We start from the raw sequence: 56,015 nt of genomic DNA on the forward strand, positions 1-56,015 counted from the left end.
CGCGTTCATCCCGATCGCCGAGGCGTCCGGGCTCATCAGCGAGCTGGGCGAGACCATCCTGGTCAACGCCTGCCAGCAGTTCGCGGACTGGCGGCGACTGGGGCTGGCGGTGCCGCCGCGCCTGTCGGTCAACCTGAGCAGCGCGCAGCTGGCCGACCTGGGCCTGCCCGAGAGGATCCGGCTGATGCTGGAGGAAACGGGCCTGCCGGGCAGTTCGCTGCAACTGGAGATCACCGAGAGCCTGGCGATGAGCGGCATGCGCGTCGAACAGTCGCTGGCGGCCCTGCGCGGGCTGGGCATCCAGCTGGCGCTGGACGATTTCGGCACGGGTCATTCGTCGCTGGCGTCGCTGCAGCAGCTGCCGGTCGGGCAGGTCAAGATCGACCGCGCCTTCGTCTCCGACATCGAACACAGCGCCTATCACCGCGCGCTGGTGCAGGCGGTCGTGAAGGTGGCTCACGCGCTGAGCCTGGAGGTCGTCGCCGAGGGCGTCGAGACGGTCGACCAGGCCCGCATGCTGTCCGAGCTGGGCTGCCCCAGGGCACAAGGCTGGCTGTATGCACGGGCGCTCGAAGCGGCGGCGGTGCCGGATTTCCTGGGCACGCCAAGCCTGCAGGTGCTCGACCCGCAGCCGACGAGCCGCGAGTTCCCGGTGGTGGCGCATCGCGGCTTCCAGGTCGTCGTGACCGACCCGCAAGGGCGCACGGTGCACGTCAACACCGCCTTCAGCATCAACACCGGCTACACGCTCAGCGAGATGCTGGGCCGCACGCCGGGATCGGTGCTGCAGCGGGCCGACTCGGACCCGGAGTCGATACGCCGGCTCGGCGAGGCGCTGCGCAGCGGCCAGGGCTGCATCGGCGTCGAGATCGTCAACTACCGCAAGGACGGCACGGCGTTCGATTCGCTGATCGACATCGAGCCGGTGCGCGACGCCGACGGGCGCATCGTCCAGTTCGTCAGCGTGCAGACCGAGATCAGCGAACTGCGCCGTCACCAGCGCGAACTGAGCGACCTGCGCCAGCGGCTGGAAGACGTGCGCACGCTCGGCCTGATCGGCTTCCTCGAACGCGACCTGGTGACCGGCCGCAGCCTGGCCGACGCCAACGTGCTGACCATGTTCGGCCTGTCCGCCGACCGCGCCGCCCCGACTTGGGACGACCTGCGCGCAGCCGTCCACCCCGACTCCCACGCCGAGTTCGACCGCTACGTCGACGCGGTGCGCGGCGGCATCGAACAGGGCGTGATCCGCTTCCAGGTGTCACCCGATCCAACCGCCCCGCGCCACCTCCAACTCCACTGGACCCGCCGCGGCCAGCGGCTGCTGGAGACGCTGGTGGATATGGGGGTGACGGGGGCGGGTTGAGGGGGCCCCGCCCGGGGACATGCGCAGGCATTCCCGACCAAACGGGGCATGGGGATCCGGAATGGAAAAAGCCCCGTGAATCGAGATTCACGGGGCTTGATCTGGTGGGCGGTGCAGGGTTCGAACCTGCGACCCCTGCCGTGTGAAGGCAGTGCTCTACCGCTGAGCTAACCGCCCGAAATCTGGGGGCCGGGGGACCGGCTGGCCTGCTTCGGGGTTCTTGGCATTGCTGCCGCGAAGACCGCAATTATGCCAAGGAGACGACTGGTTGCGCCAGCCCCGGGCGTGATTTTTTTCCTCAGGGCGTGGCTTCAGCGGCCGGGTTCAGGTCGGGGTGACGGCGCCAGACGGTCTTGCCGCCGCTGGACTTGTCGAGCTCGGCCAGCACGGCGGCGTGGGCGGAGGTCTCGGCCTCGCTGGCGGTGATCACGGGCAGGCGGAAGGTGGACAGGTCGACCTGCATCAGCGCCTCGTCGACTCCGCCGGCGTCGTCCTGCGTGTCGTCGTGGCCGCTGTCGATGCCCAGTGCGTTCTGGCCGCGGGTCAGGCGGATGTAGACCTCGGCCAGCAGCTCGGCGTCCATCAGCGCGCCGTGCAGCGTGCGGTGGGAGTTGTCGACTTCCAGGCGTCGGCACAGCGCGTCCAGCGAGTTGGCCTTGCCGGGGTATTGCTCGCGCGCCATCAGCAGGGTGTCGACCACGCCGCTGACCAGCTCGGACATCGGCGGCAGGCCGACGCGCTTCAGCTCGGCATTGAGGAAGCCGATGTCGAAGGCCGCGTTGTGGATGACGACCTCGGCGCCGCGCACGTAGTCGACGAAGGCCTGCGAGACGGCCTTGAACACCGGCTTGTCGGCCAGGAAGGCGTCGGTCAGGCCGTGGACCTTGATCGCCTCCTCGTTGCCTGGCCGCTCGGGGTTCAGGTACTCGTGGAAGTGGCGGCCGGTCAGGCGCCGGTTGACCATCTCGACGCAGCCGATCTCGACGATGCGGTCGCCGGTCTCGGGGTTCAGGCCGGTGGTTTCGGTGTCGAGGAAGATCTGGCGCATCGCGGGGCTCCGGCGGTCGGTCAGTGATTCTCGCGGGCGTGGTTGATCGTGTAGCGCGGGATCTCCACGACCAGGTCGGCGCGGGCGACGATCGCCTGGCAGCTCAGGCGCGAGTCGGCTTCCAGGCCCCAGGCACGGTCGAGCAGGTCTTCCTCGGTCTCGTCCATCTCGTTGAGCGACGCAAAGCCCTTGCGCACGATGACGTGGCAGGTGGTGCAGGCGCAGCTCATGTCGCAGGCGTGTTCGATCTCGATGCCGTTCTCGAGCAGGGCCTCGCAGACGGACGTGCCGGGCGCCGCCTCGATGGTCTTGCCCTCGGGGCAGAGGGCGGCGTGGGGAAGGATCTGGATGGTGGGCATCGTGGGGGTGCGCGGTGGCTCAGACGTCTTCGATGCGGCGGCCGGTCAGGGCCTGGCGGATGCCGCGGTTCATGCGGGCGGCGGCGAAGGCCTCGGTGCCTTCGGTCAGGGCGCGGGTGGCGGCCTCGATCGCGGCGGTGTCGTCGCCGCGGTTGGCGTTGCGCACGCCGGCCACCAGCGTCTCGATGGCGGCGCGTTCGGCGGCCGACAGCAGGTTGCCGTCGGCGGCCAGTGCGCTGTCGGTGGCCAGCGCCAGGCGCTCGCCCTCGACGCGGGCCTCGTTCAGGGCGCGGCGGGCAATGTCGGCCTCGGCCTCGGAGAAGCCTTCCTTGAGCATCGAGGCGACCTGGTCATCGCTCAGGCCATAGCTGGGCTTGACGGTGATGGCCGCTTCGACGCCGGAGGTGAGTTCGCGCGCGCTGACCGACAGCAGCCCGTCGGCATCGACCTGGAAGGTGACGCGGATGCGCGCCGCGCCAGCGACCAGCGGCGGCAGGCCGCGCAGCTCGAAGCGGGCCAGCGAGCGGCAGTCGGCCACCAGCTCGCGCTCGCCCTGCACGACGTGGATGGCCATCGCGGTCTGGCCGTCCTTGTAGGTGGTGAAGTCCTGCGCCTTGGCCACCGGCAGGGTCGAGTTGCGTTCGATCACGCGCTCGACCAGCCCGCCCATGGTCTCGATGCCGAGCGACAGCGGGGTGACGTCCAGCAGCAGCATGTCGCCGTCGCGGGCGTTGCCGGCCAGCGCATGGGCCTGCACGGCCGCGCCGAGCGCGACGACCTCGTCGGGGTTCAGGTTGACCAGCGGCTCGCGGCCGCACAGGCGGGCGACGGCCTCGCGCACGGCCGGCATCCGGGTCGAGCCGCCGACCATCACGGTGCCCTGCACCTCGTCGACCTTGACCTTGGCGTCGCGCAGCACACGCTTCATCAGCGTGATGGTGCGGTCGGTCAGGTCGGCGGTCGCGGCCTCGAACTCGGCGCGGCGGACGGTCAGCGCGACATCACGGCCCGACAGCGGCAGGGTCACGTCGGCCTCGGTCTCGCTGGACAGCCGTTCCTTGACGCGGCGGGCCTGGACCAGCACGGCGCGCTGGGTCTGGGCGTCGAGCGCCCGCAGCCCGCCGGTCTGGCCGGCGCGTTCGAGCATGTGGTTGGCGAGCCGGGCGTCGTAGTCGTCGCCGCCCAGGGCCGAATCGCCACCGACGGCGACGACCTCGAACACGCCCTTGGACAGGCGCAGCAACGAGATGTCGAAGGTGCCGCCGCCCAGGTCGTAGACGGCGTAGAGGCCTTCGACGGCGTTGTCCAGCCCGTAGGCGATGGCCGCGGCGGTCGGCTCGTTGAGCAGGCGCAGCACGTTCAGGCCGGCCAGCTGGGCGGCGTCCTTGGTGGCCTGGCGCTGGGCATCGTCGAAGTAGGCCGGCACGGTGATGACGGCGCCGTGCAGCTCGTCGGTGTCGAAGCTGTCCTCGGCACGCTGGCGCAGCGTCGCGAGGATCTCGGCCGAGACCTCGACCGGCGACTTGATGCCGGCGCGGGTCTCGATGGCGACCATGCCCGGCTGGTCGACGAAGCGGTAGGGCAGTTCGGCGGCGCCGGCGATGTCGGCCAGGCTGCGGCCGATGAAGCGCTTGACCGACACCAGCGTGTTGTGCGGATCGTCGGCCTGCGCGGCCAGCGCCGAGGCACCGATCGAGCGCTTGCCGCCTTCGAGATAACGCACCGCCGACGGCAGGATGACGCGGCCGGCGCTGTCGGGCAGGCACTCGGGCACGCCGTGGCGGATCGCGGCGACCAGCGAATGGGTGGTGCCCAGGTCGATGCCGACCGCGATGCGGCGCTGGTGCGGGTCCGGTGTCTGGCCGGGTTCGGAGATCTGCAGGAGGGCCATGTCAGCTCGGATGTCGGGGGCGGTCGGCGGGGTTGGCGGCGAATGCGGCGACGGGGGTGGCGACGGAAAGGGGCGTCATTGTCCCAGCGCGTCCAGGCGCCGGTCGACGTCGGCGGCGAAGCGCGCCACGAACATCAGCGCACGGACGCGGGCGGCGGCGGCGGGCCAGTCGGCGTGCTGGTCGATCAGGTCGACCAGGCTGGCGTGCAGGCGGCGCTCCTCGGCGGCGACCTCGTCGGCCAGCGCCTCCACATCGGCCAGCGTCGCGGCCTCGTCGAGCGCCTCGCGCCAGGCCATCTGGCGCATCAGGAAGTCGGCCGGCATCGCCGTGTTGTTCTCGGCCTCGATCGGCGCGCCGTTCAGCTCGCACAGGTAGGCGGCGCGGCTCAGCGGCTGCTTCAGCCGGCGGTAGGCCTCGTTGACACGCACGGCCCACTGCATCGACACGCGCTGCGCGGCGGCGCCCTGGGCCGCGAAGCGGTCGGGGTGGACCTCGCCCTGCAGCGCCTTCCAGCGCGCGTCGAGCTCGGCCACGTCCAGCGCCTGGCGGCGGGGCAGGTCGAACAGCGTGAAGTCGTCGTCTTGGAGGTTCATGCGCAACATGACAAAGCGCGGCCGGAGCCGCGCTTGGGTGATGGTGGCGGGCGACCGTGTCGACGCCCGCCCAGGCTCAGACCCGGAAGGATTCGCCGCAGCCGCAGCGGTCCTTCTCGCGCGGGTTGTGGAACTTGAAGCCCTCGTTGAGGCCTTCGCGCACGAAGTCGAGCTCGGTGCCATCAAGGTAGGGCAGGCTCTTCGGGTCGATCAGGACCTTGACGCCGCGGTCCTCGAAGACATGGTCCTCGGGGGCGATGTCATCGGCGTATTCGAGCTTGTAGGCCAGGCCGGAACAGCCGGTGGTCTTGACGCCCAGGCGCACGCCCACGCCCTTGCCGCGTCGGGCGAGGTAGCGGGTGACGTGCCGCGCGGCGGCTTCGCTGAGGGTGACGGACATGGCGGTGGGCGCGGCTTACTGGGTCTGGCCGTGACGGGCCTTGTAGTCGTCGACGGCCGCCTTGATGGCGTCCTCGGCCAGGATCGAGCAATGGATCTTGACCGGCGGCAGCGCCAGTTCCTCGGCGATGTGGGTGTTCTTGATCGTCAGCGCCTCGTCGAGCGTCTTGCCCTTGACCCACTCGGTGACGAGCGAGCTGGAGGCGATCGCCGAGCCGCAGCCGTAAGTCTTGAAGCGCGCGTCCTCGATCTTGCCGGTGGCCGGGTCGACCTTGATCTGCAGCTTCATGACGTCGCCGCAGGCCGGCGCGCCGACCATGCCGGTGCCGACGTCCTCGTCGCCCTTGTCGAAGGCGCCCACGTTGCGGGGGTTCTCGTAGTGGTCGATGACCTTGTCGCTGTATGCCATGACTATCTCCTTGTCGTTGCCTTCACCTCGGGGCCAGCGCCGGGCCGCCCCAAGCGGCCCCGCACCCCCTCGGGGGTGGCTGCGGCAGGCCGCAGCCGGGGGCACCATCAATGTGCCGCCCACTGGATCGTGCTGATGTCGATGCCGTCCTTGTACATGTCCCACAGCGGCGAAAGCTCGCGAAGCTTGGCGACACGATCCTTCAGGGTGCTGACGGCGTAGTCGATTTCCTCGGCGGTGGTGAAGCGGCCGATCGTCATCCGCAGGCTCGAATGCGCCAGCTCGTCGCTGCGGCCGAGGGCGCGCAGCACGTAGCTGGGCTCCAGGCTGGCCGAGGTGCAGGCCGAGCCGGACGAGACCGCCAGGCCCTTGACGCCCATGATCAGCGACTCGCCCTCGACGAAGTTGAAGGACGCGTTGATGTTGTGCGGCACGCGGCGCACCAGGTCGCCATTGAAGAACACCTGCTCGATGTCCTTCAGGCCGTTGACCAGGCGCTGGTGCAGGCCGCGGATGCGCTCGATCTCGTCGGCCATCTCGACGCGGGCGATGCGGAAGGCCTCGCCCATGCCGACACACTGGTGGGTCGGCAGGGTGCCCGAGCGCATGCCGCGCTCATGGCCGCCACCGTGCATCTGCGCTTCCAGGCGCACGCGCGGCTTGCGGCGCACGTACAGCGCGCCGATGCCCTTGGGGCCGTAGGTCTTGTGCGAGGCCAGGCTCAGCAGGTCGATCGGCAGCGTGGCCATGTCCAGCGGCATCTTGCCGGTGGCCTGGGCCGCGTCGACGTGGAAGATGATCCCGCGCTCGCGGCAGAGGTTGCCGATCGCCACGAGGTCCTGGATCACGCCGATCTCGTTGTTGACGGCCATGACCGACACCAGGATGGTGTCCGGGCGCAGCGCGTCCTTGAACCGGTCGAGGTCGAGCAGGCCGTCCGCCTGCACGTCCAGATAGGTGGCGTCGAAGCCCTGGCGCTCCAGCTCGCGCACCGTGTCTAGCACGGCCTTGTGCTCGGTCTTGACGGTGACGATGTGCTTGCCGCGGGTCTTGTAGAACTGCGCCGCGCCCTTGATGGCGAGGTTGTTCGACTCGGTCGCGCCGGAGGTCCAGACGATCTCGCGCGGGTCGGCGCCGATCAGCTCGGCGACCTGCACGCGGGCCTTCTCGACGGCTTCCTCGGCTTCCCAGCCCCACGCATGGCTGCGCGACGCCGGGTTGCCGAAGTGCTCCCGCAGCCACGGCACCATCGCGTCGACCACACGGGGGTCGCAGGGCGTGGTCGCGCCGTAGTCCATGTAGATGGGGAAGTGCGGGGTCATGTCCATGATGCGGGCCGGTGGTCCGGCGTGTCGTGGTTGGGAACTTCGGGATCGACCTGCCGTGCAAGGCAGCGGCTCGGCCGGTCTCGGCCGGGCCGGGTCGTCTTCCGTGGAACCGGGTTACTTGGAGAGCGCGCTGCCCAGGGCGAAGACCGAGTTCGGCGCGGTGACCTTGATCGGCTTGACCACCGGCACGCTCGAGATCGCGCGCTTGATCGGCGCCTCCTCGACCGAGATGCCCTTGGCGAGCTGGTCCTCGACGAGGCTGCGCAGCGAGATCGAGTGCAGGTACTCCAGCATCTTCGCGTTCAGGCTGGTCCACAGGTCGTGCGTCATGCAGCGCCCGGTGTCGTCGCCCATGCAGTTCTCGCCGCCGCCGCAGCCGGTGGCGTCGATCGCCTCGTCGACCGCGACGATGATGTCGGCGACGGTGATGTCCTCGGCCTTGCGGCCCAGCGAGTAACCCCCGCCCGGACCGCGCGTGCTCTCGACGAGTTCGTGGCGGCGCAGCTTGCCGAACAGCTGCTCGAGGTAGGACAGCGAGATCTGCTGGCGCGAGCTGATGGCCGCCAGGGCCACCGGCCCGGTGTGCTCACGCAGCGCCAGGTCGATCATGGCGGTCACTGCAAAACGGCCCTTGGTTGTCAATCGCATAGCGGTGTACTCCTGGAACTCGCGAACATCGGGAACGCCGGGTTGGCGCACCCGGGGCTGCAAGCTGGTTGACCCTCGCCCTCTATCCCGAGTGTTTTACTCGATTATAGAGCGGTCACCGGAAGACCGCAGGAAGCGTGAGGTCGGCACGCCAGCTGCATGCCCGTTCGTCGGATCACCGCCGGGCCGCTCAGGTTCCGTCGTTCTTCAGGCGTTCGACCAGGCCCAGGCAGGCCGCCTCGATCAGGTCCAGTGCCCATTCGAAGTTGGCCGGACCGCCGTAGTACGGATCCGGCACCGCCCGGGGCGCGCCGGCTGGGGCGCAGCTCATCAGCAGGTGCAGCCGGTCGGACCGCTCGGGCGGGCACAGCCCGCGCAGGCTGTCGAGGTTGTCGTCGTCCATCCCCAGGACCAGGTCGAAGCGGTCGAAATCGGCCGCCTTGACGCGCCGCGACTGCAGCCCGGCGAGGTCGTAGCCGCGCCGCGCCGCATGGGCGACCGAGCGCGGATCGGCCGGCGCCCGGGAGGTCGAGCTGGCGTGGGTGCCGGCCGAATCGACCACCAGCCGGCTCGACAGCCCGGCCATGTCGGCGTGATGGCGCAGCACCGCCTCGGCGGTCGGCGAGCGGCAGATGTTGCCCATGCAGACCATCAGGACACGCAGCGGCGCGCGTTCGTCGAAGGCCGGGATGACCAGCGCCGGCGTCTGGCGCCCCGTCATCGGCCGGCTCATGCCGCCCCCTTGCCCGCCGCCGGCACCAGCGGATGGTCCGACACCGCCGCGCCGAAGGCCTGCTCGCGCAGGTGGGCCAGCTGGTCGCGCAGGCGGGCGGCCTGCTCGAATTCGAGGTTGCGGGCGTGTTCGAGCATCTGCTTCTCCAGCTGCTTGATGCGCTTGCCGAGATCCTTCTCGGACAGCGCCTCGACCTCCGCCGTCTGGCGGTCCGTCGGCACCGCGTCGCGGCCGGACTTCTCGCCGTAGACGCCGTCGATCAGTTCCTTGATCTGCTTGCGGATGCCGCGCGGCGTGATGCCGTGTTCGGCGTTGAAGGCGACCTGGCGGGCGCGCCGCCGCTCGGTCTCGCCGATGGCCTTGCGCATCGACTCGGTGATGCGGTCGGCATAGAGGATCGCCTTGCCGTTGACGTTGCGCGCCGCCCGGCCGATGGTCTGGATCAGGCTGCGCTCGGCCCGCAGGAAGCCTTCCTTGTCGGCATCGAGGATGGCCACCAGCGACACCTCCGGGATGTCCAGCCCCTCGCGCAGCAGGTTGATGCCCACCAGCACGTCGAAGGTGCCCAGGCGCAGGTCGCGCAGGATCTCGACCCGCTCGACCGTGTCGATGTCCGAGTGCAGGTAGCGCACCTTGACGCCGTTCTCCGACAGGTAGTCGGTCAGCTGCTCGGCCATGCGCTTGGTCAGCGTGGTGATCAGCACGCGCTCGTGGATGACGACGCGCTGGCGAATCTCCTGCAGCACGTCGTCGACCTGGTGCGTGGCCGGCCGGACCTCCACCGTCGGGTCGACCAGCCCGGTCGGGCGCACGACCTGCTCGACCACCTGGCCGGCGTTGCGGTTCTCGTAGTCGGCCGGCGTGGCCGAGACGAACACCGCCTGGCGCATCTTGCGTTCGAACTCCTCGAAGCGCAGCGGCCGGTTGTCCATCGCGCTGGGCAGGCGGAAGCCGTATTCGACCAGCGTGGTCTTGCGCGCCCGGTCGCCGTTGTACATGCCGCCCAGCTGGCCGATCAGCACGTGGCTCTCGTCCAGGAACATCAGCGCGTCGGGCGGCAGGTAGTCGACCAGCGTCGGCGGCGGCTCGCCCGGCTGCGCGCCCGACAGGTGGCGGCTGTAGTTCTCGATGCCCTTGCAGTGGCCGACCTCCTGGAGCATCTCCAGATCGAAGCGGGTGCGCTGCTCGATGCGCTGGGCCTCGACCAGCTTGCCGGCGGCGACGAACTCGGCCAGCCGTTCGCGCAGCTCGTTCTTGATGCCGTCGATCGCCGCCAGCACCCGCTCGCGCGGCGTCACGTAGTGGCTGGACGGGTAGATCGTGAAGCGCGGCACCTTCTGGCGGACCTTGCCGGTCAGCGGGTCGAACAGCTGCAGCGACTCGATCTCGTCGTCGAACATCTCGATGCGCACGGCCAGTTCCGAGTGTTCGGCCGGGAAGATGTCGATCGTGTCGCCGCGCACGCGGAAGGCGCCGCGCGAGAAGTCGGTGTCGTTGCGCGTGTACTGCATCCGGATCAGCTGCGCGATGGCGTCGCGCTGGCCGATGCGGTCGCCCACGCGCACGATGAAGCGCATCTGGGTGTAGTCCTCGGGCTTGCCGATGCCGTAGATCGCGCTGACGGTCGCGACGATCACCGTGTCGCGGCGCTCCAGCACGCTCTTGGTGGCCGACAGCCGCATCTGCTCGATGTGCTCGTTGATCGAGCTGTCCTTCTCGATGAACAGGTCGCGCTGCGGGACGTAGGCCTCGGGCTGGTAGTAGTCGTAGTAGCTGACGAAGTACTCGATCGCGTTGTGCGGGAAGAACTCGCGGAACTCGGCGTAGAGCTGCGCGGCCAGCGTCTTGTTGGGCGCGAAGACGATCGCCGGGCGGCCCATCCGCGCGATGGTGTTGGCCATCGTGTAGGTCTTGCCCGAGCCGGTCACGCCCAGCAGCGTCTGGAAGGTCAGGCCGTCGGAGATGCCCTCGCACAGCGCGTCGATCGCCGCGGGCTGGTCGCCGGCCGGCGGGTACGGCTGGTAGAGCTCGAAGGGCGAACCCTCGTAGCGCACGAAGGTGCCCTGCCCGGGCGGCGCGTCGGTGGCCTCCGCCGGGTGGGCGACCGGCAGGTCGGTGCCCCGGGCTGCGCTCATGCGTTCACTCATGCTGAACCTGTCCTCACCGCTAAAATTTCGACAACCGCTCAGGGTAACTCAGGGCGTTTTCTCCCTCCAACTCCTGCCGACAGGCCAGACCATGTCCCTCTTCACCTCCGTCGAGATGGCGCCGCGTGACCCGATCCTCGGGTTGAACGAACAATTCGGTGCCGACACCAACCCCGCCAAGGTCAACCTGGGCGTGGGCGTCTACTTCGACGAGAACGGCAAGCTGCCGCTGCTCCAGTGCGTCATCGCGGCCGAGCGCCAGATGATGGAAGCGCCCAAGGCGCGCGGCTACCTGCCGATCGACGGCATCGCCGCCTACGACAAGGCCGTGCAGGGCCTCGTCTTCGGCGCCGACAGCGCCGTCGTCAAGGGCGGCCGGGTTGCCACGGTGCAGGCCATCGGCGGCACCGGCGGCCTGAAGATCGGCGCGGATTTCCTCAAGCGCGTCAACCCGGGCGCGAAGGTGCTGATCTCCGACCCGAGCTGGGAGAACCACCGTGCGCTGTTCACCAACGCGGGCTTCGAGGTCGGCACCTACCCGTACTACGACGCCGCCGCCAAGGGCGTGAACTTCGACGCCATGATCGGCGCGCTGCGTTCGGCCGCCGCCGGCACCGTGGTCGTGCTGCACGCCTGCTGCCACAACCCGACCGGCTACGACATCACGCCGGCCCAGTGGGACCAGGTCGTCGACGCGGTCCAGTCGCGCAACCTCGTCGCCTTCCTCGACATGGCCTACCAGGGCTTCGGCGACGGCATCACCGAGGACGGCGCGGCCGTCCAGAAGTTCCTCGCCGCCGGCATCGAGTTCTTCGTCTCGACCTCGTTCTCGAAGAGCTTCTCGCTCTACGGCGAACGGGTCGGCGCGCTCAGCGTCGTCTGCGGCAGCCAGGAAGAGGCCGGCCGCGTGCTGTCGCAGCTGAAGATCGTCATCCGCACCAACTACTCCAACCCGCCGACGCATGGCGCGCAAGTCGTCGCCACCGTGCTGACCACGCCGGAACTGCGCCAGCAGTGGGAGAACGAACTGGCCGGCATGCGCACCCGCATCCGCCAGATGCGCACCGCGCTGGTCGAGCGCCTGAAGGCCGCCGGCGTCAACCGCGACTTCAGCTTCATCGCCCAGCAGAAGGGCATGTTCAGCTACTCGGGCCTGACCAAGGACCAGATGCTCCGCCTGCGCGACGAGTTCGGCGTCTACGGCGTCGACTCGGGCCGCATCTGCGTGGCCGCGCTCAACGACCAGAACCTCGGCTACGTGGTCGACTCGATCGCCAAGGTGCTGTGACCGGCTGACGCCGCCCTGCCCCGCAGACAGCACAAAGCCCGGCCAAGGCCGGGCTTTTTCATGTCCGGCGCTGGCCGGATGCCGGACGGCGCAGGCCGCTCAGCTGGTGCTGCAGGCGTAGCTCGCCGCGCTGCGCAGGTCGCCCGAACCCTTGTACTTCGGGTAGGCCGGGTGCTGGCAGAGCGGCCGCGTGAACTGCACCGTGCCGTCGCTGCCGAGCTTCGACGCGGTGGGCGTGCCCGGGTCCGTGCCGTGTTCGACCCAGGCCATCGTCGGCGTCAGCAGGTCGAAGGTGTCGGCCCCGTCGCCACCGCCGCAGTGGTTCACGCCCGAGGCGATGTACAGCCGCGCGTTCTGCGCCGCCGCACCGGCCGCGTCCGCCACCGGCTGCCAGGTGCGGATGGTCTCGCGGTGCGACAGCAGCGAGTCGTCCGAGCCGTGCCAGATCACGATCTTCTTGCCGGCCATCAGGAAGCTGGCCAGCCCGCCGGTCGAGGCGCTGAAGCCGTAGCCGCCGGTCACGCTGTCGATCGCCGCGTAGTCGCCGTCGACCGAGAACGTCGCCGGGTTCCAGTTCGCGTCGCTGCGCACGACGTTCTTCATGTGACCGATGCCGAGCGCGGCGTACATGGGGCCCCACTGCAGCAGGTCGCCATAGCCGATGCCCGAATAGATCGTGGTGCCGTTGGCCAGCTTCAGGTCGGTCATCAGCGTGCGGATCGCGGCGGCCTGGACCGCCGTCACGCCCGCCGAGGCCGGCAGGTCGACGGTCGGATCGAAGCGGCAGGCCGCCCCGTTCGAGATGATCCCGTCGGTCGCGCCGTCCAGCGCGTCGCACTTCTGCACCGCCGCCGCATGGATGGCGCTCAGCTTGTCGGCCGGCGGCAGGCTCAGCTGGGTCGCGCGGGTCCATTGCTCGACCAGACCGGGCAGGTTCTTGTTCGGGGCACCGGCGATGACCGCGTCGAACTGCGAGCCGTACTTGTCGGCCGCGTTGAAGGCCCCCCGACCCCCGTTCGAACAGCCTTCGAAGTAGGCGTAGCTCGGGTTGCGGCCGTAGTAGCGCGCCGTCACGGCCTTGCCGAATGCCGTGCCGTAGCCGATCGCGGTGTGCGCGTAGAGCTGGATCCGGGCCGGGTTGTGGAGGAAACCGGCGCCGCTCGGATCACGATGCCCGCCATTGGTCGCGCCCTGGACGGCGTGCAGGCTCAGCGCCGTGTTGTTCGTGCCGACCGCCGGAATCGAGCCGTCGAAGCCGGCGCCGCCCTGCTGGACATAGCGCTGCGTCCAGGTGTCGGGCAGACGGATTTCCAGGTCCAGCTCGGTGCCGGTCCGTGTGCCGTTGACCTTGCAATAGGCCGGCAGCGTCGCCGTCTGCGGCACCGGGACGGCGGAGGTCACCAGGACCTCGGCGACGGTCTGCCCGGCCAGCGCCGCGCAGGCCATGACGGGGTTGACCGAGGCCGTGCGGCTCGGTTCGACCGCGGTCAGCGCGGCGCTGTCGCTGCCCCCGCAGGCGGCGACGGCGCTGGCGACGCTGGCGGCCAGCAGGCAAAGGCCGAACGTGCGTGACGGGGCCGGGGCCGGAGTGGTCGACGGGTTCAGGCTCGAAGGTGATGGACGCAAGGTGTCTCCTGTGGGTGGTGGGATCGTGCAATGTCCACCATATTAGTAAGACATCTGACCTCTTATGAAGCGGGTTTTCCCATCGCATGGACAGGTCAGTGAACAGGTCGACCCGGGCCTTGCCGCAACGTCCGGACCCGGACGTTGCCGCCCCGTTCCGTGATCAGAGCCCGCCGACGCAGAGGTACTTGGTCTGCAGGTAGTCGTCGATGCCGTACTTCGAGCCCTCGCGGCCCATGCCCGACTGCTTGACGCCGCCGAAGGGCGCGACCGCCGTGCTGATGACGCCGCTGTTGATGCCCACCATGCCGTAGGCCAGCGCACCGGCGACGCGCCAGACGCGGCGGTGGCTCTGCGTGTAGAAGTAGGCGGCCAGGCCGAACTCGGTGTCGTTGGCCATCGCGATCGCCTGCTCGTCATCGTGGAAGCGGAACAGCGGCGCCACCGGGCCGAAGATCTCCTCGCGCGCGACCTTCATCGACGCGGTGACATCGGTCAGGACGGTCGGTTCGTAGAAGGTGCCGCCCCGCGCGTGGCGGCGCCCGCCGGTGACGACCCGGCCGCCCTGCGCGACCACATCGGCGACCAGTTCCTCGACCTTGGCCAGCGCCTTGGCGTCGATCAGCGGCCCCTGCAGCACGCCGGGCTCGGTGCCGGCGCCGACCTGGAGCTTCGTGACGGCAGCGGCGAGCTTCTCGGCGAAGGCCTCGTAGACGCCGTCCTGCACCAGCAGGCGATTGGTGCAGACGCAGGTCTGGCCGGTGTTGCGGTACTTGGAGGCGATGGCGCCCTCGACCGCCGCGTCCAGGTCGGCGTCGTCGAAGACGATGAAGGGCGCGTTGCCGCCCAGCTCCATCGACAGCTTCTTCAGGCTCGGCGCGCTCTGCGCGGCCAGCACGCGGCCGACCTCGGTCGAGCCGGTGAAGGTCAGCTTGCGCACCGCCGGGTTGGCGGTCAGCTCGCCGCCGACCGCCGAGGCCCGCCCGGTCACGACGCCGATGACGCCCGCCGGGATGCCGGCCCGTTCGGCCAGCACCGCCAGCGCCAGGGCAGACAGCGGCGTCTGCGAGGCTGGCTTGACGACGATGGTGCAGCCCGCCGCCAGGGCCGGTGCGACCTTGCGCGTGATCATCGCGGCGGGGAAGTTCCACGGCGTGATCGCGGCGCAGACGCCGACCGGCTCCTTCAGCACCACGATGCGCTTGTCGGCCCAGGGCGACGGCAAGACGTCGCCATAGAGCCGGCGCGCCTCTTCCGCATACCACTCGATGTAGGACGCGGCATAGGCGATCTCGCCACGCGCCTCGGCCAGCGGCTTGCCCTGCTCGCGGGTCATGATCAGCGCGAGGTCGTCCTGATGCTGCATCAGCAGCTCGAACCAGCGCCGCAGCAGCCGCGCGCGGTCCTCGGCGGTGCGCTCGCGCCAGGCCGGCAAGGCCCGCTCGGCGGCCTCGATGGCGCGGCGCGTCTCGGCCGCGCCGGCATCGGGCACCTGCGCCAGCCATTCGCCGCTGGCCGGGTCGCGGACCTCGATCGTGCCGAGCGCATCGGCATCGACCCACTGGCCGTCGATCAGGCATTGCTGGCGCAACAGGCTGGCATCGCGCAAGGCGATCGAAGACATCGTCGTGTTCATCGCCCTTCCCTTCAATCGAGCTTGAGCTGCAGCTCGCTGATCAGCGCGCCCCAGCGTTCACGCTCGGCCTTGGCGAAGCGGTTCATCTGCTCGGGCGTGCCGGGCATCGCCTCGACGCCCAGGGCCTGGAAACGCGCCTTGACCATCGTCGACTCCAGCGCCGCCTGCAGCGCCTTGCTCAGGCGCGCGACGTTGGCGGGCGAGGCTCCGGCCGGCACCGACAGGCCCTGCCAGGCGAAGGCCTCGAAGCCGGCCACGCCCTGCTCCTGCAGCGTCGGCACGTCCGGCAGGGTCGCCATGCGCCGGGCCGTGCCCACCGCCAGTGCGCGCAGCTTGCCGGACTGGATCAGCGGCATGCCGCCGGCCGACTCGACCAGCATGTAGGGCACCTGGCCGCCGATGACGTCCTGCAGCGCCGGGGCCGCGCCGCGATACGGGATGTGCGAACCCTTCAGGCCGACCTTGCGCAGCAGCAGCTCGGTGGCCAGGTGGTGCGGCGTGCCGGCGCCGGGCGAGGCATAGCTCGCCGGGTCCTTCTGCGCCTTGATCCAGGCCACCAGGTCCTTGAAGCTGCGGGCCGGATGTTCCGGCGACACCACCACGATCAGCGGGAATCGCACCAGCATGCCGACGCTGCCGAGGTCGCGTTCGGCGTTGTAGCTGAGCTTGCCGTACAGCCACGGGTTGGACGCCAGCGTCGCGAAGTCGCCGGTCAGCAGCACGTTGTCGACGTCGCGCGCCTTGGCAACGTAGTCGGCGGCGATGTTGGTCGCCGCACCGGGCTTGTTGACGACCACGATGTTGCGGCCGAGCTGCTTGCCCATCGCCTCGGCGACGGTGCGGGCCACGACATCCGAGCCACCGCCGGCGGCCATGCCGACGACCCACTCGATCGGCCGGTCGTCCTGCGCCAGGGCTGCCAGCGGACTGCCCAGGGCCAGGGCTGCGGCGCTGCCGAGCAGGTGTCGGCGGCTGAGGACGTTCTGGAAGGAAGGCTTGTTCATCGGGGTCTCCGGTCTGGAATGGAATGAGGTGATGCAGGGACGAGTCCGCCCGCCAGCCGTGACCCGCAAGGTCTCGGCTGGTGGACGGGGGAGGGAAAGGTGTCGGGCCGGCGCGCCGTTCAGCGCGTCAGTAGGGGCCGGTCGGCGGAAGGTCCGATGGCAACGGGGCTGTTGGCAAGGTGCCACCCGGCCGGAAGCGCTGGCGCAGCTCACGCGCCGCCTTGACCAGCAGGCTGGTGTCAACACCGACGGCGACGAACAGCGCGCCCGCATCGAGGTAGCGCTGCGCCGCCAGCGGGTCCGCACTCAGGATGCCCGCGGCCTTGCCGGCCGCGCGCACCGTGGCGATGCCGTCGAGGATCACGCGCTGCACGTCCGCATGGTTGGGCTGGCCGCGCAGGCCCATCGAGGCAGACAGGTCGGCCGGGCCGAAGAACACGCCGTCGACGCCGTCGACCTCGGCGATGTCGCGCAGGTTGGCGATGGCCAAGGGGCTCTCGGCCTGCACCAGCAGGCACATCTGGTCGTTGGCCTGGTTCAGGTAGTCGTCGACCTGGTTCCAGCGCGAGGCCCGCGCCAGCGCCGCGCCCATGCCGCGGATGCCCTCGGGCGCGTAGCGCATCGCCCGCACCATCAACGCGGCGTGTTCGGCCGTGTCGACCATCGGCACCAGCAGCGTCTGCGCGCCGATGTCGAGGTACTGCTTGACCAGCGCGACGTCGCCCTGCACCGGCCGCACCACCGCCTGTACGGGATAGGGCGCGATGGCGCGCAGCTGGTCGAGCACCGTGCGCGGGTCGTTGGGCGCGTGTTCGCCGTCCAGCAGCAGCCAGTCGTAGCCGGTGCAGGCCAGCGCCTCGGCCGCGTTGGCATCGGCCAGTCCGACCCACAGGCCGATCTGGGGGCGGCCGGCACGCAGCGCGTCGCGGAAGGTGTTGGTGGGGATGGGCAACATGGCGAACTCGGCTGTCAGGCGCGGTAGCCCGGGTCGATGCGGTCGATCAGCCGCTGCATCGCGGCGAAGGCGTCCTGTCCGGCGCCGAAGCGCGGGTCGAAGTTCAGCGAGTCGCGCACGCAGCCTTCCAGCACCGGCACGGGTATCGCCCGCAGCGGCCCGAGCGCCTGCGACGCGACCTGCACCTCGCAGGCCCGCTGCACCAGCCACATCAGGCTGAAGGCCTGGGCCAGGCTGTGGCCGATCACCACCGGGCCGTGGTTGCGCAGCAGCAGCACCGGCTTGCCGGCGGCGCTGGCGAGGATGCGCCGGCCCTCGTCGAGGTGGACGGTGATGCCCTCGAAGTCGTGGTACGCGACCTGGCCCCAGAGCTGCGCGGCGTAGAAGTTGGTGTAGCTCAGGCCCTCCTGCGTGCAGCACACCGCCAGCGTCGGCGTGGTGTGCACGTGCATGACGCAATGCGCGTCGGGCAAGGTCGCATGGATGGCGCCGTGGAAGGTGAAGCCGGCCGGGTTGATCGGCCAGTCGCTGTGGCCGACGATGCGCCCCGCCGTGTCGACCTTGACCAGGTTGGAGGCCGTGACCTCGCTGTAGTGCAGGCCGAAGGGGTTGACCAGGAAGTGCGATTCACCGTCTTCGCCGCCACTCACGCGCAGCGAGATGTGGTTGTAGATCAGCTCGGACCAGCCCAGGTGGGCAAAGATCCGGTAGCAGGCCGCAAGCTGGACGCGGGCCGCCCATTCCTCGGCACTGAAGCGGGCCGGACGCACGTGGGGATCGGACATGTCGGGACTCCAGACCGTCAGACGAAGCGGAACGACACCGAGCCCAGCGGCCCGTAGTCGGCATGCAGGCTGTCGCCCTTGACGGCCGGTGTCGGCCGCGTGAACGAGCCGGCCAGCACAACGTCACCGGCCCGCAGGCCCTCGTCGTAGGGGGCGATCTTGTTGGCCAGCCAGGCCACGCCGGTGGCCGGGTGGCCCAGCACGCCGGCGGCCAGGCCGGTCTCCTCGATGACGCCGTTCTTGTGCAGCATCGCGCCGACCCAGCGCAGGTCGACATCCAGCGGCCGCACCGGCCGGCCGCCCAGCACGATGCCGGCGTTGGCGGCGAAGTCGCTGATGGTGTCGAAGACCTTGCGCATGGCCCGCGTCTCGCGGTCGAACTGCTCGATGCGTGAGTCGATGATCTCCAGCGCCGGCACGACATAGTCGGTCGCCGACAGCACGTCGAAGATCGTCACGCCCGGGCCCTTCAGCGGCTTGCCCAGGATGAAGGCCAGCTCGACCTCGACCCGTGGCGCGATGAAGCGGTCGACCGGGATGTCGCCACCGGACTCGAAGAACATGTCGTCCATCAGCGGCGCGTAGTCGGGCTCGGTGATCTGGCTGGACAGCTGCATCGCACGCGAGGTCAGGCCGATCTTGCGGCCCTTGATCGTGCGGCCGGCGGCCAGCTCCAGCCGCACCCAGGCGCGCTGGATGGCGTAGCCGTCCTCGATCGTCATCTCCGGGTACTGGCGCGAGAACTGGCGCAGCGGCGTGCGGGTCTTGCGGGCCTGGCTCAGCTGCTGAGCCAGTTGTTCGATCAGGTCGGGTGCGAGCATGGCCTCAGGCTTTCGGTGTGGTGCCGGCAGGTGTCTGGAACAGCGGGTGCAGCGTGCTGGTCTTGGCGTCGAAGACCTCCGGGCCTTCGTCGACCTGCAGCGTGATGCCGATGTGGCGCGCGGCCAGCAGTGGCGCGAAGTGGGCGCGGGTCCGGGCCGTCAAGGCCTCGCCCACCTGCTGGTGGACGGCCGCGCTGCGACCGCGTGCCATTCGAAGGTTCAGGTAGACGAAGTCGTAGACACCGTCGCCACCGGCCGCGCGACCGGCCGCACCCCCGTCCGACACGGCGTGGTGCGCCGCCGGGTAGGCCAGCACGCGCACGCCGCCGAGCGGGAAGACGGTCTTGCCGGCCTCGTCACGCTGCTCGACCATCGTGTCGGCCAGCGCGCGGCACAGCGCCGTCATGTCGGTGCCGCCCTGCCCGGCCGGACGGTCCAGCGTGGCGGTGTAGAGGATCACGAGATGGGGCATGGCGTCGACCCTTTCCTCACAGACGCGAGATGTCGCGGTAGCCGGTGGCCCGCGAGGCCTGCGGCGCCGGCACCTGCGCGCCGGTCTGCGGCGTGACCGGGAAGATCGCGTTGATCTGGCCCGTGCCCGAGGCACCGAAGTACGGCGTGACGACTTCGGCGCGGCCGTCGTAGCCGCTCCAGCCCAGGGCGCCCAACAGCATCGCGGTGTCGTGCATGAAGCCTTCGCCGTGGCCCTTGCTGGCGTACTCGGGCAGCATCTCGCAGAAGGCCGGCCACTCGGCGTTCTCCCACATCTGCACCACGCGCCGGTCGAGCGTCTCCAGGAAGGGGCTCCAGACCTTGAAGCCGAACTCGGGCGCCAGGCCGTTCTGCGCGAAGCGGTGGCTGAGCGAGCCGCTGGCGAGGAAGGCCACGCGGCCGTCGTACTCGCGCTCGATCGCCTCACGCATCGCCCAGCCCAGCCGCGCGCTGTCGTTGAGGTAGTGGACGGTGCACATGGCCGAGACCGAGATCACCTTGAAGTGCTGATCGGCGTTCATGTAGCGCAGCGGCACCAGCGTGCCGTATTCCGGGTCCAGCGTGGTCGCGTGATGCGCCAGCGTCTCGACGCCCTGCGCCGTGCAGGCCCGCGCCAGCAGCTGCCCCAGCTCGGGGTTGCCCGGCGACTCGAAGGCCATGTTGGCGATGAAGTGCGGCAGCTCGTTGCTGGTGTAGCTGCCCTTGAAATGCGGCGCGCAGTTGATGTGGTAGTTCGCGTTGACGAGCCAGTGCGTGTCGAACACGACCAGCGTGTCGACGCCCAGTGCCTTGCAGCGTCGAGCGATTTCGCGGTGGCCGTCGATCGCGTCCTGACGCGTGCCGTGGCGTTCGCCAGGCAGTTCGCTCAGGTACATCGACGGGACGTGGGTGATCTTGGCGGCGAGTGCGACGTGGCCCATGTCAGGACTCCTGAAGGGCCGCCCCGAAGGTGGCCTGCGCCCCCTCGGGGGGCAGTGAACGAAGTGAACGTGGGGGCGTCATGTCATGCTCCCCAATGCGGAATGTGATGCGAGCCCATCGACACCGCAACGTTCTTCGGTTCGAGGAACACCTCGTAGCTCCACGTGCCACCTTCACGGCCGGTGCCGCTGGCCTTGGTGCCGCCGAAGGGCTGGCGCAGGTCGCGCACGTTCTGGCTGTTGACGAAGCACATGCCGGCCTCGATCGCGGCGGCCACGCGATGCGCGCGGCCGATGTTCTCGGTCCAGACGTAGCTGGACAGGCCGTATTGAATGTCGTTGGCGATGCGGATCGCATCGGCCTCGTCGTCGAACGGGATCAGGCAGGCGACCGGGCCGAAGATCTCGTCCTGCGCGATCTTCATGCGGTTGTCGACATCGGCGAAGACGGTCGGGCGCACGAAGTTGCCACGTTGCAGATGGGCCGGCAGCTCGGGTGCATCGAGTCCGCCGCACAGCAGCGTCGCGCCTTCCTTCGGGCCCAGCTCGATGTAGCGGCGCACCTTCTCCAGATGGGCCGCGCTGATCATCGGTCCGATGATGGTCTTCTCGTCCATCGGGTCGCCCACGACGATGCGGCGGGCGCGGGCGGCGAACTTCTCGGCGAAGTCGGCATAGATGCGGCGCTCGACCAGGATGCGGCTGCCGGCCGTGCAACGCTCGCCGTTGTTGCTGAAGATCATGAAGATCGCGGCATCGAGCGCGCGGTCCAGGTCCGCATCGGCGAAGACGACAAACGGGCTCTTGCCGCCCAGCTCCATGCTGAACTTCTTCAGGCCCGCGCTCTGGACGATGCGGTTGCCCGTCACGGTCGAGCCGGTGAAGGAGATGGCGCGCACGTCCGGGTGCGACACCAGCGGCTCGCCGACCTCGCCGCCAAAGCCGTGCACGACGTTGAGCACGCCGGCGGGGATGCCCGCTTCCAGCGCCAGCTCGCCCAGCCGCGCGGCGGTCAGCGGGCTCAGCTCGCTCATCTTCAGCACGGCGGTGTTGCCGAAGGCCAGGCAGGGCGCGACCTTCCACGTCGATGTCATGAAGGGCACGTTCCACGGGCTGATCAACGCACACACGCCGACCGCATGGAACAGCGTGTAGTTCAGGTGCGTCGGCGTCGGGTAGGTGTGGCCGTCGACGCGCGTGCACATCTCGGCGAAGTAGTTGAAGTTGTCGGCCGCCCGCGGCACCAGCTGCTTGCCGGTCTGCGAGATCGTCTGGCCGGTGTCCTGCGTCTCGGTGCGCGACAGCTCGGGCACGTGTTTCGTGATCAGCTCGCCGAGCTTGCGCATCAACGCGGCGCGTTCGGTGGCCGGGCGCGCGGCCCAGGCCGGGAAGGCGTCCTTGGCGGCCTGCACGGCGGCATGGACCTCGGCCTCGCCGCCACGGGCGACCTCGGCGAGGACCTCCTGCGTCGCCGGGTTGACGGTCTCGAAGGTGGCGGTGCTGTCGACGGGACGTCCGCCGATCAGGTGCTGGATGCGCATGTCTGTCTCCGGAAAGGGTGCGAGGTTCAGCGGCCGAACACGGCGTCGCCGACGATGTGGTTGACGAGCCGGCCGATGCCGTCGATCTCGGTGACGACCTCGTCACCTTCGTCGACATTGACGACGCCATCGGGCGTGCCGGTGAGGATCACGTCGCCGGCCTGCAGCGTCATGAAATCGCTCAGATAGGCGATCAGCGCGGGGATGTCGTGGATCATCTGCGCCGTGCTGCCCTGCTGCGTCACGCGGCCGTTGACCAGCGTGCGCAAGGCCAGCGCATGCGGATCGGGCACGTCGGCGGCCTCGACGAACCACGGGCCGAGCACGGTCGCGCCGTCGCGGTTCTTGACCCGCAGGTTGGGGCGATACCAGTTCTCGAGGTGGTCGCGGATCGCGTAGTCGTTGCAGACGGTGTAGCCCCAGACATGGTCCATTGCCCGCTCGCGCGAGACACGCCGGGCGGTCTTGCCGATCACCACGGCCAGCTCGCATTCGTAGTGCATGAAGGTGACGCCGGCCGGGCGGCGCGTCACGCCCCGATGGCCCAGCAGGCTGCCGGCGCTCTTCAGGAAGACCAGTGGCTCATCGGCTGAGCCTATCGTCAGTTCCTGGCTGAGTTCCTTGACGTGGTCTGCGTAGTTCAGGCCCAGCGCGATGACGCTGCCGACCTCGAACGGCGGCAACCAGACGACCTGGTCCTCGGCCAGCACGCGGCCATCGGCCAGCTGCAGGCCGGCCGGATGCGGATGGGCGGTGTGGATCGCGCCCGCGTAGGCGACACGTGCGGTCTTCATGCGCGACTCCCGGCTTCCGGCACCAGCTCGAAGGCCAGGGTGCCGATGCCCTCGATGGACACGGTGACGGCATCGCCCGCGTGCGCGACCGGCGCGCCGTGCGGCTCGCCCAGCAGCAGCAGGTCGCCGGGCTGCAGCGTCATGAACTCGGTGACGTCGGCGATCAGCTGCGCGACGCCGCGCAAGCGGTCGGCGGTGTCGGTGGACTGCGCGGTGGTGCCGCCGATGTCGACCGTCACGGCCAGGGCGTCGGGCGTGGCGATGCGTGCGGCCGGCACGACCACCGGGCCGATCACGCAGGAGCCGTCGCGGGCGCGCAGCCGGACGGCCGGCCGGTAGTGGCTGTCGTGCGGCACGGACAGGTCGACCGCGATCGTGTAGCCGGCGACATGGGCGAGCGCCCCGGCCGCATCGACACGGCAGGCGGTGCGGCCGATGACGATGGCCAGCGACGCGCCGACGCTCAGGCCTTGCGCACCGGCCTCGACACGGGCGCCCGGCCCTGTCAGCGTGTGGCGCGGCCGGACCGCCAGCACCGGCGCGCGGGCCGGCGCCTTGTAGGGCGGCAGGTTCACGGCCTCGCCGAGCGCCGTCCATTGCGGGACATGGTTCAGCAGCGCCGCGATCACCGTGCCGCTGAGGCGCCAGGGTGCGACATCCAGGTCCGGCAAGGCCGGTGCAGCAGTCAGGGGGGACATGGCCAGAGCGTTCTCGCGGTGCGATTCACTAATGTGTTAGCAATGTATTCGCTAAGATCTGAGCATGTCAACCGACCCAAAACCATCAGTGCGCCAGCGCACCGTCAAGGTCCGCGAGACAGGCCTGCGCCACCGCAACCTGCCGCTGCTGCTGCTGCATGCGCGCGAAAGCGTCATCTCGCAGTTCCGGCCGGTGCTCAACGAACACGGCGTGACCGAACAGCAGTGGCGCATCGTGCGGGCGCTGCTGGAGCGCGGGCCGCTGGAGCCGCGCCAGATCGTCGACGTCTGCCGCATCTCCAGCCCCAGCCTGGCAGGCGTGCTGGCGCGCATGGACGACCTTGGCCTGGTGCGCCGCGAACGTCATGCCAACGACGCGCGGCGCGTGGAGGTGTCGCTGACCGACCGCAGCCGCGAGCTGGCCGCCACGATGGCGCCGCAGATCGAGGCGATCTACCAGACCATCGAGGCCCACATCGGCCGCGAGTTCATCGATCGCTTCTACGCCACGCTGGACGAGCTGATCGAGCTGATGGAGGGCTTGCCCGCGTCGGGCGAGGAGTGAACCCGCGCCGGCTGGCGGGCGCGTTCAGTGTTCGACCTGCCGGTCCCACGGCGGGGTGTCGCCGCCCAGGCGTTCGGCCAGGAAGTCGACCAGCAGGCGCTGCGCCAGCGGCTGGTGCTGGCGCGACAGGAAGACCGCGTGGATGCCCAGCGGCTCGGGCTCGCAGGCCGGCAGCAGGTGGACCAGCCGGCCGGCATGCAGGTCATCGGCGATCAGGTAGGTCGGCAGGATGGCCACGCCACTGCCCTCGACCGCCGCACGCCGCAGCACGGCGGTGTCGTTGGTCGACAGGGTCTCGACCACCGGCGGCTCGACCCACGCCCCGTCCAGCCGCAGCCGGAACTGGGTCGCGCTGACCAGCGCATGCACGAGACAGCGGTGGGCCGCCAGGTCCTCGACCCGCGTCGGCGTGCCATGCCGCGCCAGATAGCCGGGTGAGGCGCAGACGACCGATCGACAGACCGACAGCCGGCGCGCGATCAAGGTCGGTTCAAGCGCGTTGGTGGTGCGCACGGCCAGGTCGATGCGCTCGGCCGCCAGGTCGGTGCTGCGGTCGGTCGCCAGCAGCGTCACGCTGACCTGCGGATGGCGCCGCTGGAACTCGGCCAGCGCCGGCGCCAGCTGCGATTCCGCGAACGACGCCGAGCTGGTGATGCGCAGGCGTCCGCTCGGCACCCGGCTGCTCTCGGCAGCCTGGTGGCGCACGTCCTCGGCCAGGTCCAGCAGCTGGCGACACGACATCAGCGCGGCCTGGCCGGCGTCGGTCAGGCTGATGCGGCGGGTGGTCCGGTGCAGCAGCCGCGCGCCGAGCCACGTTTCCATCGCCGCAAGGTAGCGGCTGACCATCGCCGTCGACATGTCCAGCTGGTCGGCCGCCTGGGTCAGGCTGCCCTGTTCGACGACGGTGACGAACACCCGCGTGGCGGTCAGGCGATCCATGGCGGACCTTTCATTGCATCGAAATGAGCAATGAACATTGTATCGAGATGCCGTTTTTCTACTGGATTGCAATCAATACAGTCACGTCATCGCAACCGAAACCGAGAGATGCAGATGACCTCCACCCGAACCCTCCGTCCGATCCTGGCCTTGCTGGCCCCCGTCCTGGCCCTGGGCATCGTCGCCAGCGACCCGGCGGCGGCACAGACCCCCGGCGCCACGACCGCAGCCGCCGCCAACCGCGTCGCGCCGCTCAACATCAAGGTCTACAACGCCGACGCCAACAGCTTCCACGTCAACGCCGTCGTGCTCAGCGGCGCCACCGAAGCCGCCGTGATCGACAGCGGCTTCACCCGCGCCGATGCCCTGCGCATCGCCGCCGACGTGCTCGACGCCGGCAAGCCCTTGAAGACCATCTTCATCAGCAACGCCGATCCGGACTTCTACTTCGGCGCCGAGACCCTGAAGAGCCTGTTCCCGCAGGCGCAGGTGCTGACCTCGCCTGCGGTGCGCGAGAAGCTGCAGGCCAGGCTGGCCGGCAAGGTCGCGTTCTGGGGTCCGAAGATGGGCGTCAACGCACCCACGAAGCCGATCGTGCCCGACACGATCGCCGGCAACTCGTTCAGCGTCGACGGCCAGACCGTCGAGGTTCGCGGCACCAGCGGCGTGCTGGCACACCGCCCGTGGCTGTGGATCCCGTCGCAGCGGGTCATCGCCGGCAACATCGCGATCCTCGGCAACCTGCACGCCTGGACCGCCGACACCCAGCAGCCGGCCGAGCGCCAGGCCTGGATCGCCCAGCTCGACGAGATGCTGGCGCTGCACCCCACGCTGGTCGTGCCGGGTCACATGCAGGCGGGGACGAAGCTCGACGACTCGTCGATCCGGTTCACGCGCGACTACCTGATCCGCTACGAGCAGGAACTGTCCCGCGCGACGAAGTCCGCCGACCTGATCGACGCCATGCAGAAGGCCTACCCGACCGCCGGTCTGGGCTTTGCACTGGACCTGGGCGCGAAGGTCAACAAGGGCGAGATGAAGTGGTGATCACGTCGCGCTGAGGCGCGTCGCCGGAAGAGCATCCGGAACCAGAAACAGAACCGGCAACAAGACCGGCAACAAATCTGGCGACCCAAAAGGAAACGGGCCAGCTCCTTGTGGAAGCTGGCCCGTCATTTTCTTTGGTGCGGCTGGCAGGATTCGAACCCACGACCCCTTGGTTCGTAGCCAAGTACTCTATCCAACTGAGCTACAGCCGCACTGCAATCAAGACCGCTACTATAACAATCGGAATTCCGATTCGTCAACTCTTTTCAGGAAAATTGTGCGGCCTCGCGGTAGCAGCGCTGCGCCTGGGCCTCGTCGCCCTCGCGGTCGGCGATGCGGCCGAGCCAGCGCCAGGCGTCCTGGCGCTGGGCCGGTTCGGCGCTCGCGCTCTGGGCGACGGTCTCCAGCAGGCGACGCGCGCGGCCCCAGAGCTGGCGTTCGGCCATCGCACGACCGACCGCATGGGCCAGCGGCATGTCGCCCGGCTGCGCCGAGACGGCCTCTTCGAGCAAGGGCAGCCAGTCGACCGGCAGGCCAGGCAGGACGTCGACGAAGGCCTTCAGCACGGCGGCGCGCTCGCGTTCGCCAAGCTTGGGCAGTTCGTTCCAGTGCGGGCGCAGCCAGCTGCGGCCGTCGGGGATGCAGTCCAGCTCGACCGAGCGGCTGGCGGCACGCGCCGTCACCACCGGATCGCGCCGGTCCGCCGCATCCAGCTGCGACCAGATCCGGCGCAGCTGGTCGGCGTCGCGGGCGGTGTCCAGCACCTCGATGGCCAGCGTGCGCAGGATGCCGTGCGCGGCCACCGGCGCGATGCCCTGGTGCTTGGCCAGCAGACGCGCGGTGCGCAGGGCCTCCAGCGGTTGACGCGCCAGACGGGCGGCCTGCAGGCGCAGGCGCAGGGCCTGGGTGCGGCGGGCGACACCGGCGGGCAGCAGCGCGAGCTGCTCGAGCGCCCGTTCGGCCTCGCGGTCGTCGATCGCCCATTCGGCGGCCAGCAGGCGCGCGCCTTCGGCCACCGGCAGGTGCGCCGCCTTCGGTCCCAGCGCGGTCAGCGCACGACCGAGCTGGTCGTCGCGCCGCGCGCGGTCCTGCAGTCGGTGCAGGCTGCTGGCAGCCAGCAGATGGGCCAGCGTCGCGAACTCGGCGTCGGCGGTCAGTTCGGGCGTCAGCGCCTGGATCTCCAGCGCGCGCTGCGCCGCCTTGTGGGCCCTGCTGTAGCGACCGGCGTAGAGCAGGCCGATGGCCTCGCGCAGGGCGGTCTGGGCGGCCCGTTCACGCCGCTGCAGGCGCCAGGCGCGGGCGCGCTCGGGCAGGCCGATCAGGCGATTGAGGGTGCCGACGGCGAAGTAGGACAAGGCGCCGGTGACGACGATGCCGGCCAGGAACAGGTTGAGCGACAGGTCGACCCGCCACGGCGACCAGTAGATCGACACGATGCCGTCGTTGCTGCCGAGCGTGCCGGCGGCCAGCGCGGCGACGACGAAGAGGAGGACCAGCCAGATGACCCAGCGCATCGCGGGCGGTCCTTCAGCGGCCGGCCACGGCGGCGGCCGTGGCGGCGAGGGTCTCGTCCGGACGCGGCACGCCGATCAGGCGCGTCTGCTGTCCGACCTGGCGGATCAGGTCCAGCGCCAGCTGCGACTTGCGCGACTGCAGGTCGAAGTAGCGACGGATCGCCGCATCGGCCCCTTGCAGGTCGGAACTGGCGGATTCGAGCTGGCGCGACAGCACCGACAGCCGCGCGTTCAGCAAGCGCAGCTTGAGGTTCTCGCGCAGCAGCACGCCTTGTTCGGGCGCCAGCAGCATGGCCTCCGGCTGGTCGATGCGCGTGACCCGCACGAGGCTGCGCAGTTCGTCGGCCACCAGGCCGACCGACGACGCCCAGGCCAGCTTCAGGCGCGGCAGCACAAGGGCACCGACGCCGGGCGCGGCGGAGGCACCGGACGCCGCTGCGCTGGCCGCCTTCGCGCCGGCCACGGCGCCCGACGATGCGGCGCCCCCCGACCGCGACGCGGCGGCGGCCGGTGCATCCGCCACGGCCCCTGGCCTCGCGGCCTCGACCGTCAACGGCATCTCGTCGGCCAGACGCACGGTCTCGTCGAGCTTGATCAGCAGCGCGCCGATGTCGGGCACGCCGACCGCGCGGACGCGGTCGAGATCACGGGCGATCGCACGGCGCACGCGCTCCAGGCGCGGCTGGTTGATGCGCACCAGCCGCTCGTCGGCAGAACGCAGCGCGGCGACCAGCGGTTCGGCGCTGCCCGTCAGCGTGCTCTGCTGCAGGGCGACGCGGATCGCGGCATCGATGTCGGCGATGGCGTTCTCGTCCCGCGAACGCGAGAGCGACTGCAGCAGGTCGTCGAGCTGGCCGCGCTGCAACGCGACCTCGGCCAGCTTGGCGTCGAGCAGCGCGGTCTTGGCGGCGGTGTCGCGCGAGACGTCGCGCGCCTCGCTCGCCAGCACGCGCGCCTCGGCCGACTGGTCGGTGCTGGTCTGCTGGCGCCGGACCAGCTCGCGTTCGAGATCGGCCAGCTGGCTGCGGGTGTTCCAGGCCAGCGTGCCGGCGACCAGCGCCAGCACGACGCCGGCGAGGCCGATGCCGACAGCCAGCTTCGAAGGGCCGGCGCCCGCCGGCGCGACGGCGCCCGGACGGGGCGCGTCGAGCAGGCCGATGTCGGGCAGGGGTTCGGTCGATGGCGACGAAGCGGCCTCGGGAGGCAGGGCCGCGTCAGCGGGTGGGGTGGCAGCCGGATCGGCGCCGCGCTCGGGGGGTGATGCTGATGACACGGTTGAGGCGTTGCGCACCGGGATGGGGTCGAAACCATTGTATCGACGGGACTTCCGAGGGCCGCCCTCCGGGCAGCGTCAAGACGGTGTCAATCGGCAAGTCGATGGACGCCCAGCGCCTGCAGCGCCGCGACGACCTGCGCCGGGTCGGGCGCCACGTCGAGCACCTGTTGCCAGCCGGCCTCGCGCGCCGTCTGCGCGATGCGCGGGTGGGTGGCCAGTGCCGGAGCGGCCAGCAGCCCGGTCGGCGGCACCGGTCGCGACGCCATCCAGCCGGCCAGGTGCCGCACCGCCTCGGAGCTGCTGAACTGCCAGGCGAACCGCGCCGGGCTGGCGTCGATGCGGGCCAGCAGCGCCTCGGTCGACGCGTCCCAGGCCGGCGGTGCGCGGCGGTAGGCGGCGAGCAGGTCGACCGTCGCGCCGGCCGATCTCAGCGTCTGCGCCAGCCAGTCGCGGCCGTCCTCGCCGCGCACGATCAGCGCGCGCTGCCCCGTCCAGCGGATGTGGGCCAGCCGTTGCTGCCACAGCGTATCGGCGTCGAACTGCGCCGCGTCGGCGCGCGGGCTCAGGATCTGCGCCTCGTCCAGACCCCGCGCGCGCACCGCGGCCACGGTGCCGGGCCCCGTCGCGGCGGCCAGCGTGTCAGCCGGCCACTGCGCGCCAGCGGGGGCCTGCGCGAAGAACTGCAGCACCGCGTTCGGGCTGACGAACATCACCAGCCGACAGGTCGCCAAGGAGTCCCAGGCCTGCCGGACCGATACGGCGAAGGCCGGTTGCGGCTCGATCACCAGCAGTGGCAGGGCCTGCGCCGGGCAACCCAGCGCGGCGAGCCGGCCGACCCACTCATCGGCCTGCGGTTGCGGGCGCGTGACGAGCAGCGTCGGGAGGTTCACGCCTCGGCCAGCGCCGCCAGCAAGGCGTCACCGCCCGCGGCGCGAAGCTGGGCGACGACCGCCAGACCGAGCGCCTCGGCGTCGACGGTGGCGTCCAGCGTGCGCTGGATCGTGGCCGCCGCCTGCGCGACCACCAGCGGCTGGCTGGCGTCGAGCGGATGGCCCAGCCGCGCCTCGATCACCATCGTGTCGCCCTGCCAGTGCGCATAGGCCGCCAGCGGCATGCTGCAGCTGCCGCCGAGCGCGCGCGAGACGGCGCGTTCGGCGTGTACCGACAACCAGGTCTCGACGTCGACATGTTCAGCCAGCAACGCGCGCAACGCGGTCGCGTCCTGCCGGACCTCGATGCCCAGCGCGCCCTGACCGGCCGCCGGCAGCATCACCGACGGTTCGATGACGGCGCGGATGCGGTCGGCCAGGCCCAGCCGCTTCAGGCCGGCGGCAGCCAGCACGATGCCGTCGTACTGGCCCTCGTCGAGCTTGCGCAGACGGGTGTCGAGATTGCCGCGCAGCGGCTGGATGTCCAGGTCGGGACGGATCGCCTTGAGCTGCACGACCCGCCGCAGGCTGGAGGTGCCGACCCGCGCGCCCTGAGGCAGTGCATGGATGTCGGCATGGTGCGGCGAGACCCAGGCGTCGCGCGGGTCCTCGCGTTCGAGCACGGCGGCCAGCACGAAGCCGTCGGGCAGCACCATCGGCACGTCCTTCAGCGAGTGCACGGCCAGGTGGGCGCGGCCGTCTTCCAGCGCGACTTCCAGCTCCTTGACGAACAGGCCCTTGCCGCCGACCTTGGACAGCGCGCGGTCGAGGATCTGATCGCCGCGGGTCGTCATGCCCAGCAACTCGACCGCCAACCCGTGTCGTCGGGCGAGCAGGTCTCGGACATGTTCGGCCTGCCAGAGGGCGAGCCGGCTTTCGCGGGTGGCGATGGTGCAGGGGGTGGGCAGCGTGGCGGTCATGGCCGGATTGTCGACCAAGGCAGGGGCTCGAACGTTGTCGCGGGTCGTCGCTTGGGCGCCGCACGGGAAGCGCCTGCAAACGTTTTGGCCCCGTTCTTGCGTTCAGGCGGCGGAAGGGCGGTGATACCATCGACCTGTAACTTTGTTACCACTTTTTGAACACCGAGGTTTCAATGCCGCGCGCTGCCGCAAACCCCCGCTCCGACCGAGCCGCACGACCGACGAAGAAGGCCGCGACGCCTGCCGAAGGGGCCGCAGCCAAGCGCCCGAAAGTTCTCTCCGCTGCCGATGCCGCCGAGAAGAACCGCCCGCTGGTCGAGGACATCCGCCTGCTGGGCCGCATCCTCGGCGACACGATCCGCGAGCAGGAAGGCCAGGACGCCTATGACCTGATCGAGCGGGTGCGCCAGCTGTCGGTGGCCTTCCGCCTGAAGCAGGACGCGACCGCCGGCAAGGCGCTGGACCGGCTGCTGAAGAACCTGACGATCGACCAGACCGTCAGCGTCATCCGCGCCTTCAGCTACTTCTCGCACCTGGCCAACATCGCCGAGGACCGCCACCATGTGCGCCGCCGCGAGGTCCACGAGCGCGCCGGCCACCTGCAGGAAGGCTCGCTGGCGATGACCTTCGATCGCCTGGCCGAGGCCGACATCCGCGCCGACCAGATCGCGAAGACGCTGCAGCACGCCTACATCTCGCCGGTGCTGACGGCCCACCCGACCGAGGTCCAGCGCAAGAGCATCCTGGACGCCGAACGCGCCGTGGCCGAGCTGATCGGCGCCCGCGACGACCTGCACACCGACCAGCAGCGCGCCGAGAACGAGGCCCTGCTGCGCGCCCGCGTGACCCAGCTGTGGCAGACCCGCATGCTGCGCTACACCAAGCTGACCGTCGCCGACGAGATCGAGAACGCGCTCAGCTACTACCACAGCACCTTCCTGCGCCAGATCCCGCGCATGTACCAGGCGGTCGAGCAAGCCCTGCCCGGCCACGACATCGCGAGCTTCTTCCGGATGGGCAACTGGATCGGCGGCGACCGCGACGGCAACCCGTTCGTGACCGCCGAGACGCTGCGCCGGGCCCTGTCGCGCCAGAGCGAGACCGTCCTGCGCCACTACCTGACCGAGGTCCACGGGCTCGGCGGCGAGCTGTCGATGTCCAACCTGCTGGCGCCGGTGACGGCCGAGATGCAGGCGCTGGCCGCACGTTCGCCCGACCAGAGCGCGCACCGCGAGGACGAGCCCTACCGCCGCGCCCTGATCGGCATGTACGCCCGCCTGGCCGCCACGCTGCACGAGTTCACCGGCACCGAGGCGCTGCGCCATGCCGTGCCGCCGCAGAACCCGTACACCGACGCGTCGCAGTTCATGGCCGACCTGAAGGTGATCGAGGCCTCGCTGCGCCACCACCACGCCCAGGCGCTGATCGCCCCGCGCCTGGCGCCGCTGATGCGCGCGGTGCAGGTGTTCGGCTTCCACCTCGCCACGGTCGACCTGCGCCAGAGTTCGGACAAGCACGAGGCGGTCGTCGCCGAGCTGCTGAAGATCGCCCGCGTCGAGGCCGACTACTCCGCGCTGGACGAGCCGGCGCGCCGCGAGCTGCTGGTGCGCCTGCTCAACGAGACCCGGCCGCTGCGCGTCACCGGCCACACCTACTCGGAACACGCGAGCAACGAGCTGGCGATCTTCGAGACCGCCCGCGAGATGCTCGGCCGCTACGGCCGCAGCGCCATCCGCCACTACATCATCAGCCACACCGAGGACGTCAGCGACCTGCTCGAGGTGCTGCTGCTGCAGAAGGAGACCGGCCTGCTGCGCGGCACGCTCGACGACGACGCGACCAACGCGCTGATCGTCGTGCCGCTGTTCGAGACCATCGGCGACCTGCGCAACGCCGCGCCGATCATGCGGGCCTTCTACGAGCTGCCCGGCATCACCGGCATGGTCGTGCGTTCGGGCATCGACGGCCCGGGCGAGCAGGACATCATGCTGGGCTACAGCGACAGCAACAAGGACGGCGGCTTCTTCACCAGCAACTGGGAGCTCTACGACGCCGAGCTCGCGCTGGTCGACCTGTTCGAGCAGCTGGGCCGCGAACACGGCATCAAGCTGCGCCTGTTCCACGGCCGCGGCGGCACCGTCGGCCGGGGCGGCGGTCCGAGCTACCAGGCCATCCTGGCGCAGCCCCCGGGCACCGTGAACGGCCAGATCCGCCTGACCGAACAGGGCGAGGTGATCGCCTCGAAGTACGCCAACCCGGAGATCGGCCTGCGCAACCTCGAGACGCTGGTCGCCGCGACCCTCGAAGCCACGCTGCTGCACCCGACGCAGAGCGCGCCCAGGAGCTTCCTGGAGGCCGCCGCCGAGCTGTCCAACGCCAGCATGGCGGCCTACCGCAAGCTGGTGTACGAGACCGACGGCTTCACCGACTACTTCTTCAGCGCCACGCCGATCCGCGAGATCGCCGAGCTGAACATCGGCTCGCGGCCGGCCTCGCGCAAGGCGACCCGTGCGATCGAGGACCTGCGCGCGATTCCCTGGGGCTTCAGCTGGGGCCAGTGCCGCGTCGCGCTGCCGGGCTGGTGCGGCTTCGGCTCGGCGGTCGAGACCTTCCTGAACGCCCAGGGCGAGGACAAGCGCAAGTCGCGCCTGGCGCTGCTGCAACGCATGTTCAAGCAGTGGCCGTTCTTCCGTACGCTGATGTCCAACCTGGACATGGTGCTGGCCAAGACCGACCTGGCGATCGCCGCGCGTTACGTCGACCTGGTCGAGGACCGCAAGCTGGGCAAGCGGATCTTCGCGGCCATCGAGGCCGAGTGGACCCGCACCCAGCAGGCCCTGACCGCCATCACCGGCGAGCAGCAGCGCCTGGCCAGCAACCCGACGCTGGCGCGCTCGATCGAGCACCGCTTCCCCTACCTCGATCCGCTCAACCACCTGCAGGTCGAGCTGATGCGCCGCTACCGCAACCGCCAGGACGGCGACGCCGTCAACGAGCGGCTGCAGCGCGGCATCCACATCTCGATCAACGGCGTCGCTGCCGGCCTGCGCAACACGGGCTGACGCGGGGTGGCCTGCTAGTTTTTTCCCTGTAAGTATCGGGTTATGACCCGCCAGCGCCGGCGGGTTTCTAGACTCTCTCCAATCGCAACACGAATCTCTGCAAAGAGTTCATGAGCGCCCCCGGGCAACCCGGTCGGGCTGGAGAGTCATTCATCATGAGAAACCTGATCCCCATGTTCTGCGCTGCCGCCGCTGCAGTGTTCATGGGAACGGCGCAGGCCGGCGTCGACGCCGTCCGGGCCAAGGCGCTCGCGACCGAGAACGCCTGCCTCGCCTGCCATGCCGTGACGATGCGCGTGGTCGGCCCGGCCTTCTCCGAAGTGGTGGGCCGCTATGGCAAGGACCAAGGCGACGCGCTGGTCACCCAGCTCGCCGATCGCATCCGCTCGGGCGGCTCGGGGAAATGGGGCACGCTGGAAATGCCGGCGCAGTCCCGCCTGACCCCGGCCGACGCCCGGCTGCTGGCCGAATGGATCTTGTCGGGCAGCCCCTGAACCGGTTCCCAGATATTCCCGCTGTCATTCCGGGCGAATGACAGGGTAACGCCCACCGAATTCAAGAACAAAATTCCGACTGGTTTAAATACCGGCTGGATAACCTGTTCCTCAACCTTTTCCAGACCTTTCCATCTCGGCCTGGACATGAATCAGGAGACACGACCCGTGAAAACCTTCCCGATCTCCCAGGAAGCCGCGCAAGCCGGCCCCGTCGCGGCGAAGAACCTGCCACTGACGCGACGTCATCTGCTCAAGGGCAGTGGCGTGCTGATGGGCACGCTGCTGGCCGGCAGTCCGCTGGCGCTGCTGGCGCCCTCGCAGGCGTGGGCGGTGGAACTCAAGGTCCTGAACCAGACCCAGGGCGACACGCTGCTGCAGATGGGGCGGGTGCTGTTCCCGCACGCCAAGCTGCCCGATGCGGTCTACGCGCTGCTGGCCAAGGACCTCGACGCCGGCGCGGCCGGGGACGCCGCGACCGCCGCGCTGCTGCGCGACGGCCTGCAGAGCCTCGACCACCTGGCCGGCGGCAGTTTCCTGAAGGCCAGCGCGGAACGCCGGCTGGAGGCCGTCAAGTCGATGGAAGGCCAGGCCTTCTTCAACAAGGTGCGCGGCCAGTGCATCACCTCGCTCTACGACAACGAGATGGCCTACGCGACCTTCGGCTATCCCGGTTCGTCCTGGGAAAAGGGCGGCTACCTGATGCGCGGCTTCCAGGACCTGAAGTGGCTGCCCGACCCGTCCGAGGAAGCCAGCCCGCCGCCCTTCCTGGGCTGAGGCGCGACGGCATCCGGATCCGCGTTCGCATCCACATCCAGAACAGAACGACACCCATCAAGGCGTGCCGGCCACGGGCCGCGTGCGTGACAGGAGACAGACATGGCTGAATTCGACTTCAAGGACGACTCGGTGGTCGTCATCATCGGCTCGGGCGCCGGCGGCGGCACGCTGGCCAACGAGCTGTGCCAGAAGGGCATCAAGGTGGTCGTGCTCGAAGCCGGCGGCAAGCAGTCCAACGCCAGCTTCATCAACGACGAATGGAAGTCCTTCAGCCAGCTGGCCTGGCTGGACAAGCGCACCACCTCGGGCAGCTGGCGCGTCGCCAAGGACTTCGCCGGTCTGCCGGCCTGGATCTGCAAGACCGTCGGCGGCACGACCACGCACTGGGCCGGCGCGTCGCTGCGCTTCCAGGAGCACGAGTTCAAGACCCGCAGCCACTACGGCGAGGTCAAGGGCGCCAACCTGCTCGACTGGCCGCTGACCTACAAGGATCTCGAGCCCTACTACGCCCGGGCCGAGAACAAGATGGGCGTGACGCGCACCAACGGCATCCCCGGCCTGCCCGGCAACAACAACTTCAAGGTGATGCACAACGGCGCCACCAAGCTGGGCTACAAGGAGGTGCACACCGGCAACATGGCGATCAACAGCCGGCCGCGCGACAACCGCAGCCGCTGCCTGCAGCTGGGCTTCTGCTTCCAGGGCTGCAAGAGTGGCGCCAAGTGGTCGACGCTCTACACCGAGCTGCCGGCCGCCGATGCCACCGGCAACTTCGAGCTGCGCACCCAGGCCCACGTGACCCGCATCGAGCACAACGCCGCCGGCCGCGTCAACGGTGTCGTCTACATCGACAAGGACGGCAAGGAACAGCGCCAGAAGGCCCGCATCGTCTGCGTCGCGGGCAATGCGATCGAGACGCCGCGCCTGCTGCTGCTGTCGGCCTCGAACATGTTCAAGGACGGCCTGGCCAACTCGTCGGGCCAGGTCGGCCGCAACTACATGCGCCACATGACCGGCTCGGTCTACGCCGCCTTCAAGGACCCCGTCCACATGTACCGCGGCACCACGATGGCCGGCATCGTGCGTGACGAGGCCCGCCACGACACCCGTCGCGGCTTCGTCGGCGGCTACGAGCTGGAGACGCTGTCGCTGGGTCTGCCCTTCATGGCCGCCTTCCTGAATCCGGGCGCCTGGGGTGCCGACTTCTCGTGGTGGATGGACCACTACACCAACCTGGCCGGCATGTGGCTGGTGGGCGAGGACATGCCGCGCGAAAGCAACCGCGTGACGCTCAACACCAACGTCAAGGACCAGTACGGCAACTACGTGCCCAACGTGCATTTCGACGATCACGACAACGACATCGCGATGCGCAACCACGCCTTCACGCAGGCCGAGCGCATCTACGGTGCCAGCGGCGCGATCCGGACCTTCCGCACGCCGCCCTACCCGTCGACCCACAACCTCGGCACCGCCCGCATGAGCGCGCGGGCCCAGGACGGCGTCTGCAACAAGTGGGGCCAGACGCACGACATCCCCAACCTGTTCATCAGCGACGGCAGCCAGTTCACGACCGGCGGTGCGGAGAACCCGACGCTGACCATCGTGACGCTCGCCATCCGGCAGGCCGAATACATCGCCGCGCAGATGACCCAGCGCGCGCTCTGACGGTCACCGCGCCGGTCGCCCTTCCGACACGCCAGAGATCCCGATGTGTGAATTCTTCGTCGCCGCCGATCCGATGTCCTACGAATCGCGCACCCGCCGGGTGCGCATCCACGGCGTCGCGACCAGCATCCGGATGGAGAACTTCGTCTGGGACACGCTGACCCGCCTGGCGGCCGAGGAAGGGCTGACGACCAACGCGCTGATCGTGCAGTTCCACGGCGAGATCCTGCAGCAGCGCGGCGAGGTCCAGAACTTCACCTCGTTCCTGCGGGTCGCCTGCCTGCGCTACCTGCGGCGCAAGTGCGATCAGCTCGAAAGCGCCCAGGCCGGACGACCCCTGGCGGAGGCCTTGCCGGTGCTGCCGACGACGCCTCCGACCCGAACCACCCATTGAGCCCCGCTCAACCCCACCTCGACCCCACATGGCCAAGATCATTCACACCATGATCCGCGTGCGCGACCTCGACGCCTCGCTGACGTTCTACCGCGAGGTCTTCAACCTCACGCCGTCCCACCGGCTCGACTTCCCCGACTTCTCGCTGGTCTACCTGCGCAACGACGAGAACGACGCCGAGATCGAGCTGACCTGGAACAAGGGCCGCGCCGAGCCCTACACCCACGGCGACGGCTACGGCCATGTCGGTGTGGTGGTCGACGACGTGCCGGCCCGCCATGCCGAGCTGGTGCAGGCCGGCTACCAACCGCTGCCGGTCAAGGAGTTCAAGGCCGGTGACGAGCTGCTGGCGCGCTTCTTCTTCATCCTCGACCCCGACGGCTACAAGATCGAGATCCTGGAGAAACACGGCCACTACCGTTGACGGCGGCGCTGACCCACCGCCACGGAAGGGCCGCATGGTTCCCCATCTCGTCACGGCCCTGAACGGCCCGATCGGTGCGCTGGAACGGCGTTTCCTCGACGCCGCCCCGCAGATCGAGCACTGGCTGGCGCAGCAGTGGCGCTCGCACGCGCCGCCGATCCATGTCTCGGTGGACGTGCGCCACGCCGGCTTCAAGGTCGCGCCGGTCGACACCAACCTCTACCCCGGCGGCTGGAACAACCTGACGGCCGCGATGCTGCCGCTGGCGGCGCAGGCCGCGCGCGACGCCATCGAGCGCCTGCGCCCCGGTGCCCGCCGCTTGCTGCTGGTGCCCGAGAACCACACGCGCAACCTGTTCTACCTGACCAACGTGGCGCGGCTGCAGGCCATCTTCCGGCAGGCCGGGCTGAGCGTGCGCCTGGGCACCTTCAACCCCGACATCCCGGCACCGACGACCTTCGATCTGCCCGACGGTGGCCGGATCACGCTGGAGCCGCTGGTCCGGCGCGGGCGACGCCTCGGGCTGGACGGCTTCGAGCCGTGCGTGGTCCTGCTCAACAACGACCTCAGCGCCGGCGTGCCGGCCGTGCTGGATGGGCTTGGTGGGCTCGACGGCCCCTGCCTCGTGCCCCCGCTGCACGCTGGCTGGCACGTGCGTCGCAAGAGCCGGCACTTCGAGGCCTATGACGCGGTGGCTCATCGACTGAGCCAGCTGATCGACATCGACCCGTGGCTGCTGAACCCGCTGTTCGACCGCTGCAGCAACGTCCGCTTTGCCGATGGCACCGGGCTGGATCGCCTGCAGGAGCAGGTCGACGCGCTGCTCGGCCGGATCCGTCGCCGGTACGCCGAACACGGCATCGACGCCGCGCCCTTCGTCATCGTCAAGGCCGACAACGGGACCTATGGCATGGGCATCATGACCGTGCGCGATGCCGCCGAGCTGGCCGCCCTGAACCGCCGCACGCGCAACAAGATGGACGTCATCAAGGACGGCCAGCAGGTGTCGGACGTGCTGATCCAGGAAGGCGTGCCGACGGTCGAGCGCATCGGCGGCGCGGTCGCCGAGCCGGTGGTCTACCTGATGGACCGGCAGGTGGTCGGCGGCTTCTACCGCGTCAACGCCGGCCGCGGCATCGACGAGAACCTCAACGCACCCGGCGCGCGATTCGAGCCGCTGGCCTTCGAGCCGGATGCCGGTGCGCCCAACCGCTACTACATGCACGGCGTCATCGGCCGGCTGGCCAGCCTGGCCGCCGCACACGAGCTGGAGAGCGCCGCATCCGAGCGGTTGCAGCCCTTGGTCTTCGCCTGATCCCGTCCCTGTTCATGACCCTCGACACCACATCAGCCTGGCCCGCACCGCGCGTGGTCGCGCGCCTGACCGGCTCGCTGCCGATGGGCGGCGCCGTTGCCGCGACGCCCGTCCACGCCTTAAGCGCGACGCCACCGGGTCTGGCGCTCGGGTCGCAGCCGCAGCTCCGGCAACAGGGCCATCAGATCGACCTGGGCGGGCTGCTCGCCTTCGGGGTCGAGGACGTGGTCAGCCCGGCAGAGGCCGACCGGATCGTCGCCGCGAGCGAGCACTTCGGCTTCCGCGACGAGGCGCCGGGCATCATGACGCCGCCCGGCATGCGCCTGAACAAGTCGGTCCACTGGGTCGCCGACGAGGCGCTGCTCGGGCCGATCTTCGAGCGCATCCGGCCCTGGCTGCCCGCGTGGCTCGACGGCGCGCCGCTGCACGGTCGCTTGAGCCACCGGCTCAACATGTACCGCTACGACGACCAGGATGTCTTCAACCGCCACACCGATGGCGACTGGCCCGGCTACGGCCTGAGCCCGGATCGCACAGCGATGGTCGAGTGGCCCGGCCTGCGTTCCGGCCTGACGATGCTGCTCTACCTGAACGGCCCGGAGGATGGCGTCGAAGGCGGTTGCACCCGCCTGCATGGCGCGAACGGCCGGGTGGTGGATGTCACGCCGCGCAAGGGCAGCGCGCTGTTCTTCCGGCACGGCTTCGGGCCGGGTTCGGTGATGCACGAGGGCCGCTAGGTGTACGGCCCGGTGCCGAAGTACGTCGCACGCATCAACGTGCTGTATGACCTGAGCGGCCTGAACGATCTGGACGGCCGCACCGCCTGACCTCGCGTCAGGCGGCGGGCCGGCGTCGGTTCACTCGCCCAGGTAGGCGGCGCGGACCTTCGGGTCGTCGAGCAGCGCGCGGCCTTCGCCGCTCATCGTGACCTCGCCCGACTCCATCACGTAGCCACGGTCGGCAATCGCCAGCGCGCGGCTGGCGTTCTGCTCGACCAGCAGCATGGTGACGCCCTGCTTGTGGATGTCGCCGACGACCTCGAAGATCTTGTCGACCATGATCGGCGACAGGCCCATCGACGGCTCGTCGAGCAGCAGCACCTTGGGCCGCGCCATCAGCGCTCGGCCCATCGCGAGCATCTGCTGCTCGCCGCCGGACATCGTGCCGGCGAGCTGGTCGCGGCGTTCCTTCAGGCGCGGGAAGATGCCGAAGACCTTCTCGATGTCGGCATCGATCTCCTTGTCGTTGCGCGTGTAGGCGCCCATCTGGAGGTTCTCGGTGATGGTCATGCGCGTGAAGGTGCCGCGCCCTTCCGGGATCATCACCAGGCCCTGCTTGGCCAGGTCCCAGGCACCCTGGCCGCGGATGCTGCGGCCGAGGTAATGCACATCGCCATCGGCGATCGGCTGGATGCCGGTGACGGCCTTCAGCGTGGTCGTCTTGCCGGCGCCGTTGGCACCGATCAGGCTGACGAGCTCGCCCTCGCGCACCTCGATCGAGGCGCCCTTGACGGCCTGGATGCCGCCATAGGCGACCTTGAGGCCGCGCACTTCGAGCAGCACCTGCTTGTTGTCTTGGGTCATGTCTCTATGCTCCGCTCGCTGCGCTCAATGGGCCTTGTGACCGGCGCCCAGATAGGCCTCGATCACCTTCTCGTTGCGCTGCACGTCGTGCGGCGTGCCTTCGGCGATCTGCTTGCCGTAGTCAAGCACGGTGACGCGATCGCACAGGCCCATGACGAGCTTCACGTCGTGCTCGATCAGCAGGATGGTGCGGCCGTCCTGGCGGATGCGGTCGATCAGCTCGCGCAGCACGACCTTCTCGGTCGCGTTCATGCCGGCGGCGGGTTCGTCCAGCGCGATCAGCTTCGGATCGGTCGCCAGCGCGCGGGCGATCTCGAGCCGGCGCTGGTCGCCGTAGCTCAGCGTGCGGGCCTTGAACTCGGCGTACTTGCCGATGCCGACGTAGTCGAGCAGCTCCTGGGCGCGTGCGGCGATGGCGGCTTCCTCGGCCTTGAAGCCGGCGGTGCGGAAGATCGCGCCGACCAGGCCCGAGCCGGTGCGCACGTGGCGGCCGACCATCACGTTCTCCAGTGCCGTCATCTCGGGGAAGAGACGGATGTTCTGGAAGGTGCGGGCGATGCCGGCTGCAGCGACCTGGTGCACGGCCTGCGGCGTGTAGGGCGCGCCGCCGAGCTGGAAGGTGCCGCCGTCGGGCGTGTACAGCCCGGTGATGACGTTGAAGAAGGTGGTCTTGCCGGCGCCGTTGGGGCCGATCAGGCCATAGACCTGGCCCTTGCGGATCGTGATGCCGACGTCGCTGAGGGCCTGCAGGCCGCCAAAGCGCTTGGAGACGCCCTTGACCTCGAGAACGGTGTCATTCATGTGCGTGCTCCTCACTTCACGACGGCCGGGGCCGCCTTGCCATGCTCCGGCGCGGGCCACAGGCCTCGCGGACGCAGCAGCATCACCGCGATCATCGCCAGCGCGATCAGCAGCTGGCGCAGGATGGCCGCATCGATGCGGCCGCCGGTCATCGACTGCACGTCACCGGCGACGTAGCGCAGCACCTCGGGCAGGGCCGAGAGCATCACCGCACCCAGGATCACGCCGGGAATGTGGCCGATGCCGCCCAGCACCACCATCGCGACGATCATCACCGACTCCATCAGCGTGAACGACTCGGGCGAGATGAAGCCCTGGAAGGCCGCGAACATCGCGCCGGACACGCCGCCGAAGGTGGCGCCCATGCCGAAGGCCAGCAGCTTCAGGTTGCGGGTGTTCAGGCCCATCGCCTTGGCGGCGATCTCGTCCTCGCGGATGGCCATCCAGGCGCGGCCGATGCGCGAGTTCTCGAGCCGGTGGCAGATCACCACGCTGCCGACCACCAGGGCCAGGAACAGGTAGTAGTACAGCGCGACCGACGGGATCGAGTAGGTGCCGATCACCAGCGGCTTGCCGAAGCTGAAGCCGAAGAAGGTCATCGGGTCGATCTGGCTGATGCCACGCGGACCGTTGGTGATGTTGAGCGGATGCTCCAGGTTGTTCATGAACACCCGGATGATCTCGCCGAAGCCCAGCGTGACGATGGCCAGGTAGTCACCGCGCAGCTTCAGGGTCGGTGCGCCCAGCAGCATGCCGGCCAGTGCCGCGATGACCGCGGCGACCGGGATCACCATCCAGATCGGGAAGTGCAAGCCGTTCGGAAACGCGGCCTTGAAGGACGCGAAGTTCATCGACAGGTGCGGCGAGGCCACCAGCGCGAACAGGTAGGCCCCGATCGCGTAGAAGGCCACGTAGCCCAGGTCGAGCAGGCCGGCATAGCCGACCACGATGTTGAGGCCCAGCGCCAGCAGCACGTACAGCAGCGCCAGCGCCATGATGCGCACCCAGCCCTGGCCGAACTGCGCGGCGATCAGCGGCATCGCCAGCAGGGCGATGGCCGCGATCAGGATGACGAGGAGTCGGTTCTTCGGATTCATCGCGAGGTCTCCGGGTTCAGGCGCGATCGGCCACGCGTTCGCCCATCAGGCCGCTCGGTCGCAGCGTGAGGACCAGGATCAGCACCAGGAAGGCGAAGATCTCGACGTAGTGGCTGCCGAAGACGTCACCGGTCAGCTGGCCCAGGTAGCCCGCGCCGATGGCCTCGATCAGGCCCAGCAGCACGCCACCGACCATCGCGCCGGTGAGGTTGCCGATGCCGCCGAACACGGCCGCCGTGAAGGCCTTCAGGCCGGGCATGAAGCCCATGCTGTGCTGCAGGGTGCCGTAGTTGGCCGCCCACATGATCCCGGCGATGGCGGCCAGCGCCGCGCCGATGATGAAGGTGGCGCTGATGATGTGGTCGGGGCGCACGCCCATCAGGCCGGCCACGCGCGGGTTCTCGGCGGTGGCACGCATCGCGCGGCCCAGCTTGGTCTTGTTGACCAGCCACAGCAGCAGGCTCAGCACCACGCCGGTGACGACCAGGATCAGCACCTGGGTCAGCGTGATGACGGGGCCGTCCTCCCACAGGAAGTACACCTCGGCCGGGATCAGCTGCGGATACGGCTTCGGGTTCGGCTTCCAGATGATCATCGCCAGCGTCTGCAGCAGCAGGCTCATGCCCATCGCGGTGATCAGCGGAGCCAGGCGCGGCGCGTTGCGCAGCGGCCGGTACGCGATCTTCTCGATCGAGTAGTTGAGCAGCGAGCAGACGACGATGGCGGCCACCATCGAGATCAGCAGGATGACCCAGCCCGGCCAGTGGATGCCGGCGGACTGGAAGGCCGAAGCCACGGTCCAGCTGACCATGGCGCCGACCATCAGGACCTCGCCGTGGGCGAAGTTGATGAGGCTGATGATGCCGTAGACCATCGTGTAGCCCAGTGCCACGAGCGCATACATGCTGCCCAGCACCAGACCGTTGATGATCTGCTGTACGAAGGTGTCCATCGAGAGGTCTCCAGGATGCGGTGCCCTTAGCCCGCTTGTCGTTCTTGATGCGGCGGGTTCATGGCCTGCCGCTCGATCACGCAACGACCGTGCCCGTTGTGGCGGTGCGGGCCTTCCCGATGCTGCCGGGAGACGGCCAGGTCGGCGTCAAGCGGCGCGGATTGTATGGCTGGCCCACCCTGCGAAAGATTCGTGTTTTCCGCAAATCTCACCGCCTCCGATGCGGTGTGAACGCGGCTTCAACGAGACTTCTTCGCCTGCTCGTCGAGCTCGCGCAATCGGGCCAGTTTCTCGGCGATCTTGATCTCGAGTCCGCGTGGCACCGGCTGGTAGAACGCCGGCGGCGGATCGAGCGCCTCGGGGAAGTAGTGCTCGCCAGCCGCGTAGCCATCGGCCTCGTCGTGGGCGTAGCGGTAGTCGCGGCCGAAGTCGAGCTTCTTCATCGGCGCGGTCGGCGCATTGCGCAGGTGCAGCGGCACCGGTCGGGTGCCGTCCTGCGCGACAAAGGCCTTGGCGGCCTTGTAGGCCGTGTAGACGGCGTTCGACTTCGGCGCGACCGCCAGGTAGATCACCGCATTGGCCAGCGCCAGTTCGCCCTCGGGCGAGCCCAGGCGCTCGTAGGTCTCGCTGGCATCGAGGCACAGGCGCAGCGCGCGCGGGTCGGCCAGGCCGATGTCCTCGGTCGCCATGCGGATCAGCCGGCGCGCGATGTAGCGTGCATCGACACCACCATCGAGCATGCGCACGAACCAATACAGGGCACCGTCCGGGTTGCTGCCCCGCACGGACTTGTGCAGCGCCGAGATGGTGTCGTAGAACTGGTCGCCGCCCTTGTCGTAGCGGCGCAGCTGCGCACCCAGGCAGCGTTCGAGCACGGCCTCGTCGACGACAGTCGACGGACCCACCATGCGCACGACGTTCTCGAAGGTGTTGAGCAGCCGGCGCGCGTCGCCATCGGCATAGGCGATCAGCCGCAGCGCGGCGGCCGGCTCGGGCGCGACGGCGCAGAGGGCCTCGCAGGCGCGCGCCAGCAGGGCCTGCTGGTCGGCCTCTCCGATGGGCTTGAGGACATGCACCGTGGCACGCGACAGCAGCGCCGAGTTGACCTCGAACGACGGGTTCTCGGTGGTCGCGCCGATGAAGGTGAACAGGCCCGATTCGACATGCGGCAGGAAGGCGTCCTGCTGGGCCTTGTTGAAGCGGTGGACCTCGTCGACGAAGACGATGCAGCGCCGCCCCTGGGCCTGCGCGACGCGGGCTTGCTCGACCGCCTCGCGGATCTCCTTGACGCCGCCGAGCACGGCCGAGATCTGCACGAAGACGGCCTCGAAGGCATCGGCCATCAGCCGCGCCAGCGTGGTCTTGCCGACCCCCGGCGGACCCCACAGGATCATCGAGTGAGGCTGCCCCGACTCGAACGCCACCCGCAGCGGCTTGCCGGCATCGAGCAGGTCGTGCTGGCCGATGACCTCGTCGATGTGGCGCGGCCGCAGGCGCTCGGCCAAGGGGATGGCGCCGGGCGCCGTCGAACCCGCCGGCCGCTCGGCGCGGGCGGTCGTCGCGGGCGGCGGCTCGGCGCCGTCGAACAGGTCGCTCACGTTGGTCCGCTCAGCGCGGCGGCCTCACTGCTGCAGCACGTCCGCGCCGGCCGGTGGCACGAAGCGGAAGCGGGTCGCGGGGATCGCCGGGTTGGTCTCGACGCGGCTGAAGTCCAGACGCGAGCGCTGGCCGAAGGCGTCGGTGATCTCGAAGGCCGCGAGCTCCTTGCCCTTGAAGGCGACGCGGACCTTGCGGATGCTGCCCTCGGCGTTCTTCGGCTCGGCCAGCACCCATTGCAGACCGGCCTCGTCGGGCTGGTTGGACAGCGTGAAGTCGCGCTCGATCGAGCCACCCGCCAGCAGCGCTGCCGGCGTGCTGCCGAGCGCCTGGTCGTAGGGCCGCACGGTGACCTGGTTGAGGTCCTGGTCGTGCAGCCAGACCTTGGCGCCGTCCGAGACGATCAGCTGCTCGTAGGGCTTGGCGTAGTCGAAGCGGAAGCGGTTCGGGCGCAGGAACTCGAAGGTGCCGGATGACGGCTTCTTGCGCGCGCCGTCGGCACCGGTCACGGCCTGGCTGAAGCTGGCGCGGCCGGACTGGACCTCGCGGACGAAATCGCGCAGGGCCCCGATGGCATCGGCCTTCGCGGCGATCGGCCAGAGCGGCAGCAGCAGCGAGAGACCGACCGTGGCAAGCCAGCGGCGACGGAACAGGGGCAGGTTCTGGGACATGGATTCGATGCGCCGGAGACCGGTCGGAAGAGGTTGTCAGTCGCCCTGGCGCGGCGGCACCAGGATGTCGCGGTTGCCGTTGGTCGCCATGCTGGAGACCACGCCGGACTGCTCCATCTGTTCGAGCAGGCGGGCGGCGCGGTTGTAGCCGATGCGCAGGTGGCGCTGCACCAGCGAGATCGACGCGCGGCGGTGCTGCAGCACGATCGCGACGGCCTGGTCGTACATCGGGTCGGCCTCGCCGGAAGGTCCGCCGGCCGCATCGCCGGGCTCGCCGCCTTCACCGTCGAGCACGCCCCCTTCGAGGATGCCCTCGATGTAGTCGGGCTCGCCCTGGGTCTTGAGGTAGCTGACGACGCGGTGCACCTCGTCGTCGCTGACGAAGGCGCCGTGCACCCGCACCGGCAGGCCGCCGCCGGGCGTCAGGTAGAGCATGTCGCCCTGGCCGAGCAGCGCCTCGGCGCCCATCTGGTCAAGGATGGTGCGGCTGTCGATCTTGCTGGAGACCTGGAAGGCGATGCGGGTCGGGATGTTGGCCTTGATCAGGCCGGTGATGACGTCCACGCTGGGCCGCTGCGTGGCCAGGATCAGGTGGATGCCCGAGGCCCGCGCCTTCTGCGCCAGGCGGGCGATCAGCTCCTCGATCTTCTTGCCCACCACCATCATCAGGTCGGCGAGTTCGTCGATCACCACGACGATGTGCGGCAGGCGGCCAAGTGGCTCGGGCGCGTCGGGTGTCAGGCTGAAGGGGTTGGGGATCAGCTCGCCGCGATCGGTCGCCTCGCCGATCTTCTTGTTGTAGCCGGCCAGGTTGCGCACGCCCATCTTGCTGAGCAGCTTGTAGCGCCGCTCCATCTCGGCCACGCACCAGTTGAGCGCGTTGCCGGCCTGCTTCATGTCGGTGACGACCGGGGCGAGCAGGTGCGGGATGCCTTCGTAGACGCTCATCTCGAGCATCTTCGGGTCGATCAGGATCAGCCGCACATCGCGTGCCTCGGCCTTGTAGAGCAGGCTCAGGATCATCGCGTTGATGCCCACCGACTTGCCCGAGCCGGTGGTGCCGGCGACCAGCACGTGCGGCATCTTGGCCAGGTCGGCGACGACCGGCGTGCCGATGATGTCCATGCCCAGGCCGATGGTCAGCTGCGAGGCTGCGCCGTTGTAGACCTGCGAGCCGAGGATCTCGGCCAGCCGGATCGTCAGCCGGCGCGCGTTGGGCAGCTCCAGCGCCATGAAGGTCTTGCCGGGGATGGTCTCGACCACGCGGATCGACACCAGGCTCAGCGAACGAGCCAGGTCCTTGGCCAGGTTGACGACCTGCGAGCCCTTCACGCCGGTGGCCGGCTCGATCTCGTAGCGGGTGATGACCGGGCCGGGCTGCGCGGCGACGACGCGAACCTCGACGCCGAAGTCCTTGAGCTTCTTCTCGATCAGCCGGCTGGTCATCTCCAGCGTTTCCGGCGTGACGGTCTCGACGCGGATCGACGGCGCGGCGTCGAGCAGGTCGACCTGCGGCAGCTTGCCGTTGTCGAGCTCCTGGAACAGCGGCTGCTGACGCTCCTTGACCACCCGCTCGGACGGCGGCACGGCCGGCGGCGGCACCTCGATCACCAGCGGCGGCTGCACTTCCTCGATCTGGCGCTCGACCTCGACGAGGTGCTCGCGCTCGCGCTGGGCACGCTGGCCGATGCGCTCGTCCTCGGCTCGCTCGCGGCGCTCCTCGCGGCGCTCGCGCAGGCCTTCGGCGGCCGCGCCGATGCGCTCGGCGATCACGACCCACGAGAAGCGGAAGGCCCACGACAGGCCGATCAGCATCACGACGATCCAGGCGACGCCACTGCCGGCAAAACCGAGCACCTTCATGCTCAGCGGGCCGAGCATGGCCCCGAGCATGCCGCCGGCCTGGGCACCGGCCAGGGCATCCTCATGACGGTAGAGACGGGTCCATTCGAGCGAGCAGCTGGCGGCCATCAGCAGCAGCAGACCGATCCAGGCCAGCCCGTCCGGCCGCCAGGCGCCGGCGCGCTCGTCGGGGTTGTCGGCAAGGCTGCGCAGCGAACGTGCCAGCAGCGCCAGCCAGCCACGCGCCAGGAACAGCGGCAGCCACCAGACCGACAGGCCGAACAGCACGATCGACAGATCGGCCCACCAGGCACCGAACGAGCCGACCCAGTTGCGCACGGCCGCGCCGTCGCCGGAGGTCGAGAAGGCGCGGTCGCCCGGATGCTGGCTCAGCAGCGCCATCACCCACAGCACGAACACGATCGCACCGAGCGCGATGGCCGCCTGCAGGCGCCAGGACGGCGCGCCGCGACCGGCGCGGGCGGGGGTGCCGGAAGGGCTGTTGAAGGGAGAGGAAGCGGGGTCGCCCGAGGACGACGACCGCAGCGAGCCGAGCGGATACGTCATGCGCCGGATTGTCGGCGATCGAACGCGGCCGGCTGGCGGCCGCGGCGCACGCTCACTGGGTCGTCAGGCGATCGGTCAGCACGACCCAGCCGTTTTCCTGGGTCTCGATCAGGCCGCGCTCTTCCAGGTCCTTCATGACCCGGCTGACCATCTCGCGGGAGGCGCCCACGACCTTGGCCAGATCCTGGCGCGAGACCTTGCTGCGGATCATGCGCTGGCCGTCCTCGTCGGTGGCCATGTCCAGCAGCGCGCGGGCGACGCGGCCGTAGACGTCCAGCAGCGCCAGCGACTCGATCTGGCGGTCGGCGTTGCGCAGCCGGCCGACCAGGCCGCGCAGGATCGCGTAGGACAGGCTGGAGTTCTCCGGCAGGCAGGCAGCGAACTCGCCGCGGCCCAGCACCAGCACGTCGGTCTGGACCTCTGCGCGCACGGTGGCCGAATGCGGCTCGTTGTCGATCAGGCTCATCTCGCCGAGATAGTCACCCGGCTCCAGCACGGCCAGGATGACCTCGCGACCACGCGAGTCGGACGTCACCACGCGGGCCCGGCCACTCAGCAGAATGAACAGCGCATCGGACTTGCGACCCTGCTCGACGATGATCTCGCCCCGGCGGTAGCGACGCTTGATCACCCCGTCGGCCACCGTCTGGGCCTGTTCGTTGGTGAGCATCGAGAAAAGGGGAACGCGCCGGATCAGATCGAGATTCGAGAGCATGGCCATCGAGGCACTCCTGCTTGAGTTGGTTCTATCGTGTTCATGGTCGGCCTACCGGCGCGCCACAGCAGGTCGTTCATACAATCCCTCGATCCTCCTGCAGCGTCCGTGACCGGCGTCGCCGGGGTGAGCAGAGCCCGCCGGCAGCCAGTTTCTTCACGCATGTGTGACGCCTCTCTCACTCTAACCGAAGCATTGCCGGAATGAACAGCGCCGACGCCCCGAATTGATACCCGGTTGCAGCTCCGGACCTTGAACTTCCACCACCCGACGCCACGCTAGAAACATGAGCACTTCCAACTTGCACGCCCAAGTCCTGATCCTCGGCTCGGGCCCCGCCGGGTATACCGCCGCCATCTATGCGGCACGCGCCAATCTCAAGCCCGTGCTCGTCACCGGCATGGCCCAGGGCGGCCAGCTGATGACGACCACCGAGGTCGACAACTGGCCGGCCGATGTCGCCGGTGTCCTCGGCCCGGACCTGATGCAGCGTTTCCAGCAGCACGCCGAGCGCTTCAACACGCAGATGGTGTTCGACCACATCAACGCGGTGGACTTCTCGCAGCGCCCGTTCAAGCTCACAGGTGATGCAGGTTCTTACACCTGTGACGCACTCATCATCGCCACCGGCGCCAGCGCGAAGTACCTGGGCCTGCCGTCCGAGCAGACCTTCATGGGCCGTGGCGTCAGCGGCTGCGCCACCTGCGACGGCTTCTTCTATCGCGGCGACGAGGTCTGCGTGGTCGGCGGCGGCAACACGGCGGTCGAGGAAGCGCTGTACCTGTCGAACATCGCCAGCAAGGTCCACCTGATCCACCGCCGCGACAAGTTCCGCGCCGAGGCCATCATGGTCGACAAGCTGCACGAGAAGGTCGCCGCCGGGAAGATGGAACTGCACGTGTTCCAGACCCTGGACGAGGTGCTGGGCGATGCCTCCGGCGTGACCGGCGTGCGCCTGCGCAGCACCACCGACGGCAGCACCCGCGACCTGACCGTGCGTGGCTGCTTCATCGCCATCGGCCACCACCCGAACACCGACATCTTCCAGGGCCAGCTGGAGATGAAGGACGGGTACATCGTCACCCGCACCGGCCTGAACGGCTTCGCGACGATGACCAGCGTGCCCGGCGTCTTCGCCGCCGGCGACGTGCAGGACCACATCTACCGCCAGGCCATCACCAGCGCCGGCACCGGCTGCATGGCCGCGCTGGACGCCCAGCGCTTCCTCGAACAGGGCGGCGCGCACTGAGCCACTGGCGGCCGACCCTCGGGTTTGTCTATAATCTTCGTTTTGCCGTCCTGAGACCCGGCCTTCAAGAGGCCGGAGGGGCAAACATCAAGCCGGGGCCCGGCGCCGAGCGGGCAGATCGTTCACACGAGCTGCCTGCCGCCCGAGCCTCCAGAGCCGCCGCCCGGTGTGTCCTCACCCGGTCGTCCGGCCCAGCGGCTGGCTTGCGCTGTTTGCCGTGTTGAAACACAGTCTGGAGAAGCGTCATGGCACGCGTCTGTCAAGTCACGGGCAAGCGCCCGATGGTGGGGAACAACGTGTCCCACGCCAACAACAAAACGAAGCGTCGCTTCCTGCCGAACCTGCAGTACCGCCGCTTCTGGCTGGAAACGGAAAACCGTTGGGTGCGCCTGCGCATCAGCAACGCAGCACTGCGTCTGATCGACAAGGTGGGCATCGAGCAGGTCGTCGCTGACCTGCGTGCCCGCGGCGAACTCTGAACCGCGAGGTAATACACCATGGCATCCAAAGGCGGACGCGAAAAGATCAAGCTGGAATCCACTGCGGGTACCGGCCACTTCTACACCACGGCCAAGAACAAGAAGACGACGCCCGAAAAGCTCGAATTCATGAAGTTCGACCCGAAGGCACGCAAGCACGTGCTGTACAAGGAAGTGAAGCTCAAGTGAGTTCCAGCCCGTCGACCTGATCGATGGGCGAACCACCGGAGTCGGCCCCAGCGGCCAGCCTTCCTGATCACCCCTGAGGTGATCCACGACCCGCCCGGATGCGTCCCGGCGGGTCTTGTCGTTTCTGGGTCGAGATATCCCGTGCCGACCGGTGCGCGGCACCACTCCCCCCATCCGCCGACACCCCCGAAAGGGCGCCCCCTTTGGTGCGATCGACCGGCGCAGCACCGTCTCCTAGATTGGCCTGATCCCACGTGCCTCTCGACGGAGCCCCCGATGCATCGCTGCCGACGCCTGTTCCCCGCCTTTCCGCTGGTGCTGCTGACAGGCCTGACCGTCCTTTGTCAAACACCGGCGTTCGCCCAGACCCTCGTCCCGGGCGATCACCACCTTCGCCTGGGTGAGCCGCCTCTGCTGACGCTGCGGGTGCGCCTGCCGGAAGGCGAGGACACCGCCGGCGTGCTGCCGTCGCGTTGCCTGAGTGCCAGCCTGCAGCCGCTCGACCCGCATGAAGGCAGCAGCCTCGCGCTCGACTGGCAGGACGCCCAGCGCGACGTCGACGGCAGCACCTGGGTCACGTTCGGCCACCCTGCCCCGCTGAGGCTGATGCGCATGCTGCTGCGGGCGACGCTGCACTGCGGGCCGACCTACACGCGGCTGCAACAGCTTCAGGCGGATCTCGCCACGCCGGCCGATCCGATCCAGGAACTGCAGCCAGCTCTCGCGACCCGGCCGCCCGCTTCGATCGCCGCGAGCCTGCCCTTGCCGATCCCGCCACGGCCGGCACCCAGGGCACCGGGTCGATCACCCGCCAGACCACCACCGGTCGAGGCGCCGACGCCCTCTCCGCCTGCCCCGCCGCTGCATCGGCCTGCAGAGGCCGGCAGTTCAGCCAGCAGTTCAGCCAGTCACTTTTCAGCCAGCAGTTCGGCCAGCCCGCTCACCGACGCCTTCGTCCAGACCTGGCAGAAGGACCTGCACGCGCTGCGCGACGAGTTGCAGCCCTTGCGGACGAAACTGGAACGCCAGGATCAGCGCCTGCTCGCCCAGGAAGACCAGTTGCGCGCCGGGCTGGGTGGCCTGTTCGCGCTGGGGGCGGGCTTCGGGCTGGTGGGGATCGGCTCGCGCGCCTGGCAGGAGCGGCGGCTGCGGCGCTTCCAGTCCGATGCGATCGTCCCGGACACATCCAGCCGATCGTCGACCGCCTTCGGATCGTCCGTGCATGACGAACTGGAGGACCTCTGGATCGGGACCGCCCACACGCGCGCCGAACCGCCGGCATCGACCGCCACGCCCCGCGCGACGCTCGATGAGACTGGCCATCAGGCACTCTACGACGAGGTCGACGCCCTCCGCAGCACCGGTTGCTTCGACGCCGCCGTGGCGTTGCTGGAAGCCGCCACGCAGGGCGAGGTGGAGCAGCCGCCCGGCCTGCTGCTGCGATGCCTGGACCTGTACCGTCGACTCGATCAGCGCGAGTCGCACCAGCAGGCCGCCGGTCTCATGGCGCGGCTCTACGCCGTCGACATCCCCGACATCGACCGCTGCGTGCTGGTCGAGGAACTCGACCCTTCAGGGGAGCGCGCGCGCCTGCTGGCCTGCAGACCGACGCTGGCGGGACTGTCGAATGCCGACATCCGCCAGCGCCTCGCCGCCGTGCTGTTGGCCGATGCCGATCCGGACAGGCCGCGACTCGGCTGGCAGCCTTTCCAGACCGCGCTGGCCTGGCATGCCGAACTGGCCGCCGGCCGCGGCGATCAGACCAGCACGCGCTCGATGCCGCCGCTGTTGGCCTGCTGCACGTAGTCGGGCATCCAGTTCTCGCCGAGGATCTGGCGCGCCATCTCGACCACGATGTAGTCGGCTTCGAGCAGGCCGTTGCTCAGGTCGTCCTGGTAGCGGCTCAGGCCCTGCAGGCAGGCGGGGCAGGACGTCAGGATCTTCATGTCGCCCTGGTGGCCGGCAGCACGCAGCTGGGCCTCGCCCTTGCGGATCTCCTCTTCCTTGCGGAAGCGGATCTGGGTCGAGATGTCCGGGCGGTTCAGCGCCAGCGTGCCGGCCTCGCCGCAGCAGCGGTCGCTCTTGACCACGCCATCGCCCAGCAGCGCCTTGACCGTCTTCATCGGGTCCTGCAGCTTCATCGGCGTGTGGCAGGGGTCGTGGTACAGGAACCCGCCCTGGCCCTGCAGCGTGATGCCCTTCTCCAGCAGGAACTCGTGGATGTCGATGATCCGGCAGCCCGGGAAGATCTTGTCGAACTGGTAGCCCTGCAGCTGGTCGTAGCAGGTGCCGCAGCTGACCACGACGGTCTTGATGTCGAGGTAGTTCAGCGTATTGGCGACGCGGTGGAAGAGCACCCGGTTGTCGGTGATCATCTTCTCGGCCTTGTCGAACTGGCCGCTGCCGCGCTGCGGGTAGCCGCAGCACAGGTAGCCAGGCGGCAGCACGGTCTGCACGCCGGCGTGCCAGAGCATGGCCTGCGTGGCCAGGCCGACCTGGCTGAACAGGCGCTCGGAGCCACAGCCGGGGAAATAGAACACCGCCTCGCTGTCGACCGTCGTCGCCATCGGGTCCCGGATGATCGGGACGTAGTTCTTGTCCTCGATGTCCAGCAGCGCGCGGGCCGTCTTCTTCGGCAGGCCGCCCGGCAGCTTCTTGTTGATGAAGTGGATGACCTGTTCCTTGATCGGCGCGGCACCGACCGAGGCCGGCGGCGCGCTGGTCTGCTTGCGGGCCACGACCTTCAGGACATCGTTGGCGACGCGCTGCATCTTCATGCCCACGCCGACCATCGCGCCACGGACCAGCTTGATGGTCTCGGGGTTGGTCGCATTCAGCATGAACATCGCCGCCGCGCCGGCCGGGCGGAAGCTCTTCTGGCCCATCTTGCGCAGCAGGTTGCGCATGGCCATCGAGACATCGCCGAAGTCGATCTTGACCGGGCACGGGCTCAGGCACTTGTGGCAGACCGTGCAGTGGTCGGCCACGTCCTCGAACTCTTCCCAGTGCTTGATGCTGACGCCGCGCCGGGTCTGTTCCTCGTACAGGAAGGCCTCGATCAGCAGCGAGGTCGCGAGGATCTTGTTGCGCGGCGAATAGAGCAGGTTGGCACGTGGCACATGGGTGGCGCAGACCGGCTTGCACTTGCCGCAGCGCAGGCAGTCCTTGATGCTGGCGCTGATGTCGCCGATGTCGCTGCGCTGCATGATCAGCGACTCGTGCCCCATCAGCCCGAAGCTGGGCGTGTAGGCCTCGCTCAGGTCGGCCGAGCGGGTGTCATCGCCCAGGGCCGCCGTGCGGTCGGCCTTGCGCAGCAGCTTGCCCTTGTTGAAGCGGCCTTCCGGGTCGACGCGGGCCTTGTAGGCGGCGAAGTTGGCGATCTCGTCGTCGGTCAGGAACTCGAGCTTGGTGATGCCGATGCCGTGTTCGCCGGAGATCACGCCGTCCAGGCTGCGCGCCAGCGTCATGATGCGGGCGACCGCCTCGTGGGCCGTCTGCAGCATCTCGTAGTTGTCGCTGTTCACGGGGATGTTGGTGTGCACGTTGCCATCGCCGGCATGCATGTGCAGGGCCACCCAGACGCGCCCGCGCAGCACCGTCTGGTGGATCTGGCGGCAGGCCTCGACGATCGGCTCGAAGGCCGCGCCCGCGAAGATGCGCTGCTGGAAGGGCTTGAGGATCTGCGCACGCCACGAGGCCCGCAGGCTGTGGTCCTGCAGCTGGTCGAAGAAGCTGCGGCCGGCGCTGACCTCGTCGTGCTGGGCGACGTCCAGGCCGTCCTTCCAGCCCTGCCACAGCGCACGCACCTCGGCCAGCAGCGCCAGGGCCTGCTGGACGCGGTCGCCCAGCAGCTCGGCGCTCGGGATCTCGCTGGCGTCGTCGGTCTTGCCCAGCGGCAGCGAGTCGGTGGTGAAGAACGCCGCCAGGCGGTCGATCAGCTCCAGCTTGTTGCGCAGCGACAGCTCGATGTTGATGCGCTCGATGCCCAGCGTGTACTCGCCCATGCGTTCGAGCGGGATCACCACGTCCTCGTTGACCTTGAAGGCGTTGGTGTGACGGCTGATGGCCGCCGTGCGCTTGCGGTCGAGCCAGAAGGTCTTGCGCGCGTCGGCGCTGACGGCCACGAAGCCTTCGCCCGAACGGCCGTTGGCCAGCCGGATGACCTCGCTGGTGGCGCGCGCCACGGCGTTCTCGTCGTCACCGACGATGTCGCCGATCAGCACCATCTTCGGCAGGCCGCCGCGCTTGCTCTTGGTCGTGTAGCCCACCGCCTTCAGGTAGCGGTCGTCGAGGTGCTCCAGGCCCGCCAGGATGGCGCCACCGGGGCGCTTCATCTCGGCAAACATGAAGTCCTTGATGTCGACGATCGACGGCACGCAGTCCTTCGGGTTGCCGAAGAATTCGAGGCAGACCGTGCGCACGTGTTTCGGCATGCGGTGGACGACCCAGCGGGCGCTGGTGATCAGGCCGTCGCAGCCTTCCTTCTGGATGCCGGGCAGGCCGGCGAGGAACTTGTCGGTGACGTCCTTGCCCAGGCCTTCCTTGCGGAACACGCGGCCGGGGATGTCCAGGCGCTCGGTGCGCTCCAGCGTCTTGCCGCTGGCGTCGTAGTAGCGCAACTCGAAGCTGGCGGTCTCGACGTCGTGGATCTTGCCCAGGTTGTGGCCGATGCGGGTCACCTCCAGCCACTTCGCCTCGGGCGTGACCATGCGCCAGCTCGCGAGGTTGTCCAGCGCGGTGCCCCACAGCACGGCCTTCTTGCCGCCCGCGTTCATCGCGATGTTGCCGCCGATGCAGCTGGCCTCGGCCGATGTCGGGTCGACCGCGAAGACGAAGCCGGCGCGTTCGGCCGCATCGGCCACGCGCTGCGTGACCACGCCCGCACCGGTCCAGATCGTCGCCACCGGCGAGGCCAGACCGGGCAGCGAGACGTGCTCGACCTCGGTCATCTGTTCGAGCTTCTCGGTGTTGATGACCGCGCTGCGCCAGGTCAGCGGCACGGCCCCGCCGGTGTAGCCGGTGCCACCGCCGCGCGGGATGATGGTCAGGCCGAGCTCGACGCAGCCGGCGACCAGCGCGGCCATCTCGGCCTCGGTGTCCGGGGTCAGCACGACGAAGGGGTACTCGACGCGCCAGTCGGTCGCGTCGGTGACGTGCGAGACGCGCGACAGGCCGTCGAACTTGACGTTGTCGCGGGCGGTGTGACGGCCCAGCACCTTGCGGGCGCGGGCACGCAGGTCGTGCACGGTGCGGAAGCGGGCCGAGAACTGCTCGACCGCCACGCGGGCCGCCGCCAGCAGTTCGCCGACCGCCGCGTCGCGTTCGCCGTCCTCGGCCGGGCGACGGCGCTTCTCGATCTCGTGCAGACGGTGGTTCAGCGCATCGACCAGCAGCGCACGGCGCTTCGGGTTGTCGATCAGGTCGTCTTCGAGATACGGGTTGCGCTGGACCACCCAGATGTCGCC

General features: G+C 69.3%; 51 protein-coding genes and 2 tRNA genes (2 of these 53 cut by a window edge). 16 read left to right on the plus strand and 37 right to left on the minus strand.

Annotated features, from left to right (window positions below):
* Positions 1-1,366: the end of an EAL domain-containing protein gene (locus tag ACWA7K_RS13495; RefSeq protein WP_456161915.1), read on the plus strand. The gene continues 1,562 nt to the left of window position 1, outside the view; the window shows 1,366 of its 2,928 coding nt (coding positions 1,563-2,928); its start codon lies beyond the left edge, outside the window; its stop codon occupies positions 1,364-1,366.
* 102 nt (positions 1,367-1,468) lie between these two features.
* Here the strand turns inward: ACWA7K_RS13495 and ACWA7K_RS13500 are convergent.
* The 11 genes from ACWA7K_RS13500 to uvrB all read right to left on the minus strand — a co-directional run bounded on the left by ACWA7K_RS13500 (position 1,469) and on the right by uvrB (position 10,910).
* Positions 1,469-1,543, minus strand: a tRNA-Val gene (locus tag ACWA7K_RS13500).
* A 121-nt stretch (positions 1,544-1,664) separates the two neighbouring features.
* Entirely contained in the window at positions 1,665-2,414 is a 750-nt protein-coding gene (gene dnaQ / locus ACWA7K_RS13505) for a DNA polymerase III subunit epsilon (RefSeq protein ID WP_456161916.1), read from the minus strand.
* Positions 2,415-2,434: 20 nt separating this feature from the next.
* Positions 2,435-2,773 (minus strand): ISC system 2Fe-2S type ferredoxin, encoded by a 339-nt coding sequence (fdx, locus tag ACWA7K_RS13510; protein ID WP_456161917.1) that lies wholly within the window; start codon positions 2,771-2,773, stop codon positions 2,435-2,437.
* 19 nt (positions 2,774-2,792) lie between these two features.
* The gene (gene hscA / locus ACWA7K_RS13515) at positions 2,793-4,664 is read right to left on the minus strand and encodes a Fe-S protein assembly chaperone HscA (protein WP_456210151.1); all 1,872 of its coding nucleotides are present in this window, start codon (positions 4,662-4,664) and stop codon (positions 2,793-2,795) included.
* Between the two features lie 75 nt (positions 4,665-4,739).
* The gene (gene hscB / locus ACWA7K_RS13520) at positions 4,740-5,258 is read right to left on the minus strand and encodes a Fe-S protein assembly co-chaperone HscB (protein WP_456161919.1); all 519 of its coding nucleotides are present in this window, start codon (positions 5,256-5,258) and stop codon (positions 4,740-4,742) included.
* 76 nt (positions 5,259-5,334) lie between these two features.
* Positions 5,335-5,658: an iron-sulfur cluster assembly protein IscA gene (gene iscA, locus ACWA7K_RS13525; RefSeq protein ID WP_130483066.1), complete on the minus strand. Its 324-nt coding sequence runs from the start codon at positions 5,656-5,658 to the stop codon at positions 5,335-5,337.
* A gap of 15 nt (positions 5,659-5,673) precedes the next feature.
* The gene (gene iscU / locus ACWA7K_RS13530; RefSeq protein ID WP_305749435.1) at positions 5,674-6,066 is read right to left on the minus strand and encodes a Fe-S cluster assembly scaffold IscU; all 393 of its coding nucleotides are present in this window, start codon (positions 6,064-6,066) and stop codon (positions 5,674-5,676) included.
* Between the two features lie 107 nt (positions 6,067-6,173).
* Positions 6,174-7,394, minus strand: coding sequence for an IscS subfamily cysteine desulfurase (locus ACWA7K_RS13535; RefSeq protein ID WP_456161920.1), 1,221 nt, complete (start codon positions 7,392-7,394; stop codon positions 6,174-6,176).
* Between the two features lie 114 nt (positions 7,395-7,508).
* Entirely contained in the window at positions 7,509-8,042 is a 534-nt protein-coding gene (locus tag ACWA7K_RS13540; RefSeq protein WP_456161921.1) for an Rrf2 family transcriptional regulator, read from the minus strand.
* Between the two features lie 190 nt (positions 8,043-8,232).
* Positions 8,233-8,694: a low molecular weight protein-tyrosine-phosphatase gene (locus ACWA7K_RS13545; RefSeq protein WP_456168818.1), complete on the minus strand. Its 462-nt coding sequence runs from the start codon at positions 8,692-8,694 to the stop codon at positions 8,233-8,235.
* 77 nt (positions 8,695-8,771) lie between these two features.
* Complete coding sequence (gene uvrB, locus ACWA7K_RS13550; protein WP_456161922.1) at positions 8,772-10,910, minus strand: excinuclease ABC subunit UvrB; 2,139 nt, start codon at positions 10,908-10,910, stop codon at positions 8,772-8,774.
* 103 nt (positions 10,911-11,013) lie between these two features.
* Here uvrB and ACWA7K_RS13555 point away from each other — a divergent pair, with 103 nt between their 5' ends.
* Positions 11,014-12,210, plus strand: coding sequence for an amino acid aminotransferase (locus ACWA7K_RS13555; RefSeq protein WP_456161923.1), 1,197 nt, complete (start codon positions 11,014-11,016; stop codon positions 12,208-12,210).
* Positions 12,211-12,309: 99 nt separating this feature from the next.
* Here the strand turns inward: ACWA7K_RS13555 and ACWA7K_RS13560 are convergent, their stop codons facing one another.
* The 11 genes from ACWA7K_RS13560 to ACWA7K_RS13610 all read right to left on the minus strand — a co-directional run bounded on the left by ACWA7K_RS13560 (position 12,310) and on the right by ACWA7K_RS13610 (position 23,482).
* Positions 12,310-13,836, minus strand: coding sequence for a tannase/feruloyl esterase family alpha/beta hydrolase (locus tag ACWA7K_RS13560; protein WP_456161924.1), 1,527 nt, complete (start codon positions 13,834-13,836; stop codon positions 12,310-12,312).
* A gap of 163 nt (positions 13,837-13,999) precedes the next feature.
* The gene (locus tag ACWA7K_RS13565; RefSeq protein ID WP_456161925.1) at positions 14,000-15,472 is read right to left on the minus strand and encodes an NAD-dependent succinate-semialdehyde dehydrogenase; all 1,473 of its coding nucleotides are present in this window, start codon (positions 15,470-15,472) and stop codon (positions 14,000-14,002) included.
* An 11-nt stretch (positions 15,473-15,483) separates the two neighbouring features.
* Positions 15,484-16,476 (minus strand): Bug family tripartite tricarboxylate transporter substrate binding protein, encoded by a 993-nt coding sequence (locus ACWA7K_RS13570; RefSeq protein WP_456161926.1) that lies wholly within the window; start codon positions 16,474-16,476, stop codon positions 15,484-15,486.
* A 127-nt stretch (positions 16,477-16,603) separates the two neighbouring features.
* A complete protein-coding gene (hpaI, locus tag ACWA7K_RS13575; protein ID WP_456161927.1) occupies positions 16,604-17,431 on the minus strand; it encodes a 4-hydroxy-2-oxoheptanedioate aldolase in 828 nt (275 codons plus the stop codon).
* Between the two features lie 14 nt (positions 17,432-17,445).
* Positions 17,446-18,216: a class II aldolase/adducin family protein gene (locus tag ACWA7K_RS13580; RefSeq protein WP_456161928.1), complete on the minus strand. Its 771-nt coding sequence runs from the start codon at positions 18,214-18,216 to the stop codon at positions 17,446-17,448.
* Between the two features lie 17 nt (positions 18,217-18,233).
* Positions 18,234-19,037, minus strand: coding sequence for a 2-oxo-hept-4-ene-1,7-dioate hydratase (gene hpaH / locus ACWA7K_RS13585; protein ID WP_456161929.1), 804 nt, complete (start codon positions 19,035-19,037; stop codon positions 18,234-18,236).
* Positions 19,038-19,041: 4 nt separating this feature from the next.
* The gene (locus tag ACWA7K_RS13590) at positions 19,042-19,509 is read right to left on the minus strand and encodes a 5-carboxymethyl-2-hydroxymuconate isomerase (protein ID WP_456161930.1); all 468 of its coding nucleotides are present in this window, start codon (positions 19,507-19,509) and stop codon (positions 19,042-19,044) included.
* Between the two features lie 16 nt (positions 19,510-19,525).
* Positions 19,526-20,449 carry a 3,4-dihydroxyphenylacetate 2,3-dioxygenase gene (gene hpaD, locus ACWA7K_RS13595; protein WP_456161931.1) on the minus strand — a complete coding sequence of 308 codons (924 nt, stop codon included), beginning with the start codon at positions 20,447-20,449 and terminating at the stop codon, positions 19,526-19,528.
* Positions 20,450-20,532: 83 nt separating this feature from the next.
* Positions 20,533-21,990: a 5-carboxymethyl-2-hydroxymuconate semialdehyde dehydrogenase gene (hpaE, locus tag ACWA7K_RS13600; protein WP_456161932.1), complete on the minus strand. Its 1,458-nt coding sequence runs from the start codon at positions 21,988-21,990 to the stop codon at positions 20,533-20,535.
* Between the two features lie 26 nt (positions 21,991-22,016).
* Positions 22,017-22,784 (minus strand): fumarylacetoacetate hydrolase family protein, encoded by a 768-nt coding sequence (locus ACWA7K_RS13605; RefSeq protein ID WP_456161933.1) that lies wholly within the window; start codon positions 22,782-22,784, stop codon positions 22,017-22,019.
* Positions 22,781-23,482 (minus strand): fumarylacetoacetate hydrolase family protein, encoded by a 702-nt coding sequence (locus tag ACWA7K_RS13610; RefSeq protein ID WP_456161934.1) that lies wholly within the window; start codon positions 23,480-23,482, stop codon positions 22,781-22,783. Before ACWA7K_RS13610 ends, ACWA7K_RS13605 begins: the two co-directional genes overlap by 4 nt.
* Before the next feature lie 64 nt (positions 23,483-23,546).
* Between ACWA7K_RS13610 and hpaR the strand changes: the two genes are divergently transcribed.
* Entirely contained in the window at positions 23,547-24,047 is a 501-nt protein-coding gene (hpaR, locus tag ACWA7K_RS13615; RefSeq protein WP_456161935.1) for a homoprotocatechuate degradation operon regulator HpaR, read from the plus strand.
* A gap of 24 nt (positions 24,048-24,071) precedes the next feature.
* On the opposite strand, the gene ACWA7K_RS13620 is transcribed toward hpaR, so the two are convergent.
* A complete protein-coding gene (locus tag ACWA7K_RS13620; protein ID WP_456161936.1) occupies positions 24,072-24,986 on the minus strand; it encodes a LysR family transcriptional regulator in 915 nt (304 codons plus the stop codon).
* Between the two features lie 114 nt (positions 24,987-25,100).
* On the opposite strand from ACWA7K_RS13620, the gene ACWA7K_RS13625 reads away from it, so the two are divergent.
* The gene (locus tag ACWA7K_RS13625) at positions 25,101-26,033 is read left to right on the plus strand and encodes an MBL fold metallo-hydrolase (RefSeq protein WP_456161937.1); all 933 of its coding nucleotides are present in this window, start codon (positions 25,101-25,103) and stop codon (positions 26,031-26,033) included.
* A 135-nt stretch (positions 26,034-26,168) separates the two neighbouring features.
* Here ACWA7K_RS13625 and ACWA7K_RS13630 read toward each other — a convergent pair.
* From ACWA7K_RS13630 to hemC, 5 genes are all read right to left on the minus strand, one after another.
* Positions 26,169-26,245 (minus strand) — tRNA-Arg (locus tag ACWA7K_RS13630).
* A gap of 54 nt (positions 26,246-26,299) precedes the next feature.
* On the minus strand, positions 26,300-27,547 hold the full coding sequence (locus ACWA7K_RS13635; protein ID WP_456161938.1) for a heme biosynthesis HemY N-terminal domain-containing protein: 1,248 nt from the start codon (positions 27,545-27,547) through the stop codon (positions 26,300-26,302).
* A gap of 13 nt (positions 27,548-27,560) precedes the next feature.
* The gene (locus tag ACWA7K_RS13640; protein ID WP_456161939.1) at positions 27,561-28,820 is read right to left on the minus strand and encodes a uroporphyrinogen-III C-methyltransferase; all 1,260 of its coding nucleotides are present in this window, start codon (positions 28,818-28,820) and stop codon (positions 27,561-27,563) included.
* Positions 28,821-28,909: 89 nt separating this feature from the next.
* The gene (locus tag ACWA7K_RS13645; protein ID WP_456161940.1) at positions 28,910-29,713 is read right to left on the minus strand and encodes a uroporphyrinogen-III synthase; all 804 of its coding nucleotides are present in this window, start codon (positions 29,711-29,713) and stop codon (positions 28,910-28,912) included.
* Complete coding sequence (gene hemC, locus ACWA7K_RS13650; RefSeq protein ID WP_456161941.1) at positions 29,710-30,672, minus strand: hydroxymethylbilane synthase; 963 nt, start codon at positions 30,670-30,672, stop codon at positions 29,710-29,712. Before hemC ends, ACWA7K_RS13645 begins: the two co-directional genes overlap by 4 nt.
* Before the next feature lie 173 nt (positions 30,673-30,845).
* Here hemC and ppc point away from each other — a divergent pair, with 173 nt between their 5' ends.
* From ppc to ACWA7K_RS13690, 8 genes are all read left to right on the plus strand, one after another.
* Complete coding sequence (ppc, locus tag ACWA7K_RS13655; protein WP_456161942.1) at positions 30,846-33,734, plus strand: phosphoenolpyruvate carboxylase; 2,889 nt, start codon at positions 30,846-30,848, stop codon at positions 33,732-33,734.
* A 155-nt stretch (positions 33,735-33,889) separates the two neighbouring features.
* Positions 33,890-34,228, plus strand: coding sequence for a c-type cytochrome (locus ACWA7K_RS13660; RefSeq protein ID WP_456161943.1), 339 nt, complete (start codon positions 33,890-33,892; stop codon positions 34,226-34,228).
* A 168-nt stretch (positions 34,229-34,396) separates the two neighbouring features.
* Complete coding sequence (locus ACWA7K_RS13665; protein WP_456161944.1) at positions 34,397-35,005, plus strand: twin-arginine translocation signal domain-containing protein; 609 nt, start codon at positions 34,397-34,399, stop codon at positions 35,003-35,005.
* A gap of 102 nt (positions 35,006-35,107) precedes the next feature.
* The gene (locus tag ACWA7K_RS13670) at positions 35,108-36,676 is read left to right on the plus strand and encodes a GMC family oxidoreductase (RefSeq protein WP_456161945.1); all 1,569 of its coding nucleotides are present in this window, start codon (positions 35,108-35,110) and stop codon (positions 36,674-36,676) included.
* Between the two features lie 43 nt (positions 36,677-36,719).
* Positions 36,720-37,070, plus strand: coding sequence for a ribbon-helix-helix domain-containing protein (locus ACWA7K_RS13675; protein ID WP_456161946.1), 351 nt, complete (start codon positions 36,720-36,722; stop codon positions 37,068-37,070).
* Positions 37,071-37,098: 28 nt separating this feature from the next.
* On the plus strand, positions 37,099-37,494 hold the full coding sequence (locus ACWA7K_RS13680; protein ID WP_456161947.1) for a VOC family protein: 396 nt from the start codon (positions 37,099-37,101) through the stop codon (positions 37,492-37,494).
* Positions 37,495-37,528: 34 nt separating this feature from the next.
* Positions 37,529-38,809: a glutamate--cysteine ligase gene (gene gshA, locus ACWA7K_RS13685; protein ID WP_456161948.1), complete on the plus strand. Its 1,281-nt coding sequence runs from the start codon at positions 37,529-37,531 to the stop codon at positions 38,807-38,809.
* Positions 38,810-38,823: 14 nt separating this feature from the next.
* Positions 38,824-39,546, plus strand: a complete 723-nt coding sequence (locus ACWA7K_RS13690; protein ID WP_456161949.1) for a hypothetical protein — start codon at positions 38,824-38,826, stop codon at positions 39,544-39,546.
* A gap of 120 nt (positions 39,547-39,666) precedes the next feature.
* Here the strand turns inward: ACWA7K_RS13690 and ACWA7K_RS13695 are convergent, their stop codons facing one another.
* The 8 genes from ACWA7K_RS13695 to ACWA7K_RS13730 form a co-directional block, all read right to left on the minus strand.
* Positions 39,667-40,392: an ABC transporter ATP-binding protein gene (locus ACWA7K_RS13695; RefSeq protein ID WP_456161950.1), complete on the minus strand. Its 726-nt coding sequence runs from the start codon at positions 40,390-40,392 to the stop codon at positions 39,667-39,669.
* 24 nt (positions 40,393-40,416) lie between these two features.
* Positions 40,417-41,193, minus strand: a complete 777-nt coding sequence (locus ACWA7K_RS13700; protein WP_456161951.1) for an ABC transporter ATP-binding protein — start codon at positions 41,191-41,193, stop codon at positions 40,417-40,419.
* Positions 41,194-41,204: 11 nt separating this feature from the next.
* Complete coding sequence (locus ACWA7K_RS13705) at positions 41,205-42,290, minus strand: branched-chain amino acid ABC transporter permease (protein ID WP_456161952.1); 1,086 nt, start codon at positions 42,288-42,290, stop codon at positions 41,205-41,207.
* A gap of 16 nt (positions 42,291-42,306) precedes the next feature.
* Positions 42,307-43,242, minus strand: a complete 936-nt coding sequence (locus ACWA7K_RS13710; protein ID WP_456161953.1) for a branched-chain amino acid ABC transporter permease — start codon at positions 43,240-43,242, stop codon at positions 42,307-42,309.
* Positions 43,243-43,481: 239 nt separating this feature from the next.
* Positions 43,482-44,753 (minus strand): replication-associated recombination protein A, encoded by a 1,272-nt coding sequence (locus tag ACWA7K_RS13715; protein ID WP_456168820.1) that lies wholly within the window; start codon positions 44,751-44,753, stop codon positions 43,482-43,484.
* 111 nt (positions 44,754-44,864) lie between these two features.
* Positions 44,865-45,509, minus strand: a complete 645-nt coding sequence (gene lolA, locus ACWA7K_RS13720; protein WP_456161954.1) for an outer membrane lipoprotein chaperone LolA — start codon at positions 45,507-45,509, stop codon at positions 44,865-44,867.
* A 36-nt stretch (positions 45,510-45,545) separates the two neighbouring features.
* Positions 45,546-47,918: a DNA translocase FtsK gene (locus ACWA7K_RS13725; protein ID WP_456161955.1), complete on the minus strand. Its 2,373-nt coding sequence runs from the start codon at positions 47,916-47,918 to the stop codon at positions 45,546-45,548.
* Between the two features lie 52 nt (positions 47,919-47,970).
* Positions 47,971-48,639 (minus strand): Crp/Fnr family transcriptional regulator, encoded by a 669-nt coding sequence (locus tag ACWA7K_RS13730; RefSeq protein WP_130483051.1) that lies wholly within the window; start codon positions 48,637-48,639, stop codon positions 47,971-47,973.
* A gap of 280 nt (positions 48,640-48,919) precedes the next feature.
* Here ACWA7K_RS13730 and trxB point away from each other — a divergent pair, with 280 nt between their 5' ends.
* The 4 genes from trxB (at position 48,920) to ACWA7K_RS13750 (ending at position 52,356) form a co-directional block, all read left to right on the plus strand.
* A complete protein-coding gene (gene trxB, locus ACWA7K_RS13735) occupies positions 48,920-49,882 on the plus strand; it encodes a thioredoxin-disulfide reductase (RefSeq protein WP_456161956.1) in 963 nt (320 codons plus the stop codon).
* A 245-nt stretch (positions 49,883-50,127) separates the two neighbouring features.
* On the plus strand, positions 50,128-50,361 hold the full coding sequence (gene rpmB / locus ACWA7K_RS13740; RefSeq protein WP_130483049.1) for a 50S ribosomal protein L28: 234 nt from the start codon (positions 50,128-50,130) through the stop codon (positions 50,359-50,361).
* Between the two features lie 18 nt (positions 50,362-50,379).
* Positions 50,380-50,550, plus strand: coding sequence for a 50S ribosomal protein L33 (gene rpmG / locus ACWA7K_RS13745; RefSeq protein WP_130483048.1), 171 nt, complete (start codon positions 50,380-50,382; stop codon positions 50,548-50,550).
* 276 nt (positions 50,551-50,826) lie between these two features.
* Positions 50,827-52,356 carry a hypothetical protein gene (locus ACWA7K_RS13750; RefSeq protein WP_456161957.1) on the plus strand — a complete coding sequence of 510 codons (1,530 nt, stop codon included), beginning with the start codon at positions 50,827-50,829 and terminating at the stop codon, positions 52,354-52,356.
* On the opposite strand, the gene ACWA7K_RS13755 is transcribed toward ACWA7K_RS13750, so the two are convergent.
* Positions 52,308-56,015, minus strand: the 3' portion of a protein-coding gene (locus tag ACWA7K_RS13755; protein ID WP_456161958.1) for a DUF3683 domain-containing protein. The gene runs 219 nt beyond the window's last position; 3,708 of the gene's 3,927 nt are visible here — the last part of the coding sequence; its start codon lies beyond the right edge, outside the window — the gene reads right to left on this strand; the stop codon is at positions 52,308-52,310. The genes ACWA7K_RS13750 and ACWA7K_RS13755 overlap by 49 nt on opposite strands.

It is taken from the genome of Leptothrix mechoopdaensis (SeqCode) (assembly GCF_053893855.1).

Coding starts and splice junctions, on each gene's coding strand:
- hpaH (WP_456161929.1), bottom strand. CDS start 19,037: ATGCTCGCACCCGACCTGATCGAACAACTGGCTCAGCAGCTGAGCCAG.
- hemC (WP_456161941.1), bottom strand. CDS start 30,672: ATGACCGCCACGCTGCCCACCCCCTGCACCATCGCCACCCGCGAAAGC.
- ACWA7K_RS13675 (WP_456161946.1), top strand. CDS start 36,720: ATGTGTGAATTCTTCGTCGCCGCCGATCCGATGTCCTACGAATCGCGC.
- rpmB (WP_130483049.1), top strand. CDS start 50,128: ATGGCACGCGTCTGTCAAGTCACGGGCAAGCGCCCGATGGTGGGGAAC.
- hscA (WP_456210151.1), bottom strand. CDS start 4,664: ATGGCCCTCCTGCAGATCTCCGAACCCGGCCAGACACCGGACCCGCAC.
- ACWA7K_RS13580 (WP_456161928.1), bottom strand. CDS start 18,216: ATGTCCGATCCCCACGTGCGTCCGGCCCGCTTCAGTGCCGAGGAATGG.
- ACWA7K_RS13625 (WP_456161937.1), top strand. CDS start 25,101: ATGACCTCCACCCGAACCCTCCGTCCGATCCTGGCCTTGCTGGCCCCC.
- hscB (WP_456161919.1), bottom strand. CDS start 5,258: ATGAACCTCCAAGACGACGACTTCACGCTGTTCGACCTGCCCCGCCGC.
- ACWA7K_RS13535 (WP_456161920.1), bottom strand. CDS start 7,394: ATGGACATGACCCCGCACTTCCCCATCTACATGGACTACGGCGCGACC.
- ACWA7K_RS13545 (WP_456168818.1), bottom strand. CDS start 8,694: ATGGTCTGCATGGGCAACATCTGCCGCTCGCCGACCGCCGAGGCGGTG.
- dnaQ (WP_456161916.1), bottom strand. CDS start 2,414: ATGCGCCAGATCTTCCTCGACACCGAAACCACCGGCCTGAACCCCGAG.
- ppc (WP_456161942.1), top strand. CDS start 30,846: ATGCCGCGCGCTGCCGCAAACCCCCGCTCCGACCGAGCCGCACGACCG.
- ACWA7K_RS13730 (WP_130483051.1), bottom strand. CDS start 48,639: ATGGCCATGCTCTCGAATCTCGATCTGATCCGGCGCGTTCCCCTTTTC.
- ACWA7K_RS13565 (WP_456161925.1), bottom strand. CDS start 15,472: ATGAACACGACGATGTCTTCGATCGCCTTGCGCGATGCCAGCCTGTTG.
- uvrB (WP_456161922.1), bottom strand. CDS start 10,910: ATGAGCGCAGCCCGGGGCACCGACCTGCCGGTCGCCCACCCGGCGGAG.
- ACWA7K_RS13540 (WP_456161921.1), bottom strand. CDS start 8,042: ATGCGATTGACAACCAAGGGCCGTTTTGCAGTGACCGCCATGATCGAC.
- ACWA7K_RS13750 (WP_456161957.1), top strand. CDS start 50,827: ATGCATCGCTGCCGACGCCTGTTCCCCGCCTTTCCGCTGGTGCTGCTG.
- hpaR (WP_456161935.1), top strand. CDS start 23,547: ATGTCAACCGACCCAAAACCATCAGTGCGCCAGCGCACCGTCAAGGTC.
- ACWA7K_RS13660 (WP_456161943.1), top strand. CDS start 33,890: ATGAGAAACCTGATCCCCATGTTCTGCGCTGCCGCCGCTGCAGTGTTC.
- ACWA7K_RS13680 (WP_456161947.1), top strand. CDS start 37,099: ATGGCCAAGATCATTCACACCATGATCCGCGTGCGCGACCTCGACGCC.
- rpmG (WP_130483048.1), top strand. CDS start 50,380: ATGGCATCCAAAGGCGGACGCGAAAAGATCAAGCTGGAATCCACTGCG.
- ACWA7K_RS13620 (WP_456161936.1), bottom strand. CDS start 24,986: ATGGATCGCCTGACCGCCACGCGGGTGTTCGTCACCGTCGTCGAACAG.
- trxB (WP_456161956.1), top strand. CDS start 48,920: ATGAGCACTTCCAACTTGCACGCCCAAGTCCTGATCCTCGGCTCGGGC.
- ACWA7K_RS13635 (WP_456161938.1), bottom strand. CDS start 27,547: ATGCGCTGGGTCATCTGGCTGGTCCTCCTCTTCGTCGTCGCCGCGCTG.
- ACWA7K_RS13570 (WP_456161926.1), bottom strand. CDS start 16,476: ATGAACAAGCCTTCCTTCCAGAACGTCCTCAGCCGCCGACACCTGCTC.
- hpaI (WP_456161927.1), bottom strand. CDS start 17,431: ATGTTGCCCATCCCCACCAACACCTTCCGCGACGCGCTGCGTGCCGGC.
- ACWA7K_RS13725 (WP_456161955.1), bottom strand. CDS start 47,918: ATGACGTATCCGCTCGGCTCGCTGCGGTCGTCGTCCTCGGGCGACCCC.
- ACWA7K_RS13555 (WP_456161923.1), top strand. CDS start 11,014: ATGTCCCTCTTCACCTCCGTCGAGATGGCGCCGCGTGACCCGATCCTC.
- gshA (WP_456161948.1), top strand. CDS start 37,529: ATGGTTCCCCATCTCGTCACGGCCCTGAACGGCCCGATCGGTGCGCTG.
- ACWA7K_RS13695 (WP_456161950.1), bottom strand. CDS start 40,392: ATGACCCAAGACAACAAGCAGGTGCTGCTCGAAGTGCGCGGCCTCAAG.
- ACWA7K_RS13700 (WP_456161951.1), bottom strand. CDS start 41,193: ATGAATGACACCGTTCTCGAGGTCAAGGGCGTCTCCAAGCGCTTTGGC.
- iscA (WP_130483066.1), bottom strand. CDS start 5,658: ATGTCCGTCACCCTCAGCGAAGCCGCCGCGCGGCACGTCACCCGCTAC.
- ACWA7K_RS13610 (WP_456161934.1), bottom strand. CDS start 23,482: ATGTCCCCCCTGACTGCTGCACCGGCCTTGCCGGACCTGGATGTCGCA.
- lolA (WP_456161954.1), bottom strand. CDS start 45,509: ATGTCCCAGAACCTGCCCCTGTTCCGTCGCCGCTGGCTTGCCACGGTC.
- ACWA7K_RS13670 (WP_456161945.1), top strand. CDS start 35,108: ATGGCTGAATTCGACTTCAAGGACGACTCGGTGGTCGTCATCATCGGC.
- ACWA7K_RS13590 (WP_456161930.1), bottom strand. CDS start 19,509: ATGCCCCATCTCGTGATCCTCTACACCGCCACGCTGGACCGTCCGGCC.
- hpaE (WP_456161932.1), bottom strand. CDS start 21,990: ATGCGCATCCAGCACCTGATCGGCGGACGTCCCGTCGACAGCACCGCC.
- ACWA7K_RS13690 (WP_456161949.1), top strand. CDS start 38,824: ATGACCCTCGACACCACATCAGCCTGGCCCGCACCGCGCGTGGTCGCG.
- ACWA7K_RS13710 (WP_456161953.1), bottom strand. CDS start 43,242: ATGGACACCTTCGTACAGCAGATCATCAACGGTCTGGTGCTGGGCAGC.
- hpaD (WP_456161931.1), bottom strand. CDS start 20,449: ATGGGCCACGTCGCACTCGCCGCCAAGATCACCCACGTCCCGTCGATG.
- iscU (WP_305749435.1), bottom strand. CDS start 6,066: ATGGCATACAGCGACAAGGTCATCGACCACTACGAGAACCCCCGCAAC.
- ACWA7K_RS13605 (WP_456161933.1), bottom strand. CDS start 22,784: ATGAAGACCGCACGTGTCGCCTACGCGGGCGCGATCCACACCGCCCAT.
- ACWA7K_RS13705 (WP_456161952.1), bottom strand. CDS start 42,290: ATGAATCCGAAGAACCGACTCCTCGTCATCCTGATCGCGGCCATCGCC.
- fdx (WP_456161917.1), bottom strand. CDS start 2,773: ATGCCCACCATCCAGATCCTTCCCCACGCCGCCCTCTGCCCCGAGGGC.